The organism is Formosa sp. Hel1_33_131 (genome assembly GCF_001735745.1).
Lineage (GTDB): Bacteria > Bacteroidota > Bacteroidia > Flavobacteriales > Flavobacteriaceae > Hel1-33-131.
In genome coordinates this window covers 115,344-173,014 of record NZ_CP017260.1, presented here as the reverse complement: position 1 = coordinate 173,014, position 57,671 = coordinate 115,344, and the positions used below count along the sequence as shown (strand labels likewise).

56 protein-coding genes and 1 pseudogene (1 of these 57 only partly in view) are annotated in these 57,671 nt (G+C 36.4%); 19 read left to right on the top strand and 38 right to left on the bottom strand.

From position 1 onward, the window contains the following. Positions 1 to 793: the 3' portion of an aminoacyl-histidine dipeptidase gene (locus FORMB_RS00850; protein ID WP_069675656.1), read on the top strand. 668 nt of this gene lie to the left of the window's left edge; the window shows 793 of its 1,461 coding nt (coding positions 669–1,461); the start codon falls outside the window, past its left edge; it ends in the stop codon at positions 791 to 793. 181 nt (positions 794 to 974) lie between these two features. Here the strand turns inward: FORMB_RS00850 and FORMB_RS00845 are convergent, their stop codons facing one another. The 3 genes from FORMB_RS00845 to FORMB_RS00835 are packed head-to-tail and all read right to left on the bottom strand — an operon-like array spanning position 975 to position 3,738. Continuing rightward, the gene (locus FORMB_RS00845) at positions 975 to 2,150 is read right to left on the bottom strand and encodes a peptidylprolyl isomerase (RefSeq protein ID WP_069675655.1); all 1,176 of its coding nucleotides are present in this window, start codon (positions 2,148 to 2,150) and stop codon (positions 975 to 977) included. 41 nt (positions 2,151 to 2,191) lie between these two features. Beyond that, the gene (gene gldI / locus FORMB_RS00840) at positions 2,192 to 2,725 is read right to left on the bottom strand and encodes a gliding motility-associated peptidyl-prolyl isomerase GldI (protein ID WP_069675654.1); all 534 of its coding nucleotides are present in this window, start codon (positions 2,723 to 2,725) and stop codon (positions 2,192 to 2,194) included. Then, positions 2,722 to 3,738: a DHH family phosphoesterase gene (locus FORMB_RS00835; RefSeq protein ID WP_069675653.1), complete on the bottom strand. Its 1,017-nt coding sequence runs from the start codon at positions 3,736 to 3,738 to the stop codon at positions 2,722 to 2,724. The genes gldI and FORMB_RS00835 overlap by 4 nt, the downstream gene beginning before the upstream one ends. Before the next feature lie 89 nt (positions 3,739 to 3,827). Here FORMB_RS00835 and FORMB_RS00830 point away from each other — a divergent pair, with 89 nt between their 5' ends. Then, positions 3,828 to 4,247, top strand: coding sequence for a nucleoside-diphosphate kinase (locus FORMB_RS00830; RefSeq protein WP_069675652.1), 420 nt, complete (start codon positions 3,828 to 3,830; stop codon positions 4,245 to 4,247). A 61-nt stretch (positions 4,248 to 4,308) separates the two neighbouring features. Here FORMB_RS00830 and FORMB_RS00825 read toward each other — a convergent pair whose 3' ends face one another. From FORMB_RS00825 to recF, 3 genes are read right to left on the bottom strand one after another with little or no spacing between them, the layout of a single operon-like run. Then, the gene (locus FORMB_RS00825) at positions 4,309 to 4,605 is read right to left on the bottom strand and encodes a DUF721 domain-containing protein (RefSeq protein ID WP_069675651.1); all 297 of its coding nucleotides are present in this window, start codon (positions 4,603 to 4,605) and stop codon (positions 4,309 to 4,311) included. Further along, positions 4,602 to 5,021, bottom strand: coding sequence for a lipocalin family protein (locus FORMB_RS00820; RefSeq protein ID WP_157498049.1), 420 nt, complete (start codon positions 5,019 to 5,021; stop codon positions 4,602 to 4,604). The genes FORMB_RS00825 and FORMB_RS00820 overlap by 4 nt, the downstream gene beginning before the upstream one ends. Then, a complete protein-coding gene (gene recF / locus FORMB_RS00815) occupies positions 5,018 to 6,097 on the bottom strand; it encodes a DNA replication/repair protein RecF (RefSeq protein ID WP_069675649.1) in 1,080 nt (359 codons plus the stop codon). Before recF ends, FORMB_RS00820 begins: the two co-directional genes overlap by 4 nt. Positions 6,098 to 6,212: 115 nt before the next feature. Here recF and FORMB_RS00810 point away from each other — a divergent pair, with 115 nt between their 5' ends. The 6 genes from FORMB_RS00810 to FORMB_RS00775 all read left to right on the top strand — a co-directional run bounded on the left by FORMB_RS00810 (position 6,213) and on the right by FORMB_RS00775 (position 12,614). Further along, on the top strand, positions 6,213 to 7,004 hold the full coding sequence (locus tag FORMB_RS00810; protein ID WP_442856521.1) for a tetratricopeptide repeat protein: 792 nt from the start codon (positions 6,213 to 6,215) through the stop codon (positions 7,002 to 7,004). A 2-nt stretch (positions 7,005 to 7,006) separates the two neighbouring features. Further along, complete coding sequence (ribH, locus tag FORMB_RS00805; protein WP_069675647.1) at positions 7,007 to 7,492, top strand: 6,7-dimethyl-8-ribityllumazine synthase; 486 nt, start codon at positions 7,007 to 7,009, stop codon at positions 7,490 to 7,492. 565 nt (positions 7,493 to 8,057) lie between these two features. After that, positions 8,058 to 9,893: a DNA mismatch repair endonuclease MutL gene (mutL, locus tag FORMB_RS00790; RefSeq protein WP_069675644.1), complete on the top strand. Its 1,836-nt coding sequence runs from the start codon at positions 8,058 to 8,060 to the stop codon at positions 9,891 to 9,893. A 1-nt stretch (position 9,894) separates the two neighbouring features. Then, positions 9,895 to 10,716, top strand: a complete 822-nt coding sequence (locus FORMB_RS00785; protein ID WP_069675643.1) for a rhomboid family intramembrane serine protease — start codon at positions 9,895 to 9,897, stop codon at positions 10,714 to 10,716. Then, complete coding sequence (locus FORMB_RS00780) at positions 10,716 to 11,576, top strand: rhomboid family intramembrane serine protease (RefSeq protein WP_069675642.1); 861 nt, start codon at positions 10,716 to 10,718, stop codon at positions 11,574 to 11,576. Before FORMB_RS00785 ends, FORMB_RS00780 begins: the two co-directional genes overlap by 1 nt. Before the next feature lie 6 nt (positions 11,577 to 11,582). Then, the gene (locus tag FORMB_RS00775; protein WP_069675641.1) at positions 11,583 to 12,614 is read left to right on the top strand and encodes an endonuclease/exonuclease/phosphatase family protein; all 1,032 of its coding nucleotides are present in this window, start codon (positions 11,583 to 11,585) and stop codon (positions 12,612 to 12,614) included. On the opposite strand, the gene FORMB_RS00770 is transcribed toward FORMB_RS00775, so the two are convergent. From FORMB_RS00770 to udk, 12 genes and pseudogenes are all read right to left on the bottom strand, one after another. Continuing rightward, entirely contained in the window at positions 12,603 to 12,911 is a 309-nt protein-coding gene (locus tag FORMB_RS00770) for a DUF6122 family protein (protein ID WP_069675640.1), read from the bottom strand. The genes FORMB_RS00775 and FORMB_RS00770 overlap by 12 nt on opposite strands. A 3-nt stretch (positions 12,912 to 12,914) precedes the next feature. Next, positions 12,915 to 13,529, bottom strand: coding sequence for a WbqC family protein (locus FORMB_RS00765; protein WP_069675639.1), 615 nt, complete (start codon positions 13,527 to 13,529; stop codon positions 12,915 to 12,917). A gap of 9 nt (positions 13,530 to 13,538) precedes the next feature. Further along, positions 13,539 to 15,140: a signal peptidase I gene (gene lepB / locus FORMB_RS00760; RefSeq protein ID WP_069675638.1), complete on the bottom strand. Its 1,602-nt coding sequence runs from the start codon at positions 15,138 to 15,140 to the stop codon at positions 13,539 to 13,541. Between the two features lie 60 nt (positions 15,141 to 15,200). Further along, complete coding sequence (gene dapB / locus FORMB_RS00755; protein WP_069675637.1) at positions 15,201 to 15,905, bottom strand: 4-hydroxy-tetrahydrodipicolinate reductase; 705 nt, start codon at positions 15,903 to 15,905, stop codon at positions 15,201 to 15,203. Position 15,906: 1 nt separating this feature from the next. Further along, positions 15,907 to 16,485 carry a DUF5683 domain-containing protein gene (locus tag FORMB_RS00750; RefSeq protein ID WP_069675636.1) on the bottom strand — a complete coding sequence of 193 codons (579 nt, stop codon included), beginning with the start codon at positions 16,483 to 16,485 and terminating at the stop codon, positions 15,907 to 15,909. Then, positions 16,475 to 17,374 (bottom strand): ParB/RepB/Spo0J family partition protein, encoded by a 900-nt coding sequence (locus tag FORMB_RS00745; RefSeq protein ID WP_069675635.1) that lies wholly within the window; start codon positions 17,372 to 17,374, stop codon positions 16,475 to 16,477. Before FORMB_RS00745 ends, FORMB_RS00750 begins: the two co-directional genes overlap by 11 nt. Positions 17,375 to 17,378: 4 nt before the next feature. Beyond that, positions 17,379 to 18,140 carry a ParA family protein gene (locus FORMB_RS00740; protein WP_069675634.1) on the bottom strand — a complete coding sequence of 254 codons (762 nt, stop codon included), beginning with the start codon at positions 18,138 to 18,140 and terminating at the stop codon, positions 17,379 to 17,381. Between the two features lie 411 nt (positions 18,141 to 18,551). Further along, positions 18,552 to 19,313: pseudogene (locus FORMB_RS00735) on the bottom strand (ParA family protein); the annotation flags it as partial. A 67-nt stretch (positions 19,314 to 19,380) separates the two neighbouring features. Then, positions 19,381 to 21,498, bottom strand: a complete 2,118-nt coding sequence (gene scpA, locus FORMB_RS00730; protein WP_069675632.1) for a methylmalonyl-CoA mutase — start codon at positions 21,496 to 21,498, stop codon at positions 19,381 to 19,383. Then, the gene (locus FORMB_RS00725) at positions 21,491 to 22,861 is read right to left on the bottom strand and encodes a methylmalonyl-CoA mutase subunit beta (protein ID WP_069675631.1); all 1,371 of its coding nucleotides are present in this window, start codon (positions 22,859 to 22,861) and stop codon (positions 21,491 to 21,493) included. The genes scpA and FORMB_RS00725 overlap by 8 nt, the downstream gene beginning before the upstream one ends. After that, positions 22,854 to 23,186, bottom strand: a complete 333-nt coding sequence (locus FORMB_RS00720) for an FtsB family cell division protein (RefSeq protein WP_069675630.1) — start codon at positions 23,184 to 23,186, stop codon at positions 22,854 to 22,856. The genes FORMB_RS00725 and FORMB_RS00720 overlap by 8 nt, the downstream gene beginning before the upstream one ends. Beyond that, positions 23,186 to 23,791 (bottom strand): uridine kinase, encoded by a 606-nt coding sequence (udk, locus tag FORMB_RS00715; protein WP_069675629.1) that lies wholly within the window; start codon positions 23,789 to 23,791, stop codon positions 23,186 to 23,188. Before udk ends, FORMB_RS00720 begins: the two co-directional genes overlap by 1 nt. 160 nt (positions 23,792 to 23,951) lie before the next feature. Here udk and trxB point away from each other — a divergent pair, with 160 nt between their 5' ends. Further along, on the top strand, positions 23,952 to 24,902 hold the full coding sequence (gene trxB / locus FORMB_RS00710) for a thioredoxin-disulfide reductase (protein WP_069675628.1): 951 nt from the start codon (positions 23,952 to 23,954) through the stop codon (positions 24,900 to 24,902). Here the strand turns inward: trxB and pheT are convergent, their stop codons facing one another. The 4 genes from pheT to FORMB_RS00690 all read right to left on the bottom strand — a co-directional run bounded on the left by pheT (position 24,903) and on the right by FORMB_RS00690 (position 29,804). Then, positions 24,903 to 27,329: a phenylalanine--tRNA ligase subunit beta gene (gene pheT / locus FORMB_RS00705; protein ID WP_069675627.1), complete on the bottom strand. Its 2,427-nt coding sequence runs from the start codon at positions 27,327 to 27,329 to the stop codon at positions 24,903 to 24,905. It abuts the gene before it with no gap. Positions 27,330 to 27,437: 108 nt separating this feature from the next. Continuing rightward, the gene (locus FORMB_RS00700; RefSeq protein ID WP_069675626.1) at positions 27,438 to 28,292 is read right to left on the bottom strand and encodes an OmpA/MotB family protein; all 855 of its coding nucleotides are present in this window, start codon (positions 28,290 to 28,292) and stop codon (positions 27,438 to 27,440) included. 70 nt (positions 28,293 to 28,362) lie between these two features. Beyond that, complete coding sequence (locus FORMB_RS00695) at positions 28,363 to 29,352, bottom strand: glycosyltransferase family 2 protein (protein ID WP_069675625.1); 990 nt, start codon at positions 29,350 to 29,352, stop codon at positions 28,363 to 28,365. Further along, complete coding sequence (locus FORMB_RS00690) at positions 29,349 to 29,804, bottom strand: type I restriction enzyme HsdR N-terminal domain-containing protein (protein ID WP_069675624.1); 456 nt, start codon at positions 29,802 to 29,804, stop codon at positions 29,349 to 29,351. Before FORMB_RS00690 ends, FORMB_RS00695 begins: the two co-directional genes overlap by 4 nt. Before the next feature lie 26 nt (positions 29,805 to 29,830). Here FORMB_RS00690 and holA point away from each other — a divergent pair, with 26 nt between their 5' ends. Beyond that, complete coding sequence (gene holA, locus FORMB_RS00685; protein ID WP_069675623.1) at positions 29,831 to 30,832, top strand: DNA polymerase III subunit delta; 1,002 nt, start codon at positions 29,831 to 29,833, stop codon at positions 30,830 to 30,832. Here holA and FORMB_RS00680 read toward each other — a convergent pair. The 8 genes from FORMB_RS00680 to FORMB_RS00645 all read right to left on the bottom strand — a co-directional run bounded on the left by FORMB_RS00680 (position 30,825) and on the right by FORMB_RS00645 (position 35,153). Next, entirely contained in the window at positions 30,825 to 31,187 is a 363-nt protein-coding gene (locus FORMB_RS00680; protein WP_069675622.1) for a hypothetical protein, read from the bottom strand. The genes holA and FORMB_RS00680 overlap by 8 nt on opposite strands. A 70-nt stretch (positions 31,188 to 31,257) precedes the next feature. Further along, on the bottom strand, positions 31,258 to 31,998 hold the full coding sequence (gene ppgK / locus FORMB_RS00675) for a polyphosphate--glucose phosphotransferase (RefSeq protein WP_069675621.1): 741 nt from the start codon (positions 31,996 to 31,998) through the stop codon (positions 31,258 to 31,260). An 11-nt stretch (positions 31,999 to 32,009) separates the two neighbouring features. Beyond that, on the bottom strand, positions 32,010 to 32,489 hold the full coding sequence (locus FORMB_RS00670; protein ID WP_069675620.1) for a hypothetical protein: 480 nt from the start codon (positions 32,487 to 32,489) through the stop codon (positions 32,010 to 32,012). Between the two features lie 77 nt (positions 32,490 to 32,566). After that, positions 32,567 to 32,860: a type II toxin-antitoxin system RelE/ParE family toxin gene (locus tag FORMB_RS00665; protein WP_069675619.1), complete on the bottom strand. Its 294-nt coding sequence runs from the start codon at positions 32,858 to 32,860 to the stop codon at positions 32,567 to 32,569. After that, positions 32,842 to 33,072: a hypothetical protein gene (locus tag FORMB_RS00660; RefSeq protein ID WP_231925556.1), complete on the bottom strand. Its 231-nt coding sequence runs from the start codon at positions 33,070 to 33,072 to the stop codon at positions 32,842 to 32,844. Before FORMB_RS00660 ends, FORMB_RS00665 begins: the two co-directional genes overlap by 19 nt. Positions 33,073 to 33,255: 183 nt before the next feature. After that, entirely contained in the window at positions 33,256 to 33,693 is a 438-nt protein-coding gene (locus tag FORMB_RS00655) for a hypothetical protein (protein ID WP_069675617.1), read from the bottom strand. Positions 33,694 to 33,717: 24 nt separating this feature from the next. Then, complete coding sequence (locus FORMB_RS00650) at positions 33,718 to 34,269, bottom strand: hypothetical protein (RefSeq protein ID WP_083243870.1); 552 nt, start codon at positions 34,267 to 34,269, stop codon at positions 33,718 to 33,720. A gap of 41 nt (positions 34,270 to 34,310) precedes the next feature. Then, positions 34,311 to 35,153 carry a tetratricopeptide repeat protein gene (locus FORMB_RS00645; RefSeq protein WP_069675616.1) on the bottom strand — a complete coding sequence of 281 codons (843 nt, stop codon included), beginning with the start codon at positions 35,151 to 35,153 and terminating at the stop codon, positions 34,311 to 34,313. A 356-nt stretch (positions 35,154 to 35,509) separates the two neighbouring features. Here FORMB_RS00645 and FORMB_RS00640 point away from each other — a divergent pair, with 356 nt between their 5' ends. Beyond that, positions 35,510 to 38,077, top strand: coding sequence for an AsmA-like C-terminal region-containing protein (locus FORMB_RS00640; RefSeq protein ID WP_069675615.1), 2,568 nt, complete (start codon positions 35,510 to 35,512; stop codon positions 38,075 to 38,077). Positions 38,078 to 38,399: 322 nt separating this feature from the next. On the opposite strand, the gene FORMB_RS00635 is transcribed toward FORMB_RS00640, so the two are convergent. Then, on the bottom strand, positions 38,400 to 39,281 hold the full coding sequence (locus FORMB_RS00635; RefSeq protein ID WP_069675614.1) for a hypothetical protein: 882 nt from the start codon (positions 39,279 to 39,281) through the stop codon (positions 38,400 to 38,402). Positions 39,282 to 39,566: 285 nt separating this feature from the next. Between FORMB_RS00635 and FORMB_RS00630 the strand changes: the two genes are divergently transcribed. Further along, positions 39,567 to 40,589, top strand: coding sequence for a metal-dependent hydrolase (locus tag FORMB_RS00630; protein WP_069675613.1), 1,023 nt, complete (start codon positions 39,567 to 39,569; stop codon positions 40,587 to 40,589). On the opposite strand, the gene FORMB_RS00625 is transcribed toward FORMB_RS00630, so the two are convergent. Beyond that, a complete protein-coding gene (locus FORMB_RS00625; protein ID WP_069675612.1) occupies positions 40,586 to 41,788 on the bottom strand; it encodes an aminotransferase class I/II-fold pyridoxal phosphate-dependent enzyme in 1,203 nt (400 codons plus the stop codon). The genes FORMB_RS00630 and FORMB_RS00625 overlap by 4 nt on opposite strands. Positions 41,789 to 41,947: 159 nt before the next feature. Between FORMB_RS00625 and FORMB_RS00620 the strand changes: the two genes are divergently transcribed. The 3 genes from FORMB_RS00620 to FORMB_RS00610 all read left to right on the top strand — a co-directional run bounded on the left by FORMB_RS00620 (position 41,948) and on the right by FORMB_RS00610 (position 44,743). Next, positions 41,948 to 42,406 carry an Lrp/AsnC family transcriptional regulator gene (locus FORMB_RS00620; protein ID WP_069675611.1) on the top strand — a complete coding sequence of 153 codons (459 nt, stop codon included), beginning with the start codon at positions 41,948 to 41,950 and terminating at the stop codon, positions 42,404 to 42,406. Positions 42,407 to 42,472: 66 nt separating this feature from the next. Next, the gene (gene lpdA / locus FORMB_RS00615) at positions 42,473 to 43,873 is read left to right on the top strand and encodes a dihydrolipoyl dehydrogenase (RefSeq protein WP_069675610.1); all 1,401 of its coding nucleotides are present in this window, start codon (positions 42,473 to 42,475) and stop codon (positions 43,871 to 43,873) included. 279 nt (positions 43,874 to 44,152) lie between these two features. Further along, on the top strand, positions 44,153 to 44,743 hold the full coding sequence (locus tag FORMB_RS00610) for an RNA polymerase sigma factor (RefSeq protein ID WP_069675609.1): 591 nt from the start codon (positions 44,153 to 44,155) through the stop codon (positions 44,741 to 44,743). A 3-nt stretch (positions 44,744 to 44,746) separates the two neighbouring features. Here the strand turns inward: FORMB_RS00610 and FORMB_RS00605 are convergent, their stop codons facing one another. Next, positions 44,747 to 46,099, bottom strand: a complete 1,353-nt coding sequence (locus FORMB_RS00605; protein ID WP_069675608.1) for a DEAD/DEAH box helicase — start codon at positions 46,097 to 46,099, stop codon at positions 44,747 to 44,749. A 93-nt stretch (positions 46,100 to 46,192) separates the two neighbouring features. Here FORMB_RS00605 and pabB point away from each other — a divergent pair, with 93 nt between their 5' ends. The 3 genes from pabB to FORMB_RS00590 are packed head-to-tail and all read left to right on the top strand — an operon-like array spanning position 46,193 to position 49,776. Beyond that, on the top strand, positions 46,193 to 47,482 hold the full coding sequence (pabB, locus tag FORMB_RS00600; protein ID WP_069675607.1) for an aminodeoxychorismate synthase component I: 1,290 nt from the start codon (positions 46,193 to 46,195) through the stop codon (positions 47,480 to 47,482). Between the two features lie 16 nt (positions 47,483 to 47,498). Beyond that, positions 47,499 to 48,830, top strand: coding sequence for a tRNA lysidine(34) synthetase TilS (gene tilS, locus FORMB_RS00595; RefSeq protein ID WP_069675606.1), 1,332 nt, complete (start codon positions 47,499 to 47,501; stop codon positions 48,828 to 48,830). Next, on the top strand, positions 48,817 to 49,776 hold the full coding sequence (locus tag FORMB_RS00590; protein WP_069675605.1) for a YheT family hydrolase: 960 nt from the start codon (positions 48,817 to 48,819) through the stop codon (positions 49,774 to 49,776). The genes tilS and FORMB_RS00590 overlap by 14 nt, the downstream gene beginning before the upstream one ends. Here FORMB_RS00590 and FORMB_RS00585 read toward each other — a convergent pair. Genes FORMB_RS00585 through FORMB_RS00575 form a run of 3 tightly spaced genes read right to left on the bottom strand, consistent with a single transcriptional unit; the run spans position 49,762 to position 51,635 of the window. Beyond that, positions 49,762 to 50,343: a Maf-like protein gene (locus FORMB_RS00585; RefSeq protein ID WP_069675604.1), complete on the bottom strand. Its 582-nt coding sequence runs from the start codon at positions 50,341 to 50,343 to the stop codon at positions 49,762 to 49,764. The genes FORMB_RS00590 and FORMB_RS00585 overlap by 15 nt on opposite strands. A 10-nt stretch (positions 50,344 to 50,353) precedes the next feature. Continuing rightward, positions 50,354 to 50,884 (bottom strand): KdsC family phosphatase, encoded by a 531-nt coding sequence (locus FORMB_RS00580; RefSeq protein ID WP_069675603.1) that lies wholly within the window; start codon positions 50,882 to 50,884, stop codon positions 50,354 to 50,356. Next, the gene (locus FORMB_RS00575) at positions 50,865 to 51,635 is read right to left on the bottom strand and encodes a Rossmann-like and DUF2520 domain-containing protein (RefSeq protein ID WP_069675602.1); all 771 of its coding nucleotides are present in this window, start codon (positions 51,633 to 51,635) and stop codon (positions 50,865 to 50,867) included. The genes FORMB_RS00580 and FORMB_RS00575 overlap by 20 nt, the downstream gene beginning before the upstream one ends. Positions 51,636 to 51,787: 152 nt before the next feature. On the opposite strand from FORMB_RS00575, the gene ccsA reads away from it, so the two are divergent. Then, the gene (gene ccsA, locus FORMB_RS00570; protein ID WP_069675601.1) at positions 51,788 to 54,973 is read left to right on the top strand and encodes a cytochrome c biogenesis protein; all 3,186 of its coding nucleotides are present in this window, start codon (positions 51,788 to 51,790) and stop codon (positions 54,971 to 54,973) included. Positions 54,974 to 54,975: 2 nt separating this feature from the next. On the opposite strand, the gene FORMB_RS00565 is transcribed toward ccsA, so the two are convergent. Continuing rightward, positions 54,976 to 55,635, bottom strand: a complete 660-nt coding sequence (locus FORMB_RS00565; protein WP_069675600.1) for an HAD family hydrolase — start codon at positions 55,633 to 55,635, stop codon at positions 54,976 to 54,978. Between the two features lie 314 nt (positions 55,636 to 55,949). Next, on the bottom strand, positions 55,950 to 57,200 hold the full coding sequence (locus FORMB_RS00560; protein ID WP_069675599.1) for an ATP-binding protein: 1,251 nt from the start codon (positions 57,198 to 57,200) through the stop codon (positions 55,950 to 55,952). Between the last annotated feature and the right edge of the window lie 471 nt (positions 57,201 to 57,671).

The window sequence follows — 57,671 nt, the reverse complement described above, 5'->3', positions numbered from 1 at the left end:
AGGGTTTGGGAATGCCAATAAAATAATGAACCGTTTGTTATTTGATGCCTTTGAAAATTTCGGATTGCGAATATCTGAAATTGATGGTGGAAGTTTACGCAACGCGATTCCTAGGGAGAGCAAAGCAATTGTGTCGATAGACCTAGTACAAGAAGATGCTTTTAAGTACGAAATGGGCCTACAAGTTGAAGCGATTCAGACAGAACTCAAAACAATGGAACCAGATTTAACGGTTGAGTTTACTAAAATTGACACGCCAAAAGTGATGATGGACTTGGGTGTTCAAGAAGGGTTAACAAGGGCTATTTATGCTGCGTGGAATGGCGTGTACCGCATGAGTCCCGACATTCCTGAATTGGTAGAAACATCTAATAATATTGCCCGTGTCATTATCAAAGGAGGAAATGTCAAAATAGGCTGCCTCACACGTTCTTCTGTGGAATCCTCTAAAATGGATTTAGCAATGATGTTGCGTGCAACCTTTGAGCTTATTGGCTGCGAGGTAGAGCTTTCAGGGGATTACCCAGGTTGGGAACCCGATATGGATTCATCTATTTTGAAAGTATTGAGATCTTTATACGAAAAACTATACAACGAAAAACCACATGTAGCGGCCTGTCATGCCGGTTTAGAATGCGGTCTTTTAGGAACGAATTATCCCGATATGGAAATGATCAGTTTTGGACCGAATATCAGAGGGGCGCATTCTCCTGATGAACGCGCTCAGATTTCTTCTGTTCAGAAATTTTGGGTCTTTGTTTTAGAGATTTTAAAAGAGATTCCAAAAGTATAACACTCATTTTACCCCATAAAAGAGGTCGTCTAAAAAGTAGAATTTCTGTCATTCTGAACTTGTTTCAGAATCTGAAATGAACCTGCCTACCGTCAGGCAGAATTTTCTGACGGTAGGCAGGTTCAGATTGACAAAGCAGAGTCTTTTTAAACAGCCTCTTTTGTTTTATTGTAATTGAAAATTATTCAGCAATTTCTAGCATTTCAATAATAAACATTAAATCTGTATTTGGTTGGATCGGTCCACGCCCTTTTTCTCCGTAAGCAAGATAAGAAGGAAGGTATAAGAATGTTTTGTCTCCTACAGACATATCAAACACACCTTCTTTGAAACCGGGTATCATTTGCGCTTCTGGATCAATTTTCATGGGCATCGCGCTATAAGCACCTTGTTGTTCTTTTCGGATGTCATATGTGCCACATTTTTCATCCACTGTTTTAATGTTAGTTCCAAATAATTTACCATCCGTAAAATAGCCTTCATAATTAAGCTTAACTGTGTTGCCAGTTTTTGGTTTAACTCCGTTGCCTTTTGTGATGTTGTAAACGAGTAATCCAGAAGTTTGCTGTGTTGCTTTGCTCTTATAAATATTTAATACAGGAACCATTTCTTTGGCAGCCATCTCCATTTTTTCTTCCGCAATTTTTTTAGCTTCTTCCGCTTTTTGCTTTGCGTCTTCAAGTTTTTGTAAACGTTTTTCTTCTAACAAAGGAAGCTCTGTGTTCCATGTGTCCACAGCATCAAATCCTTTGGCGCTCATTCCTTGACGAATGATGTTCAATTTTAATATTTTAACGTCTTCCAAAGGCTTGTTAGATCCCGGAGTGACTTTAACGTTAGAGATGGTATCAACAACTGAGAAGCCTTTAACCACTTCTCCAAAAACAGAATGTCTATTATCAAGGTGTGGAGTTGGTTTTTCGGTAATAAAAAACTGGCTACCGTTGGTGGCAGGTCCAGAATTGGCCATGGACAGAATCCCTGGTTTGTCATGTTTTAGACTTTCGTCAAATTCATCTCCAAATTTGAATCCTGGGCTTCCAGAACCAGTCGCAGTGGGGTCGCCACCTTGAATCATAAAGTTGTCAATCACTCTGTGAAAAACAGTCCCATCATAATAGGGCTTCCCTTTTAAAGAATCGGGCAACATAGGGTGAGTCCCATCAGCAAGACCTACAAAATTAGCAACTGTTAATGGCACTTTGTCATAAAACAACTGTATAATGATCGTGTCTTTAGACGTTACAAATTCGGCAAACATACCATCGCCTAAATCTGGATATTGTTCTTGGCAACTGGTGGAACTAATCAGCAATCCTGCTGCAAATAATTGGATAAATACTTTTGTGAATTTCATTTTTTTGAATTTTTATTGGGTTTTAAATAGATTATAGTGTGTTAGTTATTGGTGAGTTTTAATAAAGAAACGTCGCAAACGAGCGGTACATTGCTACCGATTTTCTCCTCATCTCCATAGTAGCCATATGCTTTTTGAGATGGAAATAGAAAAGTAATCGATTCGCCTTCTTTCATGAGTTTTAAACCTTCTCTCAATCCAGAAAATAATTCTTGTTGGTCGATATAATAGCTTTGTGTTTCTAGTTCTTTTACGGGATAAATGACTTGTCTCTCTAAAGTTTTAAGTGCATAGGTGTACTGTACTAAATCGCCAAACTTAGGGGTTTGCGTATTCGTTTCTATTTTAGTGTTGTAGGCATACCAAAACCCATATTCTGAAGATTGAAAAGGTTTGTCAGAGTCTGTAATGAAAGCCTCAATCTGCGCATATTCTCTATTGTTCAATTGCTTGTTACGTTCAATCGAGGCGTCAATAAACGAGCCTGAATTGTTTGAGATGGGACGTCTCGCTTCCGAAGGTTTACAGCTAGTAAAGATTGAAATAGTGAATATGAATATCAAAAGGTGCTTCATGAATTTAGTTCCGATTTATAGTCAGACAATATACTAATAAATTTTGCAATGGTATCTTCAAGATTGAGGTTGCTACGTCCGCCAGACGCATTCTTGTGTCCACCTCCGTTAAAATGTGTTCTTGCGAAAGCATTTACATCAAAAGGACCCTTAGATCGAAATGAGATTTTAATGATACTTTCTTCACGGTGTTCAATAAATATGACGGCAAATTTAGCACCTTTCAGCGACAAGCCATAATTCACCAAGCCTTCCGTATCTCCTTTTTGAAAATCATGCGCATCCAATTCCTTATTGGTTAAACTGATATAAGAAGTGTGGAATTCTTCTAAAAATCTTAAATTATTTAAGGCACAGCCCATAAGTTGGAGACGACCTAAACTATTGGTATCATACACCGCGTTGTGAATGTTTGATTTCTCAACCCCAACGTCAATTAAATGTGCAATCACTCGGTGGGTAGTACTCGTGGTTAGCGGAAATCGGAACGAAGCAGTATCGGTCATAATACCTGTATATAATGCTTCTCCAATAGCGACATCTATCAGCTCTAAATCACCCATCATTTCGATAAAATGATACACCATTTCGCAAGTCGAACACATACTCACGTCAGAATAGACATAGGTCGCATAATCATCCGGTTGTTGGTGATGATCAATCATAATTTTAATGGCACTTGAATTTTCAATAGGCGTACCCATCGCACCACATCGGTGTAGTGCATTGAAGTCTAAAGTAAAAATAAGATCAGCTTCGGAAATGAGTGCCTCAGAAGCAATAGTGTCTTCTTCATATATAAGAACCTCTTTGGTTCCTGAAATCCATTTCAAAAACTCTGGGTAGTCATTGGGCGCAATCACGGTTGCCGAATGTCCTAATTTTTTAAGGTAATGTAACAATCCTAAAGTGGAGCCCATAGCGTCTCCATCTGGATTTTTATGAGGGACAATGACCACTTTTTTAGGTGTGGATAATATTTTTTTAAGGTCTAAAATTTCTGCTGTATTCATAGCGTGCAAAGATACAATTTTTTAAAATAGTTGGAAGCTCAATTATTTGTAGAAAAACCTTATTTTTGCACAAAATTTATACAAAGACCATGGTAACTAACAAAACGTTTACAATGCTTAAGCCCGATTCTGTTGAAAAAGGGAATATAGGTGGAATCGTAGAAAAAATCACAGCTTCAGGTTTCAGAATCGTAGCGATGAAATTAACACAACTTACAAAGGCAGATGCCGAAGCTTTTTATGCCGTTCATAGTGAGCGTCCATTTTATGGCGAACTGGTAACTTACATGACGCGTGGCCCTATTGTGGCGGCAATTCTTGAAAAGGAAAATGCAGTAGAAGATTTCAGAACTTTAATTGGTGCAACAAATCCAGCAGAAGCTGTAGAAGGAACCATCCGTAATATGTTTGCAGATTCTATTAGCGAAAATGCAGTGCATGGAAGTGACAGTGATGAAAACGCTGCAATTGAAGGTGCTTTCCATTTTTCAGGAAGAGAGATGTTTTAAATACGTTCAATAAAATATTTTAAAAGCTGCAATTCTATTGTGGCTTTTTTTATACCCAATACTACCTTAAAATTAATTTTGTGATGAGGTTTTTCCCAAGAGATTCGTTCAGCATACTAATGATTTTGTCTTTTCCATAGCTCAATTCCTCTCTTAAAACAGAAGAGCTTAGCTCTACATAGAGCGTGTCTTTATGAAGTTTCACGCTGTTGGTGTAGTTATTGACGCCGTTGCCCATCATATCTGCCCAGGCAGCTTCCACGTTCACTTTGTCCAACCCTTTTTCGAGTTTATTTTCTTTCACAAAGGACTTCATTAAATCATCAATTTTGAAAGGATCGTTTTGGCGTTTACTCATTCATCAAAAATTAAAGGTTCATAAGGTTTGTAAGTATATATAAATCCGTCGGAATTGGAGGTCACTAAACTTGCCGAGTTGGCACGCATGATTTCTTCAGTGTAAGCAACGTCATTGTTATCGTAATGAATCCATAAACGACCGTCTGTTACAGAAAGGGTAAATTCAGATTGATGCTGAGAGATCTCAAAAGCACCATCAAATCGTGGAGTCACTTTTTTTCGATAGCCCGATAAGTCAGCATTCACTTTAAAGTAATCCACAGAACCACTCATTTTAAATTCTTTGACTTTTTTTTGATCCTTGGTAACGCTCACAATTTCCCAATAGCCTTCTACAAAAGGAATGTAAGTTGACACATCTGATTGGCAGCTACTCAGTAAAATAAAAAACGAAAGGGCTATAAGTTGTTTCACAGTTGAAATATTTGATACGATTGATGCACGCTTTTAATGGCTTTCTCGGTTCGGTCGGCATGGGTGTCCGAAATAAATAATTGTCCAAAATTCTCGTCATTTACCAATTGAATAATTTGAGCCACCCGTTGTTCGTCAAGTTTGTCAAAAACATCATCCAGTAGGAGTAGGGGAGTCTCACCACTTTGCGCTTTGATAAAATCAAATTGTGCCAGTTTCAAAGCAATTAAAAATGATTTTTGCTGTCCTTGACTTCCGAATTTTTTAATAGGATACCCTTTAATAGAAAAATCTAAATCGTCTTTATGAATTCCAACACTTGTATATTGTAGCATCCGATCCTTGTTGATGCTAGTTGCAAACAACTCCATTAAAGAGGAATCATTTAGCTGACTGTTGTATTGTAAGTCAACGTCTTCGCTGTTGTTACTAATTGCTTTATAGCGGTTTTTAAAGATGGGCGTAAAGACTTCTAAAAACGTTTTTCGCTTGTCGTAAATCTCACATCCATACTCGTTAAGTTGTTCATTATAAACATCTAACGAGTCTTTATTAAAGTTATTATTTAAGGCAAAATATTTTAACAACGCATTTCTTTGCGCCAGTATTTTAGAGTAATTTAATAAGGCTTCTAGATAGCTTTTGTCACTTTGAGAGATGACACCATCCATAAATTTCCGGCGGGTATCACTGCCTTCAGTAATCAAATCGCGATCGGTAGGCGATATAATCACTAAGGGTAAAAAACCAATATGATCGCTAAAACGATCGTATGCTTTTCCGTTTCGTTTGATGATTTTCTTCTGACCTCTTTTAAGAGAAACGATTATTTTTTCTTCGCGATCCTTCTTTTCATACAAACCATCGACCACAAAAAAATCTTCTTCATGGCGGATGTTTTGCGAGGCAATCGGGTTGAAATAACTTTTCCCAAAAGAGAGGTGGTAAATTGCGTCTAAAATATTCGTTTTTCCGACACCATTAGCGCCAACGAAACAATTGATTTTCGCATCAAATTCTACCGAAAAGGCATCGAAATTTTTGTAGTTTAATAAGTTTAATGATTTTAAAATCATGTGAAATTGGTCTATATTTTTTAATTATCTTCTTATGAGGCTTTTAAAAAGATGCTGCAAATTATTGAAAAATAACAAATAATTTGCCTTTTTTTTACGAATAAAAATTATATTTTTGAACCTCAATAATAATACGACCATGGCAACATATAAGAAACGAGGCGGAAAACCGTCAACGAAGACAGAAAAAGAGACTTCAATTGAAGATGGATCAACAACCGCTGAGGTTTTTAACACCCTCGACGAATCGGCATCACGTACTGAAGAATGGGTTATAAAAAATCAAAAATACATTTTTATCATCGTAGGTTTAGCAGCCGTATTGGTGTTGGGCTTTTTAGGGTTTGATAAATTTATTCAAGAACCAAAAGAAAGTGTTGCCACAAACGATATGTTTCAATCACAACAATATTTTGACCAAGCGGTCAATGGGACTTCTAAAGATTCTTTATTTACATTAGCACTGAATGGTGCAGATGGTAAATACGGTTTTTTAGATATCGCAGATGTATACAGCGGAACGAAAGCTGGAAATCTATCTAATTATTACGCTGGAATGGCATACTTAAACATGAAAGATTACACGAACGCTGTGACCTATTTGAATGCATTTTCATCTGAAGATGATGTTCTTGGACCGATAGCAAAAGGAGGTATTGGTGATGCATTTGTTCAATTAGAGCAATTGGATGATGCCTACGACTATTATGTACAAGCAGCACAACTTAAATCAAACGACTATACCACGCCTATGTATCTTTACAAAGCGGGGATGATTGGTTTGAAGTTGGGAAATAATGCGAAAGCATTAGGATTCTTTAATCAAATTAAATCGGACTTTCCAGAAAGCACCGAAGCTAAAGACATTGAGGTTTTTATCGGAAAAGCGGAAGCAGCGATAAACTAATCATGGCTACAGAAAACACTAACTTATCTAATTACGATGCAACAGCACTCCCAGACGCGACACTTTTGCGGTTTGGGATTGTTGTTTCTGAGTGGAACTCAACCATTACGGAAGGCTTGCTTAAAGGCGCTATAGATGCTTTATTAGATTGTGGTGCAGAAGAATCAAATATCAAAACTATTCACGTGCCAGGGAGCTTTGAGCTTATTTTTGGAGCTAAAAAAATGCAGCAACAACTTGTAGATGCTGTGATTGCTATTGGAAGTGTCATCAAAGGAGAAACGCAACACTTCGATTTTGTGTGTGATGGTGTAACGCAGGGCATCAAAGATTTAAATGTGCTTCATGAAGTGCCCGTTGTTTTTTGCGTTTTAACAGATAATAACCTCCAACAATCCATAGATCGCTCTGGGGGAGCACATGGCAATAAAGGTGTAGAAGCTGCCATCACTGCAATTAAGATGGCACATTTGAGTCATACCTTATAAAATCAACAACTGTTGATAATTTTTAGTGCAATTTGTTTTTGATTCTACAGATTTGAGTATTTTTGAAGAGTCTCAAAATACAAAGCAATTGATTCCTAGAAAACCCAGAAAATTTAAGTTAAGAACATCTACATCGACTTCCTCTAGAGATAACTCGACTTTAAATAAGGAACATTTTCGTCTGAAATCTACTAGAAAATCACGTGGTTTTTCATTAACTTGGCTTTTAATTGCATGCGTCCTTTTGTTGATTGGAATCTACATTTTAGACACTTTATAATGTTACGTCATGGGTATATTTAACACCAAAAAAAATAAGAGATATAATTACACACCTCGCTTTTATAAAAGTGAGCAAAGCCCTTTTGAGATTAAACATAAATTTGACGATCAACGTGTCACCATTGAAAAAACAAACCTCAAGGGCAAGTTTGTCAATGCAATAGACGATTTAAAAACAAACCCCAATACCGTAGCGAACAGAAGAGTTTCCATTATAATTTTAATTTTGATATTTGTGTTCCTTTGGATTATAGATTTTGATTTAAGTATATTTTTCTAGTAGATGGCAGATATAATTCAATTGTTACCCGATCACGTGGCAAATCAAATTGCAGCAGGAGAAGTTGTACAACGCCCCGCCTCTGTGGTGAAAGAACTCCTTGAAAATGCGATTGATGCAGGCGCCACCACCGTCAAGTTACTCGTAAAAAACGCAGGTAAAATATTGATTCAAGTCATTGACGACGGAAAAGGAATGAGTGTGACCGATGCACGGTTGAGTTTTGAACGGCATGCGACCTCTAAAATTAAAGTCGCCGACGATTTATTTAACCTCCATACAAAAGGATTTAGAGGTGAAGCTCTTGCGAGTATTGCTGCGATTGCACATGTGGAGATGAAAACCAAACAAGCTTCTGACGAATTAGGAACGCTTTTGTCGGTGGAAGGCAGTGTTTTCACGTCCCAAGAAGTGGTTGCAACGCCCAATGGCTCGTCTATTGCAGTTAAGAATTTGTTTTTTAACATTCCTGCAAGACGTAATTTTTTAAAATCCGATACTGTCGAGCTACGCCATATCATTGATGAATTTCACAGAGTGGTTTTGGCACATCCAACCATCAGTTTTTCCATGTACCACAATGGAAGCGATCTCTTTAATCTATTAAAAGGGAATTTCAGACAACGTATTGTCAGTACCTTTGGGGGGAAAATGAATGAGAAACTAGTCCCTGTTGAAGAAACAACAGAGGTTCTAACAATCTCTGGGTTTGTCGGAAAACCAGAGTATTCAAAGAAATCTAGAGGGGAGCAATTCTTTTTTGTGAACAACCGATTTATAAAGAGTCCGTATCTGAACCATGCTATCTCAGCAGCTTTTGAAGGGGTGCTTCAGCCTGGGAAACATCCCTGTTATTTTTTAAATTTAGAAGTGGACCCCAAAAGTATTGACATCAATATTCACCCCACAAAAACGGAAATTAAATTTGATGACGAACAAACCATCTATGCGATTTTAAGAGCCGCGGTCAAACACAGTTTGGGGCAATTCAGTATTGCGCCTGTACTTGATTTTGATCGTGATAAAAATTTAGATACCCCTTACGGCTTTGCGGGTGGACAAACGGCACTTCCAAAAGTTGAAGTCGATCGCGCTTTCAATCCATTTTCAAACTCCAATCAATCCGCAGCACCATCGTATTCCAAACCGGCAGGGAACGCTTGGGAAGGGTTGTATGTTGGGCTGGAATCCAAATCGAATACAGATAGTTTTAGTCAAGTCAACTATGAATCCGATGAAATGACCTCGTCTATTTTTGATGAGTCCACAGAGCGAAAGGCACAGAAAACATTTCAATTACACAATAAGTACATCATCAATACGATCAAGTCTGGGATGCTTGTCATCGATCAAAACAGAGCCCATGAACGTATTTTATATGAAGAATTTCTTCGTAAAACCACGGTGAATGAAGCGGTCAGTCAACAATTATTATTCCCCTTAGAACTCAAATTTTCAAACTCAGATAACACCATTTTAAAAGACCTTCAACAGGCTTTAGAAACGACTGGTTTTGTTTTTTCTTCTTTTACAGATGAAAATATTGAACTCACAGGAGTGCCCGTCGGCGTCAAAGAATCCGAAGTGCATATTGTATTCGAACAACTCATTCATGATATAGAACATGAAGTCCCCGATGTGAATTTTAGTGTCAGCGACTTATTGTCCAAGTCCCTCGCTAAAAGTCTGGCGATTAAAAATGGAAAAAAATTAGAACGAGAAGAACAAGAACACATCGTAAACACGTTGTTTTCTTGTAAAGAGCCCTCAATTTCACCCGCTAACAAAACAGTTTTCACAACCTTAAAGGTCGAAGAACTCGATAAAAAATTCAATTAATATGCGTCAAATAACCCCAACTGTTAAGCATCTTCTTATTGTCAACATCATCGTGTTTTTAGGAACTTACTTATTGGGAAATAAAGAGTTGTTCTATGGGTTATTAGCGCTTTACTATCCGTTGAGTGACTATTTTATGCCATGGCAAGTATTTACCCACATGTTTATGCATGGTGGTTTTCAGCATTTATTATTTAACATGCTTGCATTATGGATGTTTGGAACCGCAGTAGAACGCATCTTTGGTCAGCGAAAATTTTTAATTTTCTACCTCTCATCAGGTTTGGGTGCTGTGGCCTTGACTTTTTTGGTGTATTACATTCAAGTATATCCGATGTTAAGCGACTTAAAAGCATTGGGTTTTTCTTTTGATTTTATCAGAGAAGCATCCAGTTTAAATATTATAAGCGATCAAATGTTTAAAGGCGAAATTTTAGCGTCTAAGTTAGAACCCGTCATGTCTAGTTATGGTTATAGTTTGAATCAACTCAATGGAGATTCATTTCGAATGTTGTTTGATTTAAACGTTAAAAGTAATGGATCCATGGTTGGAGCGTCAGGTGCTATTATGGGCGTTTTGGTCGCGTTTGGAATGCTTAACCCGAATGCGGAGTTGATGATGCTCTTTTTACCAATCCCAATCAAAGCAAAATATTTCATCCCTGGAATTATCGCTCTAGACTTGTTTTCAGCTTTTACAGGCGTGTCTATTTTTAGTCCTAGCAATACCGCTTATATTGCCCACATCGGAGGGGCGGTCACTGGCTTTTTGCTGATGTATTTCTGGAAAAAAAATCAATTCGATAAATACCGTTGGAATTAATGACAAACCTAAATCAAGATATCAGAGAAAAATTATCAAGACTCAATGTATTTGAAAAAATCATTGTCGCAAATGTGCTTGTGTTTCTAGTTAGTTTTATTGCTTTAAGACTTCAAGGGAGTGGCGCAAATTTAGAATGGCTCTCGCTTTCAAAATCATTTTCGGAAGTCCTTTCAAAACCGTGGACTTTATTAACGTATGGCTTTACTCATTATAGTTTTGTCCATTTATTCTTCAATATGATTGTCTTGTATTTCTTTGGACGCTCGTTTTCAAATTTATTTAAACAAGATATTTCACTTAAAGTATATGTACTGGGCATCCTGTCAGGAGGTTTTGCTTTTGTATTGTTGTATAATCTATTTCCGACCGGCATTTTAAATACGGTAGGGCCTTTAGTTGGTGCTTCTGCGGGGGTACGCGCAGTAATTATTTTTTTATGTGCCTATTTACCTAACAAAGAAGTACGGTTTTTCACCTTTCAATTTCCATTAAAATACATAGGTATCGCGATGGTTTTGTTTGACATTCCGGGTTTATTATCTCAAAACTCAGGTGGTTCGGTCGCACATTTTGGAGGGTATGTGTTAGGCTATTTTTATGCAACGCAATTTCAAAAGGGTACTGATATTGGGGAGTTTATTGATCGTATGATCGCCTATTTCTCTAGGTCAACGGCACCGCTAAAAACGGTTCACAAAAAGAAGAAAAAAGATTCTTATGCTGGTAAGAAAAAAGAAGAGTTTGAACGTTTTACGCATCAAAAACAAATTGATCTTATTTTAGATAAAATCGGTAAAAGTGGCTACGAAAGTTTAACCCAAGCAGAAAAGGATTTTTTATTCCGAGCTGGAAAATAGAGAGATTTGAAAAACTTAAACCTTCTTAATAAGTTTATATTTCTGATAAATTCAGTGCTTGCGCTCTTGTTGCTCTTATCTTATGGCTTGTCTTATGTACCCCCAAAATCGTACGCGCTGATATCCACCCTTAGTTTGTCCGTTCCTTTATTGATTGTTTTGAATATACTTTTTACGGTCTATTGGCTTATCAAACTAAAAAAACAAGTCCTTCTATCGTTGTTAGTACTTGCTGTTGGGTATAATCACATTTTGTCTTTTTACAAGTTTTCATCGGAGTCAACTCCAAAATCAGAAGACACGTTTACTCTGATGAGCTATAATGTACGGTTGTTCAACTTGTATGACTGGATTGATGATAAAACCATTTCCACTAAAATTCAGAAGTTTATTTCAGAGGAATCTCCTAATATCTTGTGTTTTCAAGAGTATGATTCAAGTACAGATTTAGATTTTAAAGCCTACCGCTATAAGCACCAAACCAATCCGGCAAAAAATAACAAATCAGAACTCGCTATTTTGTCAACCTATAAAATTATAGATTCTGGTTTTATTAATTTCCCGAATTCTGCAAACAGTGCAATTTATGCAGATATACTGATTAAATCAGATACGCTACGCGTATATAATGTCCATCTTCAGTCGTCTGGAATCGATGCCAATGTAGATGTAGAGTCTCTTGATAAAGAGCAATCAAACAAGCTCCTCAATCGCTTAGAGATCACTTTTAAAGCACAACAATTCCAAGCTGAACGGGTTGCAAATCATGTAGCCAAGTCGCCCTACAAAGTGCTGATGTGTGGGGATTTTAACAATACTGTCTTTTCGTATGTGTATCGAATTTTAAAAGGGGATTTATTAGATGCTTTTGAGACTTCGGGAACTGGATTTGGCAGTACTTTTGATTTCAAATATTTTCCTGTTCGAATTGATTTTATCTTAGCAGATCAAAGCTTCAAGGTCGGAACATTCAAAAATTATTCGGTTCCTTATTCCGATCATTTTCCAATTTTCACGGAACTGACGTTACATAAATAAACAATCGCAGTAATCGGCGAGAATATGAATACAAAGTCCTATTCCAATCAAACGCGTTTTTGAGGGGACTAATAAACAGAGATACACTCCAATTGCGACGTAGGAGTGAAGCGGGTGAAAATCGATGCTACATCTATGAGGGTCAAAGAGGCGTGTGGCTAGTAAATGATCGAGGTCAATGACAAAAGCACTCAAAAAAATGACATAGGATTTTATCCAATCTTTTCTATAAAATAATACTGCGACCCCTAAGGGAGCGATCAAATGAATGCCATAATGGATGAGCCCTTGAATCATATCCTAAAAAGTGATCGGATGATTTTTTAAATAACTCAAAGCGTTGGGGCCTTCGTTGAATAACAAATCTAAGATGCTCAAATTGTTTATAAATCCATGTTTCTCTTGAAAGACTTGAATATAAGTGGTCGTGTCAATTTTAGATTCTTTTCGCGCGTTCACTAAAAACCGATAGTCTGATTCTGTATTGGTTTTTAAAAACTGATCAGAATTGGATACAACAGGGTCCAAACCCAAACAGCTATTAATGACAGCAATGCATTCTAAATTGAAATCTAAAAGAAACTCCTTTGGTGTGTTAAATAGCTCTTTAAATTCATCCTCATAAAATTCAAAAAAAGGAGAGGTTTTATACGCACTCTCAATAGATTTCCAATGTATGGATTGCCATTTAGAAGTGTTGTCAATCTCTATTTCTTCCGTGTTCTGTCTGTTTTTCTGAGAATATTGAACAGGGATATTAAGACTCAGTTTTCCATTTGCACCATAAATATAACATCGGTTTCTATAGGTTTGTTTCTGATAAGAATCGCATATTTCAAATACGAGTTCGTCTGATTGTGCCATCACTATATAAGAAGCAATGTTTGGGAAATACGCTGGATAAAGAAGCACCATTCAAATGTATTAGACCGTTGTATTTTTTCTTTTACGCCATTTACTGTATCCAATCCATCCTGCTAATAAGAATAAGAAGGGAATAAAGTAAGAAGTGCGTTCTCCATCAGCATGAACGGTTGAGAACAGCCGATCCCAACGTATCTTATTGAAGCCTTTTCCATTGGTATTCCAACTCATCCAAATAAACACAGGTTTTCCTACAACGTGGTTAAAAGGTACAAACCCCCAAGCACGGGCGTCAATGGAATTGTGACGATTGTCACCCATCATCCAATAGTAGTTTTGTTTGAAGGTATATGAATTAGAAAGTTGTCCGTTTATAAAAATCTGATTGCCTTTTGTAGAGACTGTATTTCCTTCGTATTCTGTGAGGAGACGTTTGTAAACAGGTAGATTTTTTAAAGTAAGCTCCATTGTTTTTCCTTCTTCGGGAATATAGAGTGGACCATAAAAATCACGGTTCCATTCATAACTTGGATCTTGAGGGAACAAGCCAGTGTCTGCTTTTCCTTTTGGTTCTATAAAGCGTGTGATTGATGCGACACTCGGGTGGTTTTTGAACACTTTAACGGCGTCATCTGATGCTGCTGGAATGATGATTTTATTCCCCATCGCATAGATACCATCGGTAATGTCATAGCGTGTTTTTAACTGTTCTATGATGCTGTTTGCAAACGTTTTCCCAGGTTTTAATGTCACTTCATAACTAAACTGCAATTTTGCGCGGTCAGGAAGTTCGTTTTGAATACCGTTGATATATACATATCCATCTCTGATTTCGAGGGTATCCCCAGCAATCGCCACACAGCGTTTTACCAAATTGGTCTTTTTATCAATGGGTTTGTAGTAATTTCTATCTGGTCTAAAGTCATTCATATCCAGCAATGTATCTGCCGGTTGATTGAAAACAACAATTTCATTTCGCTCAATTTTTTCCCACCCTGGAATTCGTAAATAGGGGAGTTGAAATCTACTTTTTAAAGAAGTGTTTTGCTCGTCAATTTTATCACTAAATAAATAGGACTTTTTATTCAACACAGGAATCGTATCATGTACCATCGGAAGTCCAATAGTGGTCATCGGTACTCGAGGACCATAGTGCATTTTACTCACAATTAAAAAATCACCCACCAATAATGATTTCTCTAATGATGAAGATGGAATGACATACGGTTGTAAAAAATACGTATGCACAATAGTCGCAGCCACCACTGCAAACAGTATGGAGCTCGTCCATTCTCCCAAACCGGATTTAGGAGTCAAACTTCTTTCATTTATATGTTTTATATCTGTGAAATAGTTTAAATAATAACTATAAAACCCTAAAGTAACGATGGATAAAATAGTGTCTGTTGTCGTGTTTTTCCCAAAGCTTCGTGCGGTTTCCACCCAGATGACAATCAACATGATTAAACTAATCACAGGTAAAAATAACAACGCAACCCACCAAGTTGGTCGGTTCAGTATTTTCATGAATATGATACCGTTGTAAATTGGCACGAATGCTTCCCATGCCTTTCGACCTGCTTTAACGTATAGTTTCCAAGTACCCAATCCGTGAATCAATTGAATTGCTAAGAAAAAAATAAACCATTGTGATAAAGTCATAATATTTTTGAGTTGTTTAAATGTCTAATTTATAGGTTAGTGCGAGTTTTTCACAAGAGTTTAACCAATGTTTAACACGTCATTCATTGTGAACACTCCTGTTTTTCCAAGAATCCATTCGGCTGCAACCACAGCTCCCAGTCCAAATCCTTCTCTGTTGTGTGCGGTGTGTGTTAACGAAATATTGTCCACTTCAGAATCGTAATTTACTGTATGAGTGCCCGGAACAGCATCGATGCGTTTGGCAGTGATGGCTAATTTGCTAGCATCCTTCACAGGTGCTAGCTCCCAAGAATCGTAAGCGGTATTTTCTAAGATTCCTTCAGCGAGTGTGATGGCGGTCCCAGAAGGTGCATCTTGTTTTTGAGTGTGATGAATTTCTTCAAGATCTACAGAATAGTCCGTTAGATTTTTCATCATTTTTGCTAAATGTTTATTGAGTTCAAAGAATATGTTGACCCCTAAACTAAAATTTGATGCATAGATAAATGCGCCGTTTCGAGCACTGCACACTTCTTTTATAGCTTCCATTTCAGATAACCAGCCCGTTGTTCCCGAAATCACAGGAATGCCATTTTCAAGGGCTATTCGAATGTTTTCGACCGCAGAATCTGGTGTGCTAAAATTAATTGCGACATCAACGGTAGTGATGTCATAAGGAGGGGTGTCTTTATCAATTTTCAATGTCACTTCATGTCCGCGACTTACAGCAATTTTCTCAATTACTTTCCCCATTTTTCCGTATCCTAAAAGTGCTATTTTCATTTTAAAAATTAAAGTTGATTGACACCCCAAGTTGAGCAGATGTATCTGGAGTGTCGAAGTCAACGAATGGGTTGACCGCTAAATTTTTGTCCACATTATATTGCAATAAATGGGCATCTACGTTTGCATCGATAATATTTAAGGCATAAAGCCCAATGGTAATTAATAAGGATAATTCTTTATTCCGTCTCAACGTTTGTTGGGCGCGAATGAGTGCATCGTCAGAGAGGAGCGGGATGTCTCCTTCACCATAAAACTCATCATCCACAAATCCAGCCAAACGTCTTTTGTAGGCATTTCTGTAGCGCTTGTAGGACTTGTCATTGTCTAAATAAAAATAAATACTTGTTCCGAGTGCTGCATATACAATGGGAATTTTCCAATATTTTTTATTAACTGCCTGTCCGAGTCCTGGTAAAATGGCAGAATAAAAAGCTGCTTTTGAGGGTGCCAAAGGATCCATAACTACAGGCTCATACGCATCCGTTTCTAACTTCTTTGGAGTGTCATCTGTATTTTGAGCAAAATTAACGAACGAAAATGCACAAAAAAATATAAGGAGCCAATGCTTATTTATCACTTTTAAATAATTTTAAGATGCGGTCATAGTCTTCTTTAGAATGAAAGGGAATCAGTATTTTTCCACTCTCTTTTTTTTCCATCTTAACATCAATTTTATGACCAAAATAAGACGCTATTTTTTGAACACCATTTTTAACAAAATCAGGTAATTCGTTCTGTTTAGTGGTTTTTACTGATTTGGGAGTATTGTAATTTTTAACCAGTGTTTCGGTAGCTCGAACGGATAATTTGTTCGAAATAATTTCTTTATAAATAGCAATTTGATCTGCATGAGAACTTATATTTACAATGGCCCTTCCATGTCCCATACTGATAAATCCATCGCGCATTCCTGTTTGGATTAAGGGGTCTAGTTTTAATAATCGTAAATAATTAGCAATAGTAGATCGTTTTTTTCCAACACGTTGGCTCATTTGTTCTTGAGTCAATTGGATGTCATCGATCAATCTTTGGTAGCTTAAAGCAATTTCGATAGGGTCTAAATCTTGACGTTGAATGTTTTCAACCAATGCCATTTCTAAGGCTTCTTGGTCATTTGCAATTCGAATATACGCTGGAATTGTTTTGAAGTCTAATAATTTAGAAGCTCTAAAACGACGTTCACCAGAAACCAATTGAAATGTATTGGCGTCGGTTTTACGAACGGTTATGGGTTGAATCACTCCTAATTCTTGAATAGAAGAAGCTAACTCACGGATGGCTTCTTCTTTAAATTGCGTTCGGGGTTGGAACGGGTTGACTTCTATTTGGTTTAATTCCAATGCAACAATAGTTCCTACTTGAGGGCTGCTGCTTGTACTTACAGCAGTCTGTGGTTCCTTTTTTGGGTCTTGTAAGAGAGCAGAGAGTCCGCGTCCTAAGGCTTGTTTTTTAAAAGCTTTGGCCATTATGTTACTGTTTACTTATGATTTCTTTAGCCAAACTTAAGTAATTTGTAGCACCTTTACTATTTACATCATAATAAATTATACTCTCACCATGGCTTGGGGCTTCACTGAGTCGTACGTTGCGCTGAATAATGGTCTTAAAAACCATGTTTGTAAAGTGGTTTTGAACTTCTTCCACGACTTGGTTGGAAAGTCGCAATCGAGAATCATACATTGTGAGTAATAACCCTTCAATATCTAAATGTTCGTTATGAATTTTTTGCACACTTTTGATGGTGTTCAATAATTTACCTAAGCCTTCTAATGCAAAATATTCGCATTGAATGGGAATGATAACGGAGTCCGAAGCAGTTAATGCATTAAGCGTCAACAGCCCTAAAGATGGTGCGCAATCAATAAGTATATAATCGTATTTAGATTTAACAGATTCAATGGCTTGCTTGAGCATATATTCTCGTTGTTCCATATTAACCAATTCAATTTCGATGGCAACCAAATCAATATGTGCAGGAATAATATCAACATTTGTAGCAGTCGTCTTTTGGATGGCTTCTTCAGCCGTACAATTATGTTCTAATAATTGATACGTTCCTATGGCGACATTATCTACATCAATTCCAAGACCAGAAGAAGCATTCGCTTGAGGGTCTGCATCGATCAATAATACTTTTTTATCTAAAACTCCTAAGCAAGCGGCTAGATTAACCGTAGTGGTGGTTTTTCCAACGCCTCCTTTTTGATTTGCTATCGCAATGAGTTTTCCCATTAATTTTTTCTTTTATTTATGTAAAAATACAATTATTTACGAGGAATAAAAACCAAATTGTTCAAGAATTTGATCAAGTTTTTAACTGTATTTGAAGCGTCTTAATTTAATGAGGTTGACTTTGTTTTTATCAAAATAAATATAAAGATAGTTTTTCTTAATCAAACTTACTTTATCTGTTATGTGATACATCCATATATCAGAATGTAAATCATTATATACCAGTCCTAATTGGACAATGACTTCCTTCTTTGTACAGCCGATAAGTTTATCGAAATTTTTATCTTTCAATGAAAACGTTTTATAATTTTCTAGGTTTCTTTCTTTAACGGAAGGATCAAGCAAAATAGTTTCTTCAGTATCTTTCAGAATTTGAGGAATCTTTTTGCCTAAAGATTTTTGTTTACTCGAAGTTTGATTTTTCATAATTTCACGGGATAGATTGAGGTAGTTAGTAGAGCCTTCGCTATTCATTTTATAATCAAAAACGCTCGTTCCAAAACTAGGTGCTTCGCTTAAACTTACGTTTCTTTTAATAATTGTCTTAAATATTAAATCCTCAAAATGTGTTTTTAATTCATTAATAATATGGCTATTATGATTTAGGCGGTTGTCATACATCGTCATTAAAATGCCTTCAATAGTTAAGTTTATATTGAACGATTTTCTAACACTTTTAATTGTAGAGAGTAGCTTTCTCAGTCCGTCTAATGCATAAAACTCACATTGTACGGGTATGATGATGGAGTCCGCAGCCACAAATGAATTTAAAGTCAGATAGCCCAATGACGGCGAACAATCAATAATGATGAAATCAAATTTATTTTTCAACACATCTAAGGCTGTTTTTAATCGATTTAAATTTGGGTTTTTAACATTGATTTCAATTTCGGCAAGTTTGATAGACCCTGGGATGATCTTTAAATTTGGACTGTGTGTGTCTAAGATGCAGCGATCCAAATTTGCATCGTCTTGAAATATATTTACTGTAGAAAATTCAATATTTTTTGTAATGATCCCTAAGCCAGAAGTTGCATTTGCTTGCGGGTCTGCATCAATAAGCAACACGTTTTGCTCCAAGATACCGAGTGCACAGGATAGATTAATAGCAGTTGTTGTTTTACCAACACCTCCTTTTTGGTTCGCAATTGCTATGACTTTTGATAGTGACATATGAGATTTGGGATTTCATTTGCTACTTACTTATCGGTTGATTTGGTTAAGAATCGTATAAATATAATTAATTTATTAATATATCCAACACTATAATGGCAGTTTCGCTAATTTTTGTGCCCGGTCCAAACACAGCAACCGTCCCAGCATCGAACAAATATTGATAATCTTGCTTAGGAATTACGCCACCCACAATCACCATAATATCTTCACGTCCGTATGCTTTTAGGGCTTCAATAACTTTAGGCACGAGTGTTTTATGACCGCCAGCTAAAGATGATACACCCAAAATATGCACGTCGTTTTCAATCGCTTGCTTCGCGGCTTCTTCTGCCGTTTGAAAGAGGGGGCCAATATCAACATCGAAACCTAAATCGGCATAGCCAGTAGCCACCACTTTTGCGCCGCGATCGTGACCATCTTGTCCCATTTTAGCAATCATAATTCTTGGACGTCGTCCTTCTGATTTTGCAAACTGATTGGCCAATTGCTTGGCTTTTTCAAAAGACACATCATTTTTTATTTCTTTACTGTACACACCTGAAAATGTTTTAATTTCTGCTTTATACCTCCCAAACTCTTGCTCTAATGCGTCGCTTATTTCTCCTAGTGTTGCACGATGTCTGGCAGCTTCTACCGCTAAAGCTAGTAAATTTTCACTTCCATTTGCTGCAGCTTTTGTTAATTTTTCTAAAACCACCTTTACTTTTTCTGAATTGCGTTGAATTTTCGTGTGATTTAACCGCTCTAATTGTTGAGCCCGAACCAATTCGTTATCTACTTCCAAAATATGTAACGCATCTTCATTCTCAAGCTTGAATTTATTCACTCCTACGATGGTATCTTGACCAGAATCTATACGGGCTTGTTTGCGTGCTGCTGCTTCTTCAATTCTAAGTTTTGGAACTCCAGATTTAATGGCTTTGGTCATGCCCCCTAAGGCTTCCACCTCTTCAATATGACTCCAAGATTTTTCGGCAATTTCATGGGTCAGTTTTTCTACATAATAACTTCCTGCCCAAGGATCTACCGTTTTGGTTATTTTAGTTTCTTTTTGAAGGTATAGTTGGGTGTTTCTTGCTATTCTTGCCGAAAAATCGGTAGGCAACGCAATCGCTTCATCCAAGGCATTTGTATGTAAACTTTGAGTGCCGCCAAAAATAGCGGCCGTGGCTTCAATACAGGTGCGAGCAACATTATTAAAAGGATCTTGTTCTGTTAAACTCCATCCACTGGTTTGACAATGGGTTCTCAGTGCTAAAGATTTTGGATTTTTAGGATTAAATTTTTGAACAATTTTAGCCCACAACATACGGGCTGCTCGAAGTTTGGCAACTTCCATAAAATGATTCATTCCAATGCCCCAAAAAAATGACAATCGAGGGGCAAAGGTGTCTATTTCTAAACCTGCATCTAATCCCTTTCGGATGTATTCAAGCCCATTGGCTAAGGTATAAGCTAGCTCTATGTCTGCTGTAGCCCCAGCTTCTTGCATATGGTATCCAGAAATACTAATACTGTTAAACTTTGGCATGTGTTTACTGGTGTACTCAAAGATGTCAGAAACAATTTTCATCGAAGCTTCAGGCGGATAGATATAGGTGTTTCTCACCATAAATTCTTTCAAAATATCATTTTGAACCGTTCCATTTAATTGCTCCATTTTTATGCCTTGTTCTTGAGCCGCGACAATATAAAACGCCATAATTGGCAATACGGCACCGTTCATTGTCATGGATACACTCATTTGATCCAAAGGAATTTCATCAAATAACAACTTCATATCTTCGACAGAATCTATAGCAACGCCGGCTTTTCCTACATCTCCAACAACGCGTTCATGATCACTGTCATAACCCCGATGTGTGGGCAAGTCAAAGGCGACGGACAGTCCTTTTTGTCCGGCTTTTAAATTCCGTTTATAGAATGCGTTGCTGTCTTCGGCGGTCGAAAATCCAGCGTATTGTCTGATAGTCCATGGGCGCTGCACATACATTGTGCTGTAAGGACCTCTCAAAAAGGGTGCAGTTCCTGCGGCAAAATTTAGGTGTTCTAAAGCGTCTGTGTCTTCTTTTGAATAATTTGATTGTACGGCGATGGTCTCGGCAGTATCAAACGATTTTTTTGTTGAGGGTTTGGTTTTGACTCCTTCTAAAATAATATGTTGAACTTTTTTTCTACTCATCTTTCAACCGTTTTTGTTCTAGTTCCTCAGAGATTCTGCGAGGGATGATGGGTTCTAACAATGTTTTTCGAGCCAGTTGTTTGATGAACGGATAAATTTCTAAATCCGATTTCATTGTATCCAATGCGTTTTGTTGAAAATGAGTTCCCAAAAGGCCTTCAGTTCCTTCGTCGTATAAACGCTGTTCTTTTTGTGCATGCTCTTTCAGTTTCCGTTGAACCATGCCTTCTTTGAGAAGTTTTAAAAAGCCGCCTTGTTTTTCGATGTCTTTAAATAAATCCAATGACTTTTGAGCCAATTGATGCGTCAGTGTCTCAATATAATAAGCACCTTCTGTGGGGTTGGAAACGGCATCAAAATAACTTTCCTTTTTGAGAATCAACAATTGATTTCTTGACAATCGATTTCCAAAATCATTATCCTTATGGTACAAATGATCGTAGGGCATATTGATAATGGTATCGCTACTTCCCAAAATGGCGCTCATGCATTCAGTGGTCGTTCTCAACATATTAATGTTGTAGTCGTAAATTGTTTTATTACGACGGCTGGGCTGTGTAAGAATATGACAGTCAATTGAAAGTCCATAATCCTTTGTAAGACTGTACCATAAGACTCGCAATGCTTGAAGTTTAGCAATTTCAAAAAAGTAATTTCCTCCAACAGAGACTTTAAAAACCACAGATTTTATGGATTCATCATCAAATAAATTAAGGTATTCATTGGCATGGGCTAGGGTATAGGCAAGTTGTTGAATCATGCTACCGCCTGCATTTTGAAAAAGTCCTAAATCGACAGAAATAACACTTTTTAAAGTATCTCCTAAAGCAATCGTTTGTTTTAGTGTATGTAAATCTGTTTTGAGATTTTCATGCCAATTTCCAGAGCGTGCCAAGTGACCAATAGGGTCTTGTAAGATGTAAAATGACGTCTTATTTTTTAATGAAAAATCCTGAAGTGATTTGATTAGTTTTTCTGAAAGACATAAAGGTTCAAAATAAATTGGAACAGAAGAAGTGTCAATATTTTTAAGAAGTTCCTCTACTGAAATGCTAACTGTTGGGAGTGTGAAATGTAAACTTTCAACTCCACTTTCAATCAATTTAAGAGCGTGGGTATTGCTTTTTTCTACGGAATTTACATAAATTGAATGTCCGATGTTCCAGTCAGAAGCATTGTGTTGAATGTCCGGTGCTTTGGAATAAGCTTCGGAATGATAGAAGGGTTTCACGTCAATTCCTTCAATAGAATTCCAAACTAAATGGTCATTAAAATCTTTTCCTTGAAGTTCAAATTGAATCTTTTGTTTCCACGCTTTAGCAGAACCAGATTCAAAATTCTCAAAAAGATTTGATTTACTCATTTGTTTTAACCTTTAAACTATCGGTGTCTTCTATAATATAAACGACTTCATTTTCTTTTTTCATTTTATAATGCTCCCGTGCATATTTTTCAATGCCATCAGTTGAGTTTAGGGTATTGATTTCTTTTTGATCTTTTTCAATCTCACCATTATAAAATTCAATTTTAGAATTTAAATCCTCAATGTCTTCATTTAGATCGTTGTGGATCAGCCACGAGTTGGCATCAAAAACCACCATCCATACAATAAACACGATCAATATAAGAAAATAAATGTTCTTAAAAGGCTTCAATAGTTTCAAAAAACGGTTGGATTTCTTTAGCATTAGAGTTGATCGTTTATGATTGATTTCACAACATTTACTGCGACTGTATTGTAATGATTGTTTGGAATGATAATATCTGCAAATGCTTTCATTGGTTCAATAAACTGTTGATGCATGGGTTTCAGCGTTGTTTGGTAACGTTCCAAAACTTCGTCTAAATCTCTTCCGCGCTCGGCGATATCTCTTTTTAAACGGCGCATTAAGCGCTCGTCACTATCTGCATGAACAAATATTTTTATATCAAATAGTGATCGTAACTCAGTATTAGATAAAATTAAAATCCCTTCCACAATCACTACTTTTTTAGGTTCTGTAATTGTGGTTTCACCAGTTCGGTTATGCGTTTTAAAGGAATATACGGGTTGGTTGACGTTCTCCCCTTTTTTTAAAGCTTTTAAGTGCGATTCAAGGAGTTCAAAATCAATCGATTTTGGGTGGTCAAAATTAATCTTACAACGTTCTTCAAAGGTTAGATGAGATGTTTCTTTATAATAAGAATCTTGAGAAATCACTTGAACTTCTCCTGCTGGAAATTCTGATAAAATTTGATTTACTACCGTCGTTTTTCCACTTCCTGTTCCACCACCAATACCAATAATCAACATAACGCTCGCTTTTGAATTTCTAACAAAGTTAAGATTATTTTACTGTTTTTTGTTTATAGAGGAATAATATTAATAAATCTACAAGTTAATAAAAACTGTTGATAACTTCCCGTTCGAATTTTATGTAAAACGCCTATTTTTGTATCCTAAATTTTAAACTATGTCTGATACTATAGAGTCTGTAAAATGTTTGATTATTGGATCTGGCCCTGCGGGCTACACTGCTGCTATCTATGCGGCACGAGCCAATATGTTTCCTGTATTATACCAAGGAACACAACCTGGAGGTCAATTAACAACTACCAATGAAGTGGAGAATTTCCCTGGCTATCCAGATGGAATTACGGGTCCTGCAATGATGCTAGAATTACAAGCACAAGCGGAACGCTTTGGAACAGATGTAAGAGATGGATGGGTGACTAAAGTTGATTTTTCTGGACCCATTCATAAAGTTTGGATTAATGGGACAAAGGAAATTCACTGTGAAACGATTGTTATTTCTACAGGTGCTACGGCTAAATATTTAGGTTTAGAGTCTGAACAAAAATACTTAAAACTTGGAGGCGGTGTTTCTGCTTGTGCGGTTTGTGATGGATTCTTTTACAGAAATCAAGAAGTTGTGATTGTTGGGGCAGGGGATTCTGCTTGTGAAGAAGCACATTACTTATCCAAGCTTTGTACGAAAGTTACCATGTTGGTGCGTCGTGATGAATTTAGAGCTTCCAAAATTATGGCGAACCGTGTGAAAAACACTGAAAATATCGAAATATTATTCAATACAGAAACCGATGAAGTTTTAGGTGACGGTCAAGTTGTGACGGGAGTGCGAGCAAAAAATAACAAAACAAATGCGTTGATAGATATTCCAGCAACTGGATTTTTTGTGGCGATTGGTCATAAACCAAATACCGATATTTTTCAGGGCTTTCTAAACTTAGATGAAACAGGTTATATTATCAACACTCCAGGCTCTTCAAAAACAAACATTGATGGCGTTTTTGTGAGTGGCGATGCTGCAGATCATGTGTACAGACAAGCAGTAACGGCTGCAGGAACAGGCTGTATGGCCGCCTTAGATGCAGAACGTTATTTGGCTTCTAAAGAAGGATAATTAACGCAGTTCAGCACTTAATTCCGATTCAAAACGCTTTTGGATTTTCGACATTATTTTGTCAATTTGAACATCTGTGAGCGTTTTGTTTTTATCTTGTAGTGTGAAACTAACCGCATAACTTTTTTTGCCTTCGGCTAATTTATCTCCTGTATACACATCAAATAGATTGATGTCTTTTAAGAAATTATTTTCCGTTTGTTTGGCTAATTTAAAAATGCTCTCAAAAGTAACGTCTTCATTGATTAACAATGAAAAATCACGTTTGACTTCTGGGTATTTAGAAATATCCTTAAATTTAATTGTTTGTTGATTGATGACTTTTAGTAAGTTATCCCAATTAAAATCAGCACAAAATACGCTTTGAGAGATTCCAAAAGATTTTAGTGTCGAGGCTTTTAAACTTCCAAACTCAACTAAAGAATGTTTTCCGACACTCAGTTGTTGCCCTTCGCTAAATACATCGTTAGTCAAAGGCGCACTTTTAAGTTTTTGAATTCCTAAACGTTCAAATACTGCTGTAACCAATCCTTTTAAATAGAAATAATCAACGACCGTTTCCGTTGTATTCCAACGTTTTTCGGTTTTATTTCCAGTGACAAAAATAGAAAGGTGGTTAAGCTCTTCTTTGTTCGCTTCAAAATTGTGATAGGTTTTACCAAATTCAAAAAGTTTTAAATCGCTTTGTTGTCTGTTGATGTTAAACGCAATAGATTCTAAACCAGAGAAAATTAAGGATTGACGCATCACTGATAAATCCGTACTTAATGGATTTAATATTTTAACCTCATGGGTCTGTTCCAATTGATCGCTAAAAGCCGTGTATTTATCTGAAGTCAATGAGTTATTTAGGATTTCATAAAACCCTTGTCCAACAAGTTGATTCGCAATTATATTTTCAATTTTATAGCTTTCAAATTTAGAAGTATTCGAAATCGAAGCATTTAATTTATTGGTAATTCCGATGTTGTTATACCCATAAACTCTTAGAATTTCTTCAATGACATCCACCTCACGTTGGACATCATTTCTGTATGCAGGGATGGTCAATCCTAAGCCGCTTTCAGTCACATTATTCACTTTTATTTCTAAAGCGCTCAGAATACTTTTGATGGTTTCTTTTGGAAGTTCTTCTCCAATTAATTGATTTGTTTTTTCAAAAGTCAAAAAGACTTGAGCATCTTCAATTTTATTTGGATATTCGTCGATCAGATCACTTGTTATTTTTCCACCAGCAATTTCGATAATTAACAATGCGGCTCTTTTGAGCGCATATTTAGTAATATTTGGATCGATACCACGTTCAAATCTGAAAGAGGCATCAGTATTGAGTGCATGTCTCTTGGCTGTTTTCCGAACGCTTACAGGATTGAAATAAGCACTTTCTAAAAATATTGAATTCGTTTCTTTAGAAACGCCTGAATTTTCACCTCCAAAAACACCTGCAATACACAGTGGTTTTTCAGCGTCACATATCATTAAGTCTTCTTCGTGAAGTGTGCGTTCAACGCCGTCTAAGGTTACAAATTTCGTACCTGCTTTGACGGTTTTTACAATAATTTTTTTAGCTGATATTCTATCGGCATCAAAAGCGTGTAAAGGCTGTCCTAAATCATGTAACACATAATTAGTTGCATCTACAATGTTGTTAATGGGATTCAATCCGATGGCTTTGAGTCGGTTTTGTAGCCACAAAGGAGATTCTTTTACAACGATATCAGAGATTGTCAAACCACAATAACGCGGCGCTTTTTGTTTATCCTCAACATTAATATCGACTTTAAGACTTCTGTCATCTACATGAAAAGCAGACACGGAAGGACTTATTAATTTTGCGTTGATGCCATGCTGAGACAACCCAGCCATTAAATCTCTAGCAGTTCCATAATGACTCATCGCATCTGCACGGTTTGGAGTCAATCCAATGTCAAACACCAAATCATCTTCAATCTCATAGTGTTTTGCTAAAGGGCTTCCAGTTTCAAGGGAATCCTCTAAAACCATAATTCCTTCATGAGAGGTTCCTAACCCCAGTTCATCTTCAGCACATAACATGCCGTAACTTTCTTCGCCACGTATTTTTCCTTTTTTAATGGTCCAAGCTTCTCCTTCTGCAGTATATAAAGTGGTTCCAATGGTTGCAACGGCTACTTTTTGACCAGTTGCTACATTGGGTGCGCCACATACAATTACTAAGGGTTCTTCGGCTCCAATATCAATGGTTGTGATTCGCAATCGATTGGCATTGGAATGTTGCTCACAGGTGAGTACATGGCCTACAACGATTCCTTGTAATCCACCTTTGACGGATTGAAACGCTTCTAAACCTTCAACTTCTAAACCTAAATCGGTAAGGAGTTCAGAGGTTTTTTCTGCAGTCCAATCAATTTTTATAAATTGTTTTAACCAGTTGTACGATATCTTCATTATGCGGTGTTATAGCTTTTCAGCAAATATAAAATAAAGGGATTAGCTTTCAAATAAAAAGCCCAACCAAAACGGTGGGCTTCTGTAATCTTTTTTAGATTGAAGTGACTATTGACCCGAAAGTGCTTTTACTTCATTTTCAATCATTTCATAGAATTGATCAATTTTTGGAAGTACAACCACACGTGTGCGTCTGTTTTTTGATCTGTTCATTGCAGTGTCATTATCTGTTAATGGCACATAACTACTGCGTCCTGCTGCTATTAATTGAGCGGGGTTAACTCCCATGCCTTGTAAGATTCTAATGACAGATGTAGAGCGTTTGACACTTAAATCCCAGTTGTCAACTAAGACACCATTTGAATACGAACGGTTGTCCGTATGTCCTTCTATCATCGCTTCAAAGTCAGGCTTGTCATTAATGACTTTCGCTACTTTCTCTAAAACTCCTTTGGCTTTTTCGGTGACTACGAAACTTCCACTTTTAAATAATAACTTATCAGCAATGGAAATAAAAACAACGCCTTTTTCTACATTTATTTCGATGTCTGGATCGTCGATCCCAACAGATTTTTTCAAACTGGAAACAATCGCCAATGTGATGCTGTCTTTTTTAGTTATGGCATCTTGTAAACGATTGATTTTTAAATCTCTTTCTTGAAGACTTTCTAAGGTTTTCTCTAAATTATCAGCCCCTTTAGAGGTTAGCATTGTCATTTGCTCAGTACTGCTAATGAGTGCGTCGTTTGTTTTTCTTAAATCGTACAATTGATCTCTTAGAGCCGTAAGGTTTGCATCTGCAACCGCTTTGTCAGACAAACAACTGTTTAACTTTACAGTGGCCGTATTTAATAAATCTTCAGTGGTTTTTAATTTTTCTTGAGCAGCTGTCAATTCTTTGTTAGCGCCACAGGAAGCAAGCACTAATAATGAGGTCACTCCTAATACATAAATTTTCTTCATCATAAATAGTTTTTAATATAACGTAAAATTATAAAATTATTACACTTAATACTATGATTAACAAAACATTTTATAATTTATTAAAATAATTTTTATTTCGCACAAAATAAGACCAAACTATTGATGGAAGTTGGTGGTGTGATTTTCTATTAGAATGTTGCCGTCTAAATTGAAGTAAATAGGGGACAGCTTTGTAAAAACTTCCATGGGCTTTCACAATTGCAATCACGTGTTTTGGTTTTGCTTGTAGCAAAAAACGAATTCCAGCAATTCCGTCTAATATCAACCTTAAAAGAACAACAAGCAGCAAAGGTTGATGCGTGTTTTTAACCAAGGTATATAGGCTATTTCTAAAATTTAAAAAGGTTTTCTTAGGGTTTGAAGTTTTTAGACTTGCGCCACCTACATGGTAAACGGTTGACAGTCCGACATAAGTGACGGTCATGCCTTTATTTTGTGCACGCCAGCACAAATCGATTTCTTCCATATGTGCAAAAAAATGAGGGTCAAATCCTTCTAAAACTTCAAAGGCTTGCGCTCTTATAAAGAGGCAAGCTCCAGAAGCCCAAAATATTTCTTTTTGGTCGTTGTATTGCCCACGATCTTCCTCTAAAGAATTAAAAATACGCCCTCGACAATACGGGTACCCCAATTGATCGATGAACCCACCACCTGCGCCGGCATATTCAAACTTATTTTTGTGGTGGTAATCTAATATTTTAGGTTGGATGATGGCAGTATTCACTTCAGCTTCAAAGGTATGGATAACTGGTTTTAACCAGTTTTCAGTCACTTCAATATCAGAGTTTAATAAACAATAAACATCTGCATCAATTTGTTTTAAGCCTTCATTATAGCCTCCAGCATATCCAATGTTATGTGTCAGTTTTATGCATTTTACAGTAGGGTAGTGTGTTTCTATGAATGAAACGGATGTATCTGTAGAAGCGTTGTCAATCACATAAACATCTTGCCCATCTGCGTAAGCAACCACGGAGGGTAGAAACGTTTCCAACAGCTGCTGTCCGTTCCAGTTTAATATGACAATTGCAAGTTTCAAATTTGTTTGGTGTTATAGTTTGGAAGGCTTTCTAAAAACTCAAAGCTTTCCAAATTGTGATTCATAGTGCAAAAATAATGATTTAATCCGTTGGTGACCATCAAATAGGGTGCTTTTAGAGTTAGGTTATACCGCGCGATTTGGTCAAAGGCAGCTTGAGTAATTTTAACCTTTGGTGCTTTGCATTCGACTACAAGGGCTAAACTGCCATCGGGGTTGAATACCACAATGTCGTACCGTTTCTTAAGCCCGTTGATTAGGACGACCTTTTCAACATTAATTAGAGAAATAGGATAGTTCTTTTGGTGTATTAAATACTGTACACAATGTTGTCGTACCCATTCTTCCGGTTGAAGTACCACAAACTTTTTACGAATAACATCAAAAATATGAGTATTATTTTCGCTATTTTTGAGCCTGAACGAATATGTTGGAAAATTTAAATTTTGCACAGTACAAATTTGGTAATTTTTTTTGAATGAATGCTACGAACCAGCTGATAACTGACATTAAAGGAGGTAAAATTGCGCCCATTTATTTTTTAATGGGTGAGGAAGCCTATTTTATTGATGTCATTTCTGATTATATCGAGTCCCATGTGTTGGCGGAAGAAGAGAAAGAATTCAATCAGATGGTGATTTATGGAAAAGAGGCAACTATTCAAGATATTGTATCGAATGCCAAGCGGTATCCGATGATGGCAGAACGCCAAGTTATCATCGTAAAAGAAGCTCAAAACCTTATCAAAACCATTGAACAGCTTGTGGATTATGCTAAAAATCCACAACCAACAACGGTCTTGGTTTTTAATTATAAATACAAATCTTTAGACAAACGAAAAGCGTTTTATAAAACACTTTCTAAAGCAGCGGTGGTTTTTGAAAGTAAAAAAATATACGAAGATAAAATTCCGAGTTGGATTCAAAGTTTTTTAAGAGCGAAACAGATTACGATTACACCAAAAGCAGCCCTGATGCTGACGGAGTTTTTAGGAAATGATTTGAGTAAAATAGCCAATGAACTCAATAAGTTAGAAATTGTGGTGGGCGCTCAAAAAGAAATTACGCCTGAAATCATTGAAGAAAATATTGGAATTTCTAAAGATTTCAACAACTTCGAATTGCAAAAGGCGTTGGGACATTTGGACCACAAAAAAGCGTATCAAATCGTTCATTACTTTGCTCAGAATTCAAAACAACATCCGTTTGTACTGACCATATCAATCTTGTATATGTATTTTTCAAAACTGATGACCTTGCACACAGTTCGAGATAAAAACCCAGGAACAGTTGCAAAAGCATTGGGAGTCAATCCTTATTTTGTAAATGAATACATTGCAGTGTCTCGAAATTTCCCCATGAAACGGATCAGTGGGGTGTTAGAAACGCTACGAACCTATGATACGAAAAGCAAAGGGGTTGGTGCCAATCTTACTCCAAAAGATTTGTATAACGAGTTGATATATAACATTCTTAAATAACGAGTTGTGATCTCATTTTCATCTGTTTATTGGTTTTTTCAATAGCGACAGCCAAGAGGGTTTCTAATTCATTCTTTACTAGTTCAATTGAAACTTTGTCAATCATGATGCGATTGTGAAAGACCCATATAACATTATTTGAAACACTTTCGTTATGCTGTATTATAGATTGCCAAGTTTCCATCAACACTTCTTTCCAAGCTTTGCTAGGGGATTTTGTGAGCCCAAAAGGTACTTGATACAAAATTAGAGAGGAATCTGGTGAAATTGTAATATCAGTGATGAGCATCCGGGTGAGGTGGATGTGTTCTGTAATATATGTCAATCGAAAAATTCGATCTGTAGGTGTGTTCATAATACAGCAATTTGGGGTTGCAGCTATAAAGATATGAAAAAAATATTAAAAAGGATATTTTAGGCTAATTTCAACAATTTTTCTTGGCAAAAATAGCCGCTCCAATAATTCCAGCATTGTTTTTTAACTCGGCTGCTTTGATGGGCGTTTGGATATCAAGATATGCCTCAAACTTTTCCATTTTTTTACTGACTCCTCCGCCAATGATAATAAGGTCCGGATTGAAAGTATTTTCAACATGGGTTAAAAAGAAATTGACCCGCTTGGCCCAAGTTTTAAAACTCCATTCTTCACGTTTTCTTGCAGAATCTGCCGCAAAATATTCCATGATATCTCCTTTACGACCGTACATTCGACCCAATTCAAAATTAGATAATAATTGACCATTAAAAAATACACCAGAACCAATACCCGTTCCTAAGGTAATGGTAATCACTAAGCCCATTTGGTTTTTACCGATCCCAAATTCCATCACTCCCATAGCGGCAGCATCGGCATCATTAACGATGAAAAAGTCATTTCCTGTTTTGGACTTAAACAACGCATCAACCTGGGTGTATTGCCATGATTTATCGAGATTGCCATGCTGCATGGCTTTTCCATTTTTAATGACTGTTGGAAACGAAATTCCTACAAGCCCTTTCCATTCAAAAGAGTCAATCAACGTTTTTAGTTCATTGGAAACACTTTCGGGAGTGGCGGGTTTTGGGGTTGGTACACGAAGTCGTTCACTCAAAAGCTCACCTGTATTACTATCTACAATGGCACCTTTCATGCCCGTTCCACCAATGTCTATTCCTAAAATTTGCATAAAATATATTTTTAAAGATCGGTTATGTCTTTCAGTTGAGTATTGAAGTCATATTGTAAATCTTCGTGTAATTTAATTATTTTTTTTTCAATGCTTTCTACTTGACGTAAATAAATATTGGTAAGCGTTACATTGTTGTTTATTGAAGGTTTGAAGGTTTTGAGTTTGTAGCAATAGTAAAGAAGCAGCTCAATTTCGGTTTCTTTTTGGTTAGAATAACGCGCATGTTTTTTGAGCATACGTAAAATTTTACGGACACTTTTTTTAATGTAAAAATAGCTCTTGGTATTGATTTCCTCAAATAACAAATCCGCATCTTCTTTGATTCCTTCGATGTAATAAGCTTCATTTTCCGATTCAAATAGGAGATAGGTAAGCAGCTCTTTATTTTCTAATTTAAAACGCGCCAACCGCAAACAGAGCGTTTTTAAATGCTCGGGATCTAAGGTTTCTAATTCTTTTTTGAGTTGTACAACGGTGGCTGCTTTCATAGCGGTTGTAATGATACAAATTTTATAGAAACAACGCAAATGGGGAAATGTAAACTATGCGTTTAGAATTAGTGATTTTACTTCTTGGTTCTTTCGTCTTGTCTGTTGTCCCAAAATGAAACAATTTCTATACTATTTTCATTTATCTCATAGAAAATCAAATAGACTTTCATTGGGATTACACGTGTTTTATTATTAGAAGTGATGCGACCAATTAAATTATTTTTAGATAGTGTATTTAGTAACTCTTCCGTCTCATTAAGAAGTTTCAAACTGTAGTTTGGTGAGCCGTTTCTTTCGGTAAAAAATTTAAGAGTTTTTTGTAATTCGTATTTGGCATTATCAGACCAAATTATTGTTTTTTCAGCCATTCTTTCATTTCTGAAATTACTGATTCATTACTTGAATATTGACCATTTTTTAATTGTTTTTTTCCAATTGAAATTGAATTTTCCTGATCGGATGACAATTGATATACGGTTTGTTCTGAAGAATCGAAAATTGTTTGAAGCGCTTTTAAAAAACTTAAATCGTTCGATTTTTCAATTCTAGAAATTAAATTGTTTTTTATTTGAGCGGTCATATCCATAGTTAATATTTTTTACTTCAATCAAAAGTACATATTTTTATTCAAATTTATATTATGTTTGAATTGGTTTTATATTTTTTAACTCCTTGCATATGAATTGATTTTTAAGGATTTAAGTTTAAAAGTGTTTTAAATATTAATACTAATAAAACGAGGTCTAGCCGATTTATATAGTTATCATTTAAAATACGTCGGATATACTTTTAGATGCCTATTTAATTTGTCATAACTGTCTTGACATTTTTTTAAATTAGAGGATCCTAAGGGTTCAAATAAATCATTAATTGGAATTAAAAAATCATGTAATTGATTGTGTGCTTCTCCTTTCATGGTGCATTTTTCGAAAACCATTGAAAACTCTGTTTTTAGACTTTTAGTTAAAGTTGCATAGGCTTTTATATCCTCTTTTTCATTGAAGGTGTTCATAATTCTTACCATATTTTTTATGCCCTCTGTTGTTTCGGAATTTGCAAACCAACGTTTTCCATCGTTTAACTCAATGCCATTCTGCTCGGATAGATGTAATTCATCGGTTTTTTGTTTTGCATCTTTTCTACAGGAAGAGGTGAAAGCGATTGCCAAAACCAATGTTAGTTTAAGAATTGTGTTTTTCATTTTGTTTTTATTTGAGGGTATTGTTTAATTGTTTATGACCTCTAAAAGCTCGTCTTCTGATATTTTTCTAAAAGAAAACTTATAGCCTTCATAAATTGCGATTCCATAAAACAAAACATCAATCGGATTAAATGTAGATACCATTATTTCAGGTATTATACTGTAATCAATAAGCCTCAGGGTTTCTAAGTATCCTAGTTCCTCTTCATTTGCTGCAAATCCTATAATACTTAGGAAGTTTCCAAGCAAGCAAGCGAAAGCAGAAAGAACTGCTCCGGAGATTCCAAAGATATTATCTATCCCTTTTCCAGAGTACCTTATTACGTATCCTACTAAGAGTCCAATGGCAATGGCCATATATCCTATCTGATATTCTGTGGCAACAGTAATTGCAGCCCAAAGAATTGCTCCAACAATAGAAGCAATCAATCCAATAAAAAATCCTAAGGGCAGGTTTTGATTACTTTTTAGTTTTTCAATATGACGATCAATTTTTTTTTGATTAATTACATCCTCACTAGATTGAGGATTCATGCTTTTGTTTGTTTCAGTTGGTTTCTTGGTTGTGTTTTCCATTTGTTAAATATTTGAGGGTTATTAGTTATTTTCCTATTACATCAATGCCATCTTAGTTGATAAGGATAGCGTTCATAAATCACATTGTCTTCGTTAATTGTATTTCCGTTTCGACCGTTAATTTCACCTAATTCTTGTAATTCACTCGCCTCAATCAATTTTCCAATTTTCCGTAAACAATAGGATTTATAAATTTGTACTTCAGAAAACGTAGGATAAATTTCTAAAGCTTTGTCAAAAAGTTCAATGGCTTCCACGTACTTTTTTTGTTCATATTTACTAATTCCAAAATAGAATAAATCCAAATGGTGAAGCCAATCTTCACCTTTTTCATTGAACTGATATTCATAATCCTTTTGAAAATAAGTTTCCGCGGTTTCAAACTTATTTAGTTGTAGATACGACAGTCCAATATAGAAATCATAAGAATGATCCATGACGTAACCATACCCAAATTTTTGTTGAAAATCTTCAAAATCTACGATGGCATCCTCGTACGTTTTGGCAAAAATACATTTGATAAAAGCCCGATAATCTTGCCATCGCAGTGGGTCATACTTTACTGCCTGATCAATAAATTCCATCCCAATTTCATATTTTGCCTGCTTAAACAATGGCATTGCTTTTTGCTGCCATAAATAGGCAATCGTGCTGTCTTTGGCGAGTCCTTTGTCAATTTCTTCTTGCCATTCTTGTGAATATAAGGAGTGTTTCCAAGCTCCATTTTGGAGGTGTTCTATAAATATAACCTCCTGTTTTTCTCTGTCCTCTTTTGAAAGAGTTGGTTGATTTTGATTAATATCCTTAGAGGATGTATTTTTTAGTTCACAAGAAAAACTTATAACACACAACAGGACAATTAGGAGTTTTAGATTAAGATTCATTTTTTTTAGTTTCAAAGATGTTATACTTCCTGTATGAAACTAAATTTGACACTCCTCAAAACAAGGGAATACAAAAACAGACCTGCTTACAGGGCATTAGAGTAATACAATCGTTTACAAAAAAATAATTATTGGTTATGAAGAAAAGCAATGGGGCTTTACTACGGTATAAATATATAAAAAAAATTGGTACACTTTGAGCTAAGTGGTTAAGATTGTTGCAACCATCCCTTATTTTTAAATCCTCTTTTCACATAAATAACAATAGAACTTAAAATTTATTTAAAATTAATGTGTTTTTCAACTTTTTGTATCACATTTGTAATGTGATTATAAATCCTTAAATCCCATCAACATTGAAAAAACTATTTAAAATCATTGGTATTTCGTTGTTAACTGTTCTTATACTTTTAATAGCAGCACCATTTTTGTTTCAAAATCAGATCAAAGAATCTGTTAAGACGTTTTTAAACGATTCTGTGAATGCACAAATTGATTTTGAAGATGTTAGCTTAAGCCTTTTTAGCAGTTTCCCACAAGCGAATGTGACCGTTCAGAATTTAAAAATTGTGAATCAACAGACTTTTGAAGGGGAAACCTTTGCAGCGGTCAAATCTATTTCGTTTGATATGTCAGTTAAGGAACTGTTTAAAAATGAAAGTGAAGGCCCAATTGTCGTCAACTCCATCCAAATTGATGAAGCTATTTTAACAATTAAATCAGATAAATACGGAAATAAAAATTACGATATAGCGAAAGAAACAGAAGACACTTCAACAGAAAGTGACACTAATTTTAAACTCAATATAGAGGATTATGCCCTTCGTAATAGTTCAGTTACTTATATTGATGAAACGTCAAACACCGTTGTAAATATCAGCGCATTGAACCACTCTGGAAAAGGAAACTTTTCAACCGATTTATCGGAACTCAATACCACTACAGAAGCGCTCGTTAGTTTTAGTGTGGATAACACCAACTATTTGAATGCTAATTCTATTAAGTTAGACGCGCTCATCGCTTTAGATTTAGTCAAAAACAAATACACCTTTAAAGAAAATAAATTTTTTATCAATCAATTGGCGCTTGAGTTTGATGGTTTTGTAAAACTCTTAGAAGACGGTTCTGAACTGGATATTACCTTTAAAAATACAGGATCCACATTTAAAGAGTTTTTGGCAGTCATCCCTGAAACGTATTCAAATGACATTGAAGGCGTGACTACTACAGGCGGTTTCAAAATTGATGGTTTTGTAAAAGGATTGGTGACAGAAACTAGTATTCCAAAAATGGACATCAAGATGGTGTCCAACAATGCTTCCTTTAAATATCCCAGCCTTCCTAAAAGTGTAGAGGATATCTCCATCAATGCGAGTATTAAAAATGATTCTGGAAATATGGATGATACCTATGTAAGCATTCGTGATTTACAATTTAGAATCGATCAAGATGTATTCAAGTCCTCCGCAACGCTTAAAAATCTCACTAAAAATATGTTGGTGGATGCCACTGTTGACGGGACTTTAAATTTAGCAAACATAAGTAAAGCGTATCCCGTAGAACTAGATACCGAATTAAGCGGAACACTAAATGCAAAGTTGCACACTGTTTTTGATATGAATGCCATTGAAACCAATGCGTATGAACGCACACAAAACAATGGAACTATTGCGGTTTCCAACTTCGTTTTTTCTTCTGAAGAATTGGTGAACCCTATTCATATCTCTAAGGTAGATGTTGAATTCAAACCTGGATTAGTGATGCTTCAATCGTTTGTCGCCACAACGGGTAAAAGTGACCTCGCCGCAACGGGCACTATTTATAATTTATTAGGATTTCTTTTAAGTGATAAAAACCTTCAAGGGGATTTCAAACTCAACTCAAATATCTTTGCTGTCAGCGATTTTATGGCTGAAAGTAATGGGGAGTCCACAGAAACGGAACCCACAGAATCCCTGAAAATCCCTGCGTTTTTAGAGTGTACTTTGACAGCAGATGCGAAAACAGTTCTCTATGACAATTTAACGCTCGAAGATGTGAAAGGAACGGTGGTTCTAAAAGACGAAAAAGCGACTTTAAAAGATATGTCGTCCAGAATTTTTGATGGGAATTTAACCATCAACGGTACGGTGGATACGCAGCCAGACACCCCAATATTTGATTTGGATCTTGGGGTGGATCGTTTTGATATTTCACAATCCTTCAACAGTTTGGAGTTACTTCAAAACATAGCACCCATTGCCAAAGCATTGCAAGGGAAATTGAACAGTACCTTTAAAATTTCAGGAGATTTATCCAACGATTTCACTCCTGACTTAAACTCCATTACTGGAGACGCCTTTGCGGAGTTGTTGACCACCAAAGTAGAACCTAAAAACGCCGCTGTTTTTAATGAATTAGAAGGGGCTTTAAGCTTTGTGGATTTTGACAAGCTGGATTTAAAAGACTTAAAAACGAAGCTCGATTTTAAAAATGGAGCGGTGAATGTCAGTCCTTTTGACGTGAGCTATGAGGACATTACAATTACTGTTGCAGGGTCTCACAGTTTTGATAAAACCATGAGCTATAATGCAGTTTTTGAGGTGCCTGCCAAATACTTTGGAAATGAGGTCAATAATTTAATTGCTAGCATTGGTGATGCTGAGGCCGAAAACCTCACAGTTCCTGTCACTGCAACCATTGGCGGCAGCTATACAAGTCCAAAGGTGTCAACCGATTTGACCTCTGGTGTTTCCAGCTTGACCAAACAGCTCATTGCCATTCAGAAACAAAAATTAATCAATCAAGGGACTGACCAAATTAAAGATGTATTGGGTGGATTGCTAGGAGGGAACTCCTCAAAAACAGATTCTACATCTACCGAGACCAAAAACCCGGTTAAAGATATTCTTGGCAGCTTTTTGGGTGGGAAGAAAAAGGATTAAGGGTTTATGGAAATATTATAATTTCTTACTCAATTATTTCTTTTTAAGTTTTCTTTTCTCTTATCCGGCACGAGCAAAAGATGTTCGCGCTAGCTGGGATTGGGAAATTATACTACTCGATGTAAAAAAAACAAGTAGAAATATTATGCATTGTAAATACTTCATAATAATATATTTTTTAGTTACTAATAGCCACTAGAAATCTACCCTAAGCCATACGACTCAAGCAATGTGCTACATAGTAGGTGTTTAAAAAAAAATAAAAGGCTGACTAATAGAAGTTCATCAGCCTTTTGTGTTACGAGTAAAATGGGATTTCAACTTAGTTTTTCTCAACCAATTTTGCTTCAAGAGATTTTATACGTTTTTCTTGTTCAATGGTATAAAGCGTTAGCTCTTCTACTTTTTGTAGTAGTAAGGTGGTCATTTCTTTAAGTTGTAAACCTTCTTCTTTAATAGTGGCTGCGCTTGGGACTTCTGGCAAGTGGTGGTTGGCTTTTGTAAAGGCTTCGACTTCTTCTAAACTAGGCATTACGTAGTCTGCTTTTAATGCAGATGTGCCTGTGTAATATTTTTGGAATACATAATCCGCTGGTATGGTACTTTCCATAACAACCTCTACTTCTCCACATAAAATCTTCCCTTTTACGGTGAGTTTTTCTGATGGATTTTTTGTGCCAATACCAACATTTCCATTGTTTTTTAGAGTCATTTTCACTGTAGGATTAGTCTCTCCTGCAGTTTGGGTTTCAAAAAGAAGAGCTTCTCCTTGTGTACCACATCCATCCATTTTTGATACGATTCTACTTGTCGGATAATTTTTTAATCCCCCATTCCAAAATTCAATAGAGGTTCTTTGGTTACAAGCCCATTTAGAGTTTCTTAACTTCAATATTGGTAGGTCAGTACTGATACCTGTTATATCTAATTTAGCTGAAGGGTTTGTTGTGCCAATCCCAACATTTCCGTCAGGTTTTATAGTCATTAAATGATTAGTTCCTTTGTTAAAAAAATAAATATTTCCAATAGTTTTTTCAACACTACCGATATACATATGATTAGAAGAATTCAGTCCAAAAGCTCTAGAAAACCCAGATTCACCATTTTTTTGAATTCTTATGTAATCAACAGAATTTGCTAAATCAACATCTTGAGCATAAGATGAACATGTTGCGATAATAAAAAGTAAAATTATTTTTTTCATAATATTTGTATTTAAGTGTTAATGTTTATTTTACAAAGTTGTGCCTTTAAATGGAATGACTCCATTGCTGCACAAAGCCTCTCGACCTTGAGCCATTTACTTAGTATTTAAATATCCCCTCAAAATGCAGATTCCCAAAACAGACTCTATTAAAGAGGTTCTTAGCACTACAATCAAATACAAAAAAGAAAAATCGGTTGTGAAGAAAAGCGTTGGGGCTTAAATTCTGGATAAATATATAAAAAAAATCGATACACTTTTAAATAATTGTATTTTTGCGGCTCTATGGATTCAATCACTCAAATTGTATTAGGTGCCGCTTGTGGCGAAGCCGTTCTCGGAAAGAAAATTGGCAACCGTGCCTTGCTTTTTGGAGCGATTGGTGGCACCATTCCCGATTTGGATGTGTTTGTCGGAAAATGGCTTTTCAACAACGAAATCGATGCGATGGCGTTTCATCGGGGGTTTATGCACTCATTTCTCTTTGCCATTCTGGCGGCCGTTGGGTTTGGAATGCTGGTATTTTGGATTTATAACCGTGGAAAACGTTTTGGCATGACCACTCAAAACCAATGGATGTGGCTGTTTTTTGCGTCTATTTTTACCCACCCTATTTTAGATTCGTTTACCGCTTATGGTACACAACTGTTTGCGCCTTTTTCAGATTACAGAGTCGCGTTTAATAATATTGCCGTTGCCGACCCACTATACACACTTCCTTTTTTAATTGCCTTAATTGTGATGATGTGTTTCAAACGCTCTTCAGCCAAACGTCGCTTGTTTCTAAAGATAGGCTTGGGGATCAGTTCTCTGTACATGATTTTGACCCTCGTGAATAAGAACCACGTACATGGGGTGTATAAACAGGCGTTGGAACAGCAACAAATTGATTATTTGCGTTTTCAAACCCAGCCCACCATATTGAATAATATTTTATGGTATGGCATTGCCGAAACTGCCGATGCCTATTATGTGGGATTTTACTCGATTTTAGATACAGAAGCCACCATAAGTAAATGGCACAAACTCCCTAAAAACCATGAGTTGATTGAAGGAATGCCCAAAGATTTAAAAACCCTTGCGTGGTTTAGTGGTGGTTATTATAACTTAAACGAAACCGGCACACCAGATACCTTTTTATTTAAAGATTTACGCTACCCATTGATGGATGAAAACGATCCAAACTCCTCTATTTTTAAATTCACCATTACCAAAACAAACGACCGCTGGGAAGCCGCACCATTTTACGCCTCCGATCTGAGTGAAGACGCTTTTGAAGCTTTTTGGACCCGTATAAAAGGGATTTAAGATAAAATCCCTACCGTTTTCATACAGCCTTTCATCAGTTGGTACGTCCGTTCAATATCGTTATCCAATCCAATAGAAAAACGAATCAGGCCTTCACCAAGTCCCATTTCTTTTTGTTCATCTTCTGGAATTTCCGAAGAAGTAGAACTGCCTGGTGCACTAAACAAGGTTTTATAAAATCCTAAACTCACCGCCAAATATCCTAAGTTTTCTTTTTGCATGAGTTCCATGAGCGCATTGGCTTTCTCTAAACTTCCAGCATCAATCGTCATCATGCCTCCAAATCCGTATTCGGCATTCATCATCTGTTTATAAATTTTATGAGAGGGATGCGACTCCAGTCCGGGGTAAACCGTTGTGATGCCATCACTCTGAAACTTTTCAGCCAAATACTGCGCATTCATACTGTGTTGTTTCATTCGGATATGAAGTGTTCTAAGATTTTTTAAAATGGATGACGCAGGACGGCTGTCCATTGTAGAACCAAATAACATGGCAGCACCATCGATCAAACTTCTCAAACTGTCAATCATTTCTTGGGTGCCACAGACCACACCACCAATGGTATCAGACGTTCCATTGATAAACTTGGTTAAACTGTGAATGACAATATCCGCCCCCAATTTGTTTGGTGAAATTGACAAAGGCGAAAACGTATTATCGACTACCAATTGTAAATTGTATTTTTTAGCCAGTGCTGCCAACCCTATAATATCAGCCACCTCCAAAAGGGGATTGCTTACAGATTCGCAATAAAGGACTTTGGTTTGTGGAGTGATGGACGCTTCCACAACGTCTAGCTTGGTAATGTCCACAAAACTCGTTTGAATGTTTAGTTTGGGTGCAAAGTTTTTTAGAAACGCATACGTCCCTCCATAAATTGTACGGCTCGACACCACGTGGTCGCCTGCGCCACAGAGTTGCATAAGCACTGCTGTAATGGCACCCATTCCAGACCCAAAGACATTGGCGGTTTCAGTGCCTTCCAAAGCGGCGAGGGCTTCGCTTAAATATAGATTAGAAGGAGTGGTGTGACGTGCATATAAATGACAACCTTCGGTATTGCCTTCAAAAGTGTCTGACATTGTTTTGGCAGAGACGAAAGTAAAGGTCGTCGCATCTGAAATGGATGGATTGACTCCTCCAAATTCTCCAAAATATTGTAAGTCTTGTATGTTGTCTGCGGGTTTAAAAGCCATGGTTAGTTAGTTTAAATGTTTTCCCAAATTTGAAGCTATTTAGAATTAAAAACAACAACTATATTCATTTTCAATAAATAAAACTAATTAGTAGTCTAAATATAGATAATTAATTTATATTTTTGATCTAAACTATTTTTAACCAGAAATTTATCCAAAATGAAATTAGATTCCATAGATACACAATTGCTGAACTTTCTTCAAAAAGATGCCAAACAAACCAATAAAGAACTGGCATCCAAGCTAGACATGTCCGTGACGGCTGTTTATGAGCGCATCAAAAAACTTGAAAAAGCGGGGGTCATTGATAAATATGTTGCTTTGCTTAACAAGCAAAGTGTTGGCAAGGCATTTGTCGCTTTTTGCCATATAAAACTGGTAAAATATTCTCAAGAACTGGTGCGTCAATTTGAAAAAGAAGTGGCTACGATTGATGAGGTATTGGAAGCTTACCACTTGAGTGGTGATTATGATTATTTGCTTAAAGTACATGTCGAAGATATGGAGTCTTTTCGGGAATTTATGGTGAGTAAACTCACAAATATAGATCATATAGGCAGTAACAATAGTATGTTTGTGATTTCAGAAGTAAAACATACCACGGCCGTCAATATTTAGACATCAAATTATTCTTCCATTGAATATATGTTTGTATTTTTGTATTAAATTTAAAAACAATCTATTATGAAATCATATGATGTTGCTATCATAGGATCTGGGCCTGGCGGCTATGTCGCTGCCATCCGTTGCGCACAGTTAGGAATGAAAACTGCGATTATTGAAAAATATGCAACTTTGGGAGGCACTTGTTTAAACGTAGGCTGTATTCCAAGTAAAGCATTGTTGGATTCTTCGCACCATTACGAAGATGCAGTAAAGCATTTTGAAGCACACGGCATTGAAATCCCAGGCGAGATCAAAGTCAACCTCGAAAAAATGATTGGTCGGAAACAAGCAGTTGTCGATCAAACCACTGGGGGAATAGATTTTCTAATGACCAAAAATAAAATTGATGTCTATCATGGAATGGGGGCTTTTAAAGATGCGACTCATATCACCATTACTGGTGATACCAATGAAGAAATCGAAGCGAAGCATAGCATCATTGCAACAGGAAGTAAGCCAACGACTTTGCCATTTGCAACGGTCGATAAAGAACGCATCATAACCTCTACTGAGGCGTTGAAATTAAAAGAAATTCCAAAACACTTAATCATTATTGGTGGTGGTGTGATTGGATTGGAACTCGGACAAGTTTACAAACGTCTTGGATCAGATGTGACAGTCATAGAATATATGGACCGCATCATTCCAACCATGGATTCTGGACTGTCTAAAGAATTAAATAAAGTATTTAGAAAACAAAAATTTAAGATTAATGTTTCTCACAAAGTCACGCAAGTTGAGCGCAACGGAAATGAAGTGACTGTAAAAGCAGAAAACAAAAAAGGAGAGCTGGTAGAATTTAAAGGCGACTACTGTTTGGTATCTGTGGGAAGAAGCCCATTCACCGCAGGTTTAAATGCAGAATCTGCAGGGGTGAAGCTCACCGATCGTGGACAGGTAGAAGTCAATGGACACTTACAAACCTCTGCGTCTAATATTTATGCGATTGGCGATGTGGTCAAAGGCGCCATGTTGGCACACAAAGCTGAAGAAGAAGGGGTATTTGTCGCGGAAACAATTGCGGGTCAAAAACCACACATTGATTACAACTTAATCCCTGGGGTCGTTTACACATGGCCAGAAGTAGCTTCTGTTGGAAAAACAGAAGAACAATTGAAGGAGCAAGGGATCGCTTATAAAACAGGGCAATTTCCAATGCGTGCTTTGGGACGTAGCCGTGCCAGTATGGATTTGGATGGATTTGTTAAAATCTTAGCCGACCAAACTACGGACGAAGTTTTAGGAGTTCACATGATTGGTGCCCGTTGTGCCGATTTAATTGCAGAAGCCGTAGTGGCGATGGAATTCAGAGCGTCTGCCGAGGATATCTCTAGAATGTCACACGCACATCCAACATTTGCAGAAGCCATCAAAGAAGCAGCCCTTGCTGCTACTGAAGACCGTGCCTTGCATATCTAAAGAAAATAAAATTTAGTACCCGAGGCTGTCCGAAAAGTAAATAAAACGGTCATTCTGAAATAAATTCAGCTTGACAGGAAAAAGACTTTTCAGACAGCCTCTTTTTGCTTTTATTTTAATATTTTTAGTTTCAAGGTCTTATAGTTATTAATTTTCATTATATTTAACTAGTTGATTAGCAGTATTTTGACTAATCTTTTTATGAAATAGTTAAACAAGATTATTAATAACAGGTTGGTGACATTTTTAAGGCATCAATGATAATACACAAATCTAACTTTGAATGATTCTTATTTACCATACAAACTAACAGATGAGTTGTTAGTAGAGCTAATTGTAAGCTCGCAAGATCCTTTGCTATTTAAGGTTTTGTACGAACGCTACGTCTTAATGGTATTTAATAAATGTTTGAGTTTTTCAAAAAACAATCAAGAAGCCGAAGATATTTGTCAAGATATTTTTCTGAAATTAGTGGTTAAAATTCACAGTTTTCGGGGCGCTTCTAAATTTTCTACTTGGTTATACTCCTTTACGTATAATCATTGTGTGAATTATTACCATCGAAATAAGTTTAAAAAATTTGAAAAAAATGCTTCAAACATTGAACAAATGTGTGATGAGGTCATAGCACAGGCAACTGAAGAGGATTTGGATCAGTTGTTAAAGTTAGAAAAATTGAGTGAAGCATTGGAGCTAATCCCTTTTGAAGACAAGCAAATTTTAATGTTGAAGTACCAAGATTTTAAAAGTATTAAGGACCTCATGGAGCTTCATAACGCAGGAGAAAGTGCCATCAAAATGAGATTGAAACGTGCCAAAGAAAAACTCTTGGGCGTTTACAATGTTGTGTATTTTCAAGCATTGCTTTAACCCTTATTTCTTATTCCGTTTGTTATAATTTTTATCGCCTCTTGTTTGTGGTTTTTTGTATTTCTTAGCAATAATAAATTTATAAGAACCTCCTAAATTTTCCTTTGTATTTTTTTCTTTTTTATCGTGGAAAGCCGGCCCTGGCGCATCTTCATCTCTTTGTTTGTGAGGATTGTAAGGCTCATTAATTTGTGGACGCTCTTCTTCAATGAGTTCTTTTGAAATTTCGACCACTTCAGGAATGTCTAACGTTTCAATGTTCATTTGCATTAAAGCTTCAATCGCATCTTTAGAATCGGTCTCATCAACTTTTGAAAGTAGAATACTCGTTCCTTTTCGTTTCGCACGTCCTGTTCGACCAATACGGTGCATATAATTTTCGGGATACTCAGGAGTGTCAAAATTGATCACATGCGATACATCGTCAATATCCAATCCACGTGCCATGACATCTGTAGCCACTAAAATTCTATTGAAACCCTCTCTAAATTGTTCAATACTTCGCAAACGGTAATTCTGGGTTTTGTTGGAGTGAATCACACAACAGTCGTCATTAAAGACTTCTTCAAGGGATTCAAACAGACGGTCCGCCATACGTTTGTTGGAAACAAAAATGAGGACGCGGTAAAACACATCGCGTTCTTCCATTAAGAACCGAATCAAATTTACCTTTGTATAATAATTGGGAACATCGTAACGAAACTGCATGATATTCTCTAGAGGTGTCCCAGAAAGTGCGACTGAAATACGCTCCGGATTGATGAAAAAATCGGTAATCAAAGCATCCACATCTGTGGTCATCGTTGCCGAAAACATAATATTCTGACGGCGTTCTGGTAGCAAGTCAAAAATGTTAATCAATTGGTGTCTAAACCCTAAATCGAGCATGACATCCACTTCATCAATCACCAGTTTTTGTATGCTTTTAAGTTGTAGTACCCGACTCAATGCCAAGTCATACAAGCGTCCAGGAGTGGCCACAAGAATGTCAATTCCGGCTGCTATTTGTTGTTTTTGAGTGTTGATATTGGTGCCGCCATAAACGCCCAAAACACGGTTATTCGTATAAACGTTTAGATCCGTTAAGGAGTCTACCACCTGGACTACAAGTTCACGTGTAGGTACTAAAATCAAAACACGTGGGTTCTCTTGAGTCGAATAGGTGAGGTTTCTCACCAAAGGCAAGGAGTAAGCCAATGTTTTTCCCGTTCCCGTTTGAGCAATTCCAACCACATCTTTTCCTGCACAGATGACACTGAAAGCCGCCTCCTGAATGGGAGTGGGTTCAATAAATCCTAAATCCTGAAGCGCATTGCTTAAGGGAGTGGTTAATTTAAAGTCTTCGAAAGATAACATTGGAACTAATTTTGTGGCAAAGGTAAGGTATTCTTGTAAAGTGACGATTTATTATTTAGAACTGATTAACTTTGTATTGAAAATAAACAATCATTGCGAGACCATAAAGAAATTACACTCCGTTCGGTAGAAGGATTTAAAACTCAGTTATTAGCTTGGGCTCAACAATTTGAAGACATTGTTTGGCTAGATTCTAACCAGTCCTTACAACCCCATAGCAGCTATGATTGTATCTTAGCGGTAGATGCTTTTACAGGCATTCAGACCGATTCTGACAATGGTTTTAAAAAATTAAAAGAATACCAATCCATCACCAACGATTGGATTTTCGGATATCTTTCATATGATTTAAAAAATGATACCGAACCTCTAAAGTCTCAAAATTTTGATGGGCTCGATTTCCCAGACCTTTGTTTTTTTCAACCTAAAAAATTATTTTTATTTAAAGACAATACATTAACAATTAAGTATTTAAATTATGTTTCTGGTGAGGTGGATACCGATTTAGAATCGATTGAAACGTTTTCATTACAAAACGATCCATCCCATACAAATGACATTCAAATTGAATCTCGTATTTCAAAAAAATACTATATTAATAAGGTAAGTACACTATTGTCTCACATCCACAGAGGCGATGTTTATGAAGCTAATTTTTGTCAAGAATTTTATGCGCATGCAGATTTGAATCCTTTAGAAACGTATTTTAAATTGAATAAAATTGCAGAAGCACCCTTTGCAACCTTTCTTAAAAATGGAGATAAATTTTTATTATCCTCTTCCCCAGAACGGTATCTAAAAAAGGTGGGGCTAGACATTACCTCTCAGCCCATCAAAGGGACTACCAAGCGGTCTGAGCATGCAGAAGAAGATGCGAACTTAAAAACAACTTTAGAAAGCGACCCAAAAGAACGCAGTGAAAACATTATGATTGTTGATTTAGTACGGAATGACCTGTCTAAAATCGCTCAAAAAGGAACGGTCAACGTTTCGGAACTCTGTCAAATACATAGTTTTAAACAAGTTCACCACATGATTTCAACGGTTCAAGCAAAGGCATTGCCAACCATTTCTGCGGTGGATATTATTGCAGCCACATTCCCAATGGGTAGCATGACTGGGGCTCCAAAAATTTCAGCAATGAAAATTATAGAGGCGCTTGAAGACACCAAGAGGGGGCTTTATTCTGGTGCGGTTGGATACTTTACTCCTGAAGGAGATTTTGATTTTAATGTGGTGATTCGAAGTATCTTGTACAACGCTTCCAAGTCGTATATTTCATTTTCTGTTGGGAGTGCCATCACCTCAAAAAGTACTCCAGAAAAGGAGTATGACGAATGTCTTGTGAAAGCCAAAGCAATGCGTAGTGTTTTGGAGAATTAATTTGTAGTTTTGTCACATGTTAAAAGTCTTTCAACATCTTTTACAAAACCGATTTTCTTTTTTAAAAGAAGCTCCTTTGTTGCTCGCAGTTTCAGGGGGATTGGACAGTATGGTATTGACTGATTTATGTGTGAATTCAGGTTTAAATATTGCGTTGGCACATTGTAACTTTAAGTTAAGAGCTGATGAAAGTGATGCCGATGAACGCTTTATTAAAGACTTTTCAAAAACTCATAATTTAGAAGTTTTCACTACTCATTTTGATACTGAAGCGTTTGCACAGACTAGTAAGCAATCCATCCAAATGGCAGCACGTCAATTGCGCTATGAATGGTTTGATTCTCTGCAAAAGCAACATGAGTTTGAATATGTTTTAACCGCTCACCATGCCGATGATAATTTAGAAACCGTTCTCATCAACTTATCTCGTGGTACGGGATTGGAAGGACTGATGGGGATTCCTGAAATTAACGGGTCTGTAGTACGTCCATTGTTAGAATTATCGAGAGATCAGATTCATGATTTTGCAGTTCAAGAAAAGATTTCTTGGCGTGAGGATAGCTCAAATAAAAGCACAAAATATCTGCGTAATAATTTACGCCATACCATCATTCCACTTTTGAAAGACTTGAACCCTTCCTTTATTGAAAGTTTTCAAACCACTCAAAATCATTTGAAGGATACACAATCCATTTTGGAAGATTATATGTTAGAAATAGAGGACAAGGTGATTGAATCCATTGATGAAAATCAAATTGTCTATAATATAGACCAACTCCAATCCTTAAACAATCCTAAAGCGTATTTATACCAGTTGTTAAAAACGTATAATTTCTCCGATTGGTCACAAATCACAGCACTTTTAGAGGCGCAGTCTGGAAAACAGATTACGTCTTCTACCCATCGTTTACTAAAAAACAGATCACAATTAATTTTAAGTAAACTGAACTCATTTTCGGAAGTGTCAATTTTAATTGAGGCCACAGAAACAAATATTTCTATTCCAGACCAACCGTTTGATTTAAAGTTAGAAATCACCACTTCTATCGGGTCATCTTCTAAAGACGTTTTGTATTTGGATTTTGAATCCTTAGAATTCCCTTTACGATTGAGTCACTGGAAGTCGGGAGATTATTTTTATCCCTCTGGCATGAGCGGAAAAAAGAAATTAAGTAAGTATTTTAAAGATGAAAAATTCTCTTTAATAGATAAAGAAAACACTCTCGTCATGTATAGTGGCGATGCAGTTGTTTGGATTGTTGGCAGGCGTGCAGACCAACGTTTTTTAGCAACCGAAAAGAGCCCTAAAATTTTAAAACTATCAATCGAACGCAATGCCTATAGTTAAAAGTAATTTCAAAGCGCATTTCGGGTTTCGAAGTGGATTTATAGCTACCGTCTATTCGGGGCTGATACGGCGTTTGAAAATCAAGCAATTTAGAGAACGCATCACTTTAAGGGATGATGACTTTATTGATTTGGATTGGAGTTACAGTCCAACGCCCTCAAAATCGGTGATTATCCTATTTCATGGTTTGGAAGGACATGGACAACGCCCCTATATCACAGGAGCCGCATTGCACTTTAATGAACAAAATATCGATGCGATTTGTGTTAATTTCCGCTGTTGTAGTGGCGAATTAAATAAGTATTATACAAGCTACCATTCAGGTAAAACAGACGATATAGAGGATCTTATTCAACATGTAATCTCACTGGATAAATACGACTCTATTTTCCTAAAAGGCATCAGTCTTGGGGGGAATATTTTGTTGAAATATTTAGGTGATGGAACGGTTGTTCCGCCGCAAGTCAAAGCAGCAATGGCAGTGTCTGTGCCTTGCGATTTATCAGGGTCGGCGAAAGCCTTACACGCCTTAAAAAACTTACCTTACCATATCAATTTCAAATGGGGATTGATCCAACGTTTGAAGTTAAAACAAAAGCAATTTCCGGAAGCGATTACTAAAGCCAAAATTAGAAGCATCAAAACACTCAACGATTTTGATGAAGTCTATACCTCTCGAGCACATGGATTTGAAAACGCACAAGACTATTATAAAAAATGCAGCAGTTTGCAGTTTTTGAATGCCATCAAAACACCTGTCTTGATTTTAAATGCGCTAAACGATTCGTTTTTATCGGAAGCCTGTTTCCCATTTGAGGAAGCTGAAAAGAATCCAAATGTGTATTTAGAAACGCCCAATCGTGGTGGACACGTTGGGTTTATCAGTCGGAATGGGTATTATTATAATGAAACGCGTGCGTTAGAATTCTTTTTAGAAACTAAGTAAGGTCTTGTAAATTTTATCCATTGGAAAGCCCATTACATTAAAATAGGAACCTTCAATTTTAGTAACCCCAATCTGTCCAATCCAATCTTGAATGCCGTAAGCCCCCGCTTTATCAAGCACTTTAAAATTATCGATATAATACCATATTTCGGCGTCGCTCAGTTCTTTAAACGTCACTTTGGTAATCGAATTGATGGTTTTTTGTGATACTGTAGATTTAAAACATACCGACGTAATCACCTCATGTGTACGACCACTTAATATTTTTAGCATTTCAAAAGCATCGTTGTTGTCTTTTGGTTTTCCGAGGGCTTGATTGTCAAACCACACAATGGTATCACTTGTAATAAGAATGTCATTCGGGTTCAATTCCTCTAAAAACGGCATTGATTTAAGTTGCGCCAAATAATCAGATATTTCAAAATGTCGAAGCCTGTGAGGGTATTCTTCTTTTACTGATTTGATTCGGATTTCAAAATCCAGTCCGAGTCCTTTGATCAATTCCTGTCTTCTAGGGGATGAAGAGGCTAAGATGATGTGTTTAGATTTTAAAAGGTCTGCGAGCATAGTTTATAGATTAATCATATCGAGCATCAAATGCTTTCATCCATTGGCCTTGTACTTTCAGAACTTGTTCAATAATATCACGAGCTGATCCATCGCCCCCATTTTTATGTGAGATGTATTTTGATACTGCTTTCACTTCTGGAACTGCATCTTGCGGACAGGTAGGAAGTCCAACGAGTTTCATCGGTGGAATGTCTGGAATATCATCACCCATATAGACTGCGTTTTCGGCTTTCAATTGATGCTTGTCAAACAATTCCTTGAGATGCACAACCTTATCATGCGCTCCTAAACTAATTTCTTGAACACCCAAGCCTTCCAGGCGTTTGCGAACTCCTTCGTTTTTTCCACCTGAAATAATGCAAACTAAAAAGCCAGCATCGACCGCCGTTTTTAAGGCAAATCCATCTCTAGTACTCATCTTACGAAGCATTTCACCTTCGGAAGTCACTAAGACCGAGGAATCGGTGAGGACGCCATCGACATCAAAAATAAACGCCTTAATATCTTTTAAGTATTCTTTATAACTTTTTGAATCCATGTGTATTTTTTATTGATTGTGTAAGTTGCTCATAAATTGATTGGTATTCGGGGTGGCTTTCTAAAGTTCTCAAATGTTGATTAATGGTCACGCGGTCGTTGCGTTTTGCAGGCCCCGTTTGTGCAGCGTAAGGAGATATGTATTGTACTTTTTTGGCAGTCTCTAAAATTAACGGTTTTAAAACATCAAAATTAATACTTTTAAAATCGGACAACTCGTGTGCAATTCGATACAATTGATTGGAGAAATTATTGATAAACACCGCCGATAAATGCAAAGCTTGACGTTGCTCGGTATTGATCATATAAGATGGACTTCCCATTTCAATGGCTAAGTTTTTAAGAAATTTTGAATCTTCTTTTTCCATTGTTTCAATGCAGAATGGAACGTCTGAAAACGCGACTTCTGAAGTCAACGAAAATGTTTGAAGCGGGTAAAAAACACCTCTTCGGAGTTTCATGTCTAACTGTTTCATCGCCACACTTCCAGAAGTATGAACCACCAACCGATTTTCAAAAGGGAGTTGTTTGGACAGATCGGAAACGGCTTTATCACTCACGGCAATGATGTACACATCCGCTAGTTTTAAATGCTCTAAATCATGACACAATTCAACGTCTTTGATCGGTGACTTGACTCCTTTCGGATCTCGACAATACCATTGAACCAAACTCAAGTTTTCTGCGGTTTGAATTGCCTTGACCAAGTGCGTTCCTACATTTCCAGCTCCTAAAATTACGACAGATATCATTTAGCTAAAATAAACAAGTAATCGGTCATTTGAAAGTTTAAAGAACCCAATGCCAATTTTTTATTTAAATTACTGTTAAAACCGATAAACATAAATGACTTTTTCTATTAATATAAGTACCTTTGCAACTCAATAAAACGAGCCAATTTAGGATGCTAAAAAAACTAACAAATATACTTTTTTCTACCCGCTTAACAGGGACATTATTCATCGTTTTTGCCATTTCCATGGCGGTAGGAACGTTTATGGATCAGGGGCAAAGTACCTCTCCAACCCCGTACTCCCGAACATTGATTTACAATGCGCTTTGGTTTGAAGCGATCATGGTGGTGTTTATCATCAATTTTGCAGGAAATATTTTTAGATACCGACTGTTGAGAAAAGAAAAATGGGCAACGCTAACACTTCATTTATCGTTTATATTTATTTTGTTTGGAGCATTTTTGACACGTTACCACGGATTTGAGGGCATGATGTCCATCAGAGAAGGAGCGACTGAAAGTACATTTTTATCTCAAAAAACATATTTAACAACGTATATTGATGGTGATTTTGAAATCAACGGGCAGCTTCAGCGTCGTGTTCATGAAGATGAAGTCGATTTTTCTCCTCGCCTTACAAATAAATACATTCTTAAAACTTCTTACGATACAACGCCTATTACCATTGAATTGGTTGATTTTATTGGAGGTGCAGAAGAAGACATTGTCCCCACTGATGATGGCGAATACTACCTGAAAATTGTAGAAGCGGGCGATGGTGCCCCGCACAACCACTTTCTGAAATTGGGACAAGTGAGCAGCATTCACAATGTGTTGTATGCGCTTAATAAACCCACAGACGGCGCGATTAATATTACCTATTCAGAAACGGAATTGACCATACAATCTCCTTATGAAGGAGAATATATGACCATGGCGACTAGAGTTCAAGGGCGTTTGGTAAAAGACAGTATTCAGCCACTCGCATTGCGCTCGCGTTATATTATCGGAAATCAAGCGATTGTGTTTCCAAAACCGGTGGTCAAAGGTGCGTTTGATGTCGTAAAAAAATCGAGATTGCTTAAAGGGGACGAAGATGGTATTGCCTTGAAAATATCGGCTAATGGCAGCACCAAAATTTTGAAATTGCTAGGAGGGAAGGGCTCTAACAATCCGTTTAAAGATATTGAAGTGGGCGGTTTGGAATTTAATTTTAAATATGGATCGAAGCTTTTAGACCTTCCTTTTGAAATTAAACTCAATGATTTTATAGCGGAACGCTATCCCGGTACCGAAAAAAGCTATGCCTCTTTTGAAAGTAAAGTCACTGTTTTGGAGGCTCAAGAAGAAGATTTCGATTTTCACATTTATATGAACAATATTTTGGACCACCGTGGTTATAAGTTTTTTCAAGCCAGTTTTGATCCGGATGAAAAAGGAACCATTTTATCTGTCAATCATGATTATTGGGGGACTTGGTTTACCTATTTGGGCTACTATTTATTGTATTTTGGTTTGATGGCGATCTTGTTATCAAAACATGCACGTATGGAATCCTTGCGCAATCAACTCGATAAAATCAAGAAAAAGAAATCGAAATTAGCGATGCTAGTTTTGTTTCTAATGTCCTTTAATGGGGTTGCACAAACGTCGCACGGATCGGATCATGAAAATTTACGTCCGAGCACCATACAATTAGATTCCATTTTAAAACTGAATATCACACCAGTTAGTCAGGCAGATCGGTTTGGGCATTTGGTCATTCAAGATACGGATGGACGGATGAAACCCGTAAACACTTATGCTTCAGAATTGCTTCGGAAACTGAGCAAAAAAGATGTATATAAAGATTTTGATGCCAATCAAGTGTTTTTATCAATGCAAGAAAGTCCACAACTCTGGTACAATGTTCCAATTATTTTCTTAAAAGCTAAAAAGGCAGATACCATTCGGACCATTTTGGGCTTAGAAAAAACTGCTAAATATGCGGCTTTGGTGGACTTTTTAGACCCTAAATTAAATTATAAATTAGGACCTTATTTGGATGAAGCTTACAGTGCGCAGGTGCCTACAGCCATTCAAAAAATATTTAAAGATACAGATCAACGTGTGAGTTTATTATTTAATACTCTAGATGGAAGCGGCTTGCGTTTATTTCCAATTCCAGACGATGAAAACAATAAATGGGTCTCTTCAAATGAGTTTAGAGAAGGCGCCTACCAGCTACAAGATTCTCTTTATGGCAATTTCATCAAAACAGGGTTTATGGCGTATATGGCCACCTTACAAAATGACAAGGTTTTAAAAACGGATTTTTCTAAAAGCCAACAATTATTAGATGCGATTAAGAAAACGCAAATAAAATTTGGGGGTGATACCACGATTTCTGAAGATAAAATTGCAACCGAAATTCTATACAACCGCTATGATATTTTCAAAAAACTATTCGAGTATTATATGTATGCAGGTGTTTTGATGTTTTTATTGTTGATTGTTCAGATTTTTAAAGACCGCAGTAAGTACATAAACGTCTCTGTTAAAGTTTTTAAATACGCTATTTTAGGATTGTTTGCACTGCATACTGCTGGGCTTATTGTGCGTTGGTATATTTCTGGTCATGCCCCTTGGAGTGACGCCTATGAATCTATGATTTATGTGGCTTGGGCTACGATGGCTTTTGGAGTGATGTTAGGAGTTAAAAGCGATTTGACCTTTGCATCCACCGCTTTTGTGACCGCTATGATTTTGATGATTGCACACTGGAATTGGATGGATCCTTCCATCGGAAACCTGCAGCCCGTCTTAGACAGTTATTGGTTAATGATTCACGTGGCCATCATTGTAGGAAGTTATGGTCCCTTAACATTAGGGATGATTTTAGGGTTAATCACACTCTTATTGATGATTCTAACGACTTCGAAAAACAAGGAAAAGATGGCGTTAAACATCAAGGAATTGACCATTATTAATGAGATGGCGTTGACCGTTGGATTGGTAATGCTTACCATTGGAAATTTCTTAGGGGGTATGTGGGCCAATGAAAGTTGGGGACGCTATTGGGGTTGGGACCCCAAAGAAACGTGGGCACTGATCAGTATTATGATTTATGCGTTTGTGATTCACATGCGTTTGATTCCTGGATTGCGAAGTCGTTTTGGATTTAGTCTGGCTTCTGTTTTAGCCTTTGGAAGTATTATGATGACGTATTTTGGAGTGAATTTTTACCTTGCCGGATTGCATTCCTACGCAAAAGACGATCAAGAAATTAGCGTTACGTATATCGTAACCTCACTTATTGTAATCACGATCATCGCTGTGTTTGCCTACCGAAAACACTTGAAATATTTCAAGAAATAAAGCTAGTCAAAAATAGATTTAATTTTATCGAATTTAATGTCATTGTAATCTGATACTAGCATATCGGCTCTGGTATAGTCCTGATCTTTAGAATTTGCGCTTTTGTAAGCTATACAAAAGATGTTGGCGTCTTTTGCGGCAATGATTCCATTGGTAGAGTCTTCAATCACAAAACACTCTGAAGAAGAGACCCCAGCAGCTTTGGCAGCATTACTAAATATTTCGGGATGTGGCTTGGACGCTTTTAAATCGGCACCGCTCAACTTGTCTTTAAAATAGAGATCCAACTTAAAACGTTTCATCACATTATTGATGGTAAACATAGACGCCGAGGAAGCAACTACTAACGTTAATCCGTTGGCATGGTAATCTTTGATCAGATCTTCGACACCCTCAAGCAGTTGCAAATCTGGATCTTCAAAAAATAATTTCGTAAAATACGCCCGTTTGCCTTTTTCTAAAACAATCGGTAGTAGCGTTAAATCAAAGTGCTTGCAAAGAAACTCACAGATGCCTCTTGTGGACTGTCCCGTAAAACTTCGGTACATCGTTTCAGACACATCGATTCCCACATCATCAAACATCATTTTATAAGCTTTATGGTGTAATGGTTCGGTATCTACAATGACGCCATCCATATCAAAAAGTACTGCTTTTAACATCCTTATTTTTTTTACGAAGATAATAAATAGAGCCAATTAGATTTTAGAAATAAACGGATAATAAAACATTGGTACTTTATAAAACTGTTTGTAGCAAAAGAGAAAAGTAAAAACGATTTAATTGTAGTGTTAACGGTTAGGCTAAGCGTAGTGTTGGGAGAAAATAGAACAATCTCTCTCAGTTTACCACATAGCCAAATGTTTTACTTTGTTTTTAAATTTACTCGTTTCTAAAACAAATCAAAGATATGGCGGCACTATTTCTTGCAATACCTACTCATCCAGCACTCTCCCCACATTACGTTTAGGTGGTATTATGCATTCGCTCTTTCTGAATTCTCATTCTTTAATAACCATTCAAAAACATTCTTATGGACAATACCATTTCGATTCTGCGGAAAAGATTCTGTTGAAAGCAAATACTTTGGATAATTATCTTTAACCTTTTCTAAAGATGCAAATTCACGTTTCTCAGTCTCAGGATTAGAAACCTCCCACGCAACTTGGTAATATTCAATATCGCCATTTCGATTCTTTGCAATAAAATCTACTTCTGCATTACGCAAAGTCCCAGTCCATATTTTGTAGCCTCTTCTTAGCAATTCAAGATATACAATGTTTTCAAGAATATGTCCTTTATCTGACGTTCTATCTCGACCTACTAAGACATTTAAAAGACCTAAGTCAACAAGGTAGTATTTTTCCTGTGTTGCAAGTTGTTTCTTCCCTTTAATATCAAAACGATGCACACAGTAAAAAACAAAACTATGTACTAAATAATTGATAAACTTCTCGACTGTTGCATGATGTACACTTTGATTATCAGCTTTTAATGCTTTTGATATACTACTGGGCGATACTTGATTTCCAATATTTGAGGCTACAAATCTTATAACATTATTAAAAGCTCGTTTATCATTAATCTTATGTCTTTGTGTGATGTCTTTTTCAATAATTGTAGTGTATACAGCTTCAAGATATTCGTATATTTTGTCATAACCTTCATCTCGCAATTCAACCCCTTTAGGCAATGAGGTTTCATTAATGAAATCAAAAAATAAAGCCTCGTAATTTAGATACTTATTACTATAATCAATCTCCCTAATTTTCAAGTATTCCGAAAATGAAAATGGCAATATCGAAATTTCAATATACCTGCCGCTTAATAAGGTTGCCAATTCGCTTGAAAGTAAATATGCATTTGAACCTGTTATGTACACATCGACATTTTCATTAACATATAGCCCATCAACTAACTTCTCAAAATTTGGAATATTTTGAACTTCATCAAGGAATATATAATTATTTTTATCTTCTTTTAATTTTGATTTTATGTCAAAATATATGGTTTCCCACGTTTTATTAAGAAAGTTCTCGGGTAATTCAAAATTATATAACTGTGTCTGTTCTTGACTTACACCAAGTTCAATTAAGTCATTTCGGTACAATTCAAATAGTGTAGATTTTCCAGAACGACGTAAACCCGTAACTACTTTGATTATATCCTTATCTCTGTAAGCCTGTAGTTTGTCAATGTATTCTTGTCTATATACTAATTTTTTCATAAAGCAAAGATATAAATAATTATCAAAACATTCATATCTTGCAGGTTTTGATAATTTACGCTTCGTTTTTCGAGTGATGCATAACTAGTATATATACGCACTCCTTTCGATAGACTCAAGGAACGTGCGTTTATTTCTTTTATACGTTTTCAGTTTATTATATTCTTAATATACTGTTTATCAACGTGTTGATTGTCTATAATTGCATTCATAGTATTTTTTATTTTTGCAAGAGGTTTATTACGCACATGCTTATAAATTCGTGCTACTGCCACGCTTTGGCGTGGTAGTTTATAAAACCTATTTCAATAAAATAATATCTAAAACTTCGGTTAAATTGCGTATTGAAGATTTAGATTTGGGGGCATCCATGCTCAAATTTACAGAATTTTTTGAGATAATAAAAAAATCATGCGAATTTTAATCGAACAATCTAGAATTTCAAATTGAACTCATTAGATTTTAGAAATA

What these genes read in the sequence shown, in the direction of transcription:
- mutL (WP_069675644.1), top strand. Translation starts at nt 8,058, where the DNA reads ATGGCAGATATAATTCAATTGTTACCCGATCACGTGGCAAATCAAATT.
- gldI (WP_069675654.1), bottom strand. Translation starts at nt 2,725, where the DNA reads ATGAAGCACCTTTTGATATTCATATTCACTATTTCAATCTTTACTAGC.
- holA (WP_069675623.1), top strand. Translation starts at nt 29,831, where the DNA reads ATGAATGCTACGAACCAGCTGATAACTGACATTAAAGGAGGTAAAATT.
- FORMB_RS00845 (WP_069675655.1), bottom strand. Translation starts at nt 2,150, where the DNA reads ATGAAATTCACAAAAGTATTTATCCAATTATTTGCAGCAGGATTGCTG.
- ppgK (WP_069675621.1), bottom strand. Translation starts at nt 31,998, where the DNA reads ATGCAAATTTTAGGAATAGACATTGGTGGAACGGGCATGAAAGGTGCC.
- recF (WP_069675649.1), bottom strand. Translation starts at nt 6,097, where the DNA reads ATGATTTTAAAATCATTAAACTTATTAAACTACAAAAATTTCGATGCC.
- FORMB_RS00825 (WP_069675651.1), bottom strand. Translation starts at nt 4,605, where the DNA reads ATGAGTAAACGCCAAAACGATCCTTTCAAAATTGATGATTTAATGAAG.
- FORMB_RS00745 (WP_069675635.1), bottom strand. Translation starts at nt 17,374, where the DNA reads ATGGCCAAAGCTTTTAAAAAACAAGCCTTAGGACGCGGACTCTCTGCT.
- FORMB_RS00560 (WP_069675599.1), bottom strand. Translation starts at nt 57,200, where the DNA reads ATGAAAAAATTAGTATATAGACAAGAATACATTGACAAACTACAGGCT.
- FORMB_RS00670 (WP_069675620.1), bottom strand. Translation starts at nt 32,489, where the DNA reads ATGAAAGCAGCCACCGTTGTACAACTCAAAAAAGAATTAGAAACCTTA.
- FORMB_RS00565 (WP_069675600.1), bottom strand. Translation starts at nt 55,635, where the DNA reads ATGTTAAAAGCAGTACTTTTTGATATGGATGGCGTCATTGTAGATACC.
- FORMB_RS00740 (WP_069675634.1), bottom strand. Translation starts at nt 18,140, where the DNA reads ATGGGAAAACTCATTGCGATAGCAAATCAAAAAGGAGGCGTTGGAAAA.
- FORMB_RS00630 (WP_069675613.1), top strand. Translation starts at nt 39,567, where the DNA reads ATGGATTCAATCACTCAAATTGTATTAGGTGCCGCTTGTGGCGAAGCC.
- lepB (WP_069675638.1), bottom strand. Translation starts at nt 15,140, where the DNA reads ATGACTTTATCACAATGGTTTATTTTTTTCTTAGCAATTCAATTGATT.
- FORMB_RS00680 (WP_069675622.1), bottom strand. Translation starts at nt 31,187, where the DNA reads ATGAACACACCTACAGATCGAATTTTTCGATTGACATATATTACAGAA.
- FORMB_RS00650 (WP_083243870.1), bottom strand. Translation starts at nt 34,269, where the DNA reads ATGGAAAACACAACCAAGAAACCAACTGAAACAAACAAAAGCATGAAT.
- FORMB_RS00785 (WP_069675643.1), top strand. Translation starts at nt 9,895, where the DNA reads ATGCGTCAAATAACCCCAACTGTTAAGCATCTTCTTATTGTCAACATC.
- FORMB_RS00720 (WP_069675630.1), bottom strand. Translation starts at nt 23,186, where the DNA reads ATGCTAAAGAAATCCAACCGTTTTTTGAAACTATTGAAGCCTTTTAAG.
- FORMB_RS00665 (WP_069675619.1), bottom strand. Translation starts at nt 32,860, where the DNA reads ATGGCTGAAAAAACAATAATTTGGTCTGATAATGCCAAATACGAATTA.
- FORMB_RS00830 (WP_069675652.1), top strand. Translation starts at nt 3,828, where the DNA reads ATGGTAACTAACAAAACGTTTACAATGCTTAAGCCCGATTCTGTTGAA.
- FORMB_RS00835 (WP_069675653.1), bottom strand. Translation starts at nt 3,738, where the DNA reads ATGAATACAGCAGAAATTTTAGACCTTAAAAAAATATTATCCACACCT.
- scpA (WP_069675632.1), bottom strand. Translation starts at nt 21,498, where the DNA reads ATGAGTAGAAAAAAAGTTCAACATATTATTTTAGAAGGAGTCAAAACC.
- FORMB_RS00655 (WP_069675617.1), bottom strand. Translation starts at nt 33,693, where the DNA reads ATGAAAAACACAATTCTTAAACTAACATTGGTTTTGGCAATCGCTTTC.
- FORMB_RS00575 (WP_069675602.1), bottom strand. Translation starts at nt 51,635, where the DNA reads ATGATATCTGTCGTAATTTTAGGAGCTGGAAATGTAGGAACGCACTTG.
- FORMB_RS00660 (WP_231925556.1), bottom strand. Translation starts at nt 33,072, where the DNA reads ATGACCGCTCAAATAAAAAACAATTTAATTTCTAGAATTGAAAAATCG.
- FORMB_RS00725 (WP_069675631.1), bottom strand. Translation starts at nt 22,861, where the DNA reads ATGAGTAAATCAAATCTTTTTGAGAATTTTGAATCTGGTTCTGCTAAA.
- FORMB_RS00765 (WP_069675639.1), bottom strand. Translation starts at nt 13,529, where the DNA reads ATGGTGCTTCTTTATCCAGCGTATTTCCCAAACATTGCTTCTTATATA.
- trxB (WP_069675628.1), top strand. Translation starts at nt 23,952, where the DNA reads ATGTCTGATACTATAGAGTCTGTAAAATGTTTGATTATTGGATCTGGC.
- FORMB_RS00620 (WP_069675611.1), top strand. Translation starts at nt 41,948, where the DNA reads ATGAAATTAGATTCCATAGATACACAATTGCTGAACTTTCTTCAAAAA.
- FORMB_RS00770 (WP_069675640.1), bottom strand. Translation starts at nt 12,911, where the DNA reads ATGATTCAAGGGCTCATCCATTATGGCATTCATTTGATCGCTCCCTTA.
- ccsA (WP_069675601.1), top strand. Translation starts at nt 51,788, where the DNA reads ATGCTAAAAAAACTAACAAATATACTTTTTTCTACCCGCTTAACAGGG.
- FORMB_RS00585 (WP_069675604.1), bottom strand. Translation starts at nt 50,343, where the DNA reads ATGCTCGCAGACCTTTTAAAATCTAAACACATCATCTTAGCCTCTTCA.
- FORMB_RS00700 (WP_069675626.1), bottom strand. Translation starts at nt 28,292, where the DNA reads ATGAAGAAAATTTATGTATTAGGAGTGACCTCATTATTAGTGCTTGCT.
- FORMB_RS00780 (WP_069675642.1), top strand. Translation starts at nt 10,716, where the DNA reads ATGACAAACCTAAATCAAGATATCAGAGAAAAATTATCAAGACTCAAT.
- FORMB_RS00625 (WP_069675612.1), bottom strand. Translation starts at nt 41,788, where the DNA reads ATGGCTTTTAAACCCGCAGACAACATACAAGACTTACAATATTTTGGA.
- FORMB_RS00645 (WP_069675616.1), bottom strand. Translation starts at nt 35,153, where the DNA reads ATGAATCTTAATCTAAAACTCCTAATTGTCCTGTTGTGTGTTATAAGT.
- FORMB_RS00580 (WP_069675603.1), bottom strand. Translation starts at nt 50,884, where the DNA reads ATGGATTCAAAAAGTTATAAAGAATACTTAAAAGATATTAAGGCGTTT.
- dapB (WP_069675637.1), bottom strand. Translation starts at nt 15,905, where the DNA reads ATGAAAATAGCACTTTTAGGATACGGAAAAATGGGGAAAGTAATTGAG.
- pheT (WP_069675627.1), bottom strand. Translation starts at nt 27,329, where the DNA reads ATGAAGATATCGTACAACTGGTTAAAACAATTTATAAAAATTGATTGG.
- udk (WP_069675629.1), bottom strand. Translation starts at nt 23,791, where the DNA reads ATGTTGATTATTGGTATTGGTGGTGGAACAGGAAGTGGAAAAACGACG.
- FORMB_RS00605 (WP_069675608.1), bottom strand. Translation starts at nt 46,099, where the DNA reads ATGTTATCTTTCGAAGACTTTAAATTAACCACTCCCTTAAGCAATGCG.
- tilS (WP_069675606.1), top strand. Translation starts at nt 47,499, where the DNA reads ATGTTAAAAGTCTTTCAACATCTTTTACAAAACCGATTTTCTTTTTTA.
- lpdA (WP_069675610.1), top strand. Translation starts at nt 42,473, where the DNA reads ATGAAATCATATGATGTTGCTATCATAGGATCTGGGCCTGGCGGCTAT.
- FORMB_RS00590 (WP_069675605.1), top strand. Translation starts at nt 48,817, where the DNA reads ATGCCTATAGTTAAAAGTAATTTCAAAGCGCATTTCGGGTTTCGAAGT.
- FORMB_RS00635 (WP_069675614.1), bottom strand. Translation starts at nt 39,281, where the DNA reads ATGAAAAAAATAATTTTACTTTTTATTATCGCAACATGTTCATCTTAT.
- ribH (WP_069675647.1), top strand. Translation starts at nt 7,007, where the DNA reads ATGGCTACAGAAAACACTAACTTATCTAATTACGATGCAACAGCACTC.